The sequence below is a fragment of the Polynucleobacter sp. JS-JIR-II-50 genome, from assembly GCF_018687895.1.
Lineage (GTDB): Bacteria > Pseudomonadota > Gammaproteobacteria > Burkholderiales > Burkholderiaceae > Polynucleobacter.
This window is the reverse complement of the sequence record NZ_CP061307.1, coordinates 1886482-1942480: the sequence shown is the minus strand read 5'-3', so window position 1 is coordinate 1942480 and position 55999 is coordinate 1886482. Positions and strand designations below refer to the sequence as shown.

Sequence of the window (55999 nt, the reverse complement as noted above, 5' to 3'; positions counted from 1 at the left end):
AGCAATAAGTTTCATCAAAGTAGGGTCTCAAGGTTTGGCATTGCATACAGCGTTGCTGTGCAATTTCCGAAACCTGAAGTGCTATGCCACATTGATAGCAGCATAGGTAGTTCAATAAGCCATCATCTCGTAATTGAGTGAGACAGCGATCGCATAGGGATGATTTTTGAAACCCCTGACAAGCAATGCAAGCCGTGGGTAAAAGCGGTTCACAAATGGATTGAAAAATGTTCTCTGGAAATCGCATGGGGCGCTGAGTATACTGAGCCAATGACCCAGCCCCTTAGATGGTTACAAGACGAAATTGCAGATCGCATGCTGCAGAAATTAGACATCGTTAAGCTTGATGTAAAAGACATCTTGGTGGTGCCTGACTTTGCTGGTAAGCATTTGGATGTGCTCGCTAAGAGCTATCCAAAGGCACGCATTTTTAGCATTACCGAAAAAGGTATTTCGGGATTTCAAATGTGGCGTGCTAAAGCGCTGAGTAATTGGCGATCTTTATTTGCGAGCAACGCTTGCTCCTTGGAAGATTACAGCTCGTCTGGAAGATTTAATGTTCCCGACAATTCTGTTGATTTAGTGTTCAGCGATCTTTTATTGCACGATTTACCTGATCCAAAGCATTTTTTACAGGAGTGTTGGCGCGTACTGCGTGAGGGCGGTTTAATCACATTTAGCTATTTAGGGCCTGATACCGGAAAAGAGTTGCGCGCCTTGGATCTTTCAGAATTAAAGCTCAAGAATTTATTAAGCCCTTGGGATATGCACGATATGGGGGATGCCTTGCTTGGTGAGCGGTTTTCTGATCCTGTAATGGACATGGAGTACCTCACTTTGGATTACGAGAAACCTGCTTTATTGCTGGCTGATATGAGTGCGCTGAAATTGATGGATTCCACCCCTCCCAAAGCGATTGGAAAAGAGGTTTTGCCGCAAAAAATCACCTTAGAGGTGGTTTATGGGCATGCGTGGGCCCTCGGAAAGCGCCTTGCAAAGGCAAAGGACAACGTCGCCTACATTGATCTAAATCAAATTGGGCGCAAGACTAGGTCAGATTCTGCCTAAGTGTAAGTGCTTACTATCATTTAAACCTCGACCAAGATTGGTTCAAGCTGGGTTAACCCGGTTTGTTCTTGTATCTAATTAACCCTATAATCACGGCTGTAAGTATTAGCTTGAGACCGTTTTTTGGGCATTTTGTGGCATTTTTGCTGCTTTGCTCACGACAATAAACAGAGAATAAGATGAATTTATTTGGAAAAGTCACTAGGGCTTCGCTCTATTTCGCAGTAGCTTTTGGCACTGCTTTTGCTCATGCAGCAGAGAATATGCCTGGTGGCCCGGCTGTTAATCAGCTGAATTTCACGCCTCCCGCAACCAAAATCATGCAAGAGATCCATTGGTTGCATTGGATGATGTTGGTTATTTGTGCATTGATTTTTATTGGTGTTTTTGGAGTGATGTTCTATTCCATCTTGAAGCATCGCAAATCATTGGGTCACAAATCAGCTTCTTTCCACGAGAGTACAACTGTTGAAATTATCTGGACAGTCATTCCACTCTTGATCGTGATCGGCATGGCATTGCCAGCAACAAAAACTGTTGTGGCGATGAAAGACACTACCAACTCTGACATCACTATTAAGACCACTGGTTATCAGTGGAAGTGGGGTTACGACTACATCAAGGGCGAAGGCGAAGGCATCAGCTTCTTGTCTACCTTGTCAACATCACGTGAAGCAATTAACAACTTGGCACCAAAATCAAATACCTATTTGATGGAAGTGGACAATGAAATGGTTGTGCCAGTCGGTAAAAAAATTCGCTTGATTACTACTGCTAATGACGTTATTCATGCTTGGACTATTCCAGCATTTGGCGTAAAGCAAGATGCAATCCCAGGCTTTGTTCGTGACACCTGGTTTAGAGCTGACAAGATTGGCACATTCCGCGGTCAGTGCTCTGAGCTTTGTGGAGCAGAGCATGCCTTCATGCCTATCGTTGTGAAAGTAGTTTCACCAGAGGATTACACCGCTTGGGTTGCTGAGAAGAAAAAAGCAATGGGTGCTGGCGGCGATGACCCATCAAAGGTTTACACCTTGGATGAGCAAAAAGAGCGTGGCGCAAAAGTTTATGCAGCAAACTGTGCAGCTTGCCACCAGCCGAATGGCAAAGGCGCTGGTGCGTTTCCCGCATTGGATGGCAGCAAAGTGGTTAATGGACCTAAAGCAGGCCAATTTAATATTTTGCTGAACGGTAAAAACGCAATGCCGAAGTGGGCAGGCGTACTTTCCGATGGAGATATCGCAGCCGTTATTACCTATACCCGTAATTCATGGGGTAATAAAACGGGTGAAGTGATTCAGACCCAAGAAATTATTACCGCACGCGGCCAGTAAATCAGATTAACTAATACAGATAAAACGAAACCGGAGTAATCCATGAGCACAGTCTCCACTACCCACGACCACGCACACGATCACGCGCATGATGATCACACGCCACACGGATGGCGTCGTTGGTTGTTTGCAACCAACCACAAAGACATCGGCACGATGTATTTGATCTTCTCGTTTGTTAGCTTGTTAGCTGGCGGCATGATGGCGTTGGGAATTCGTCTGGAATTGTTCCAGCCGGGTTTGCAGTTCTTCCGTCCTGAGTTCTTTAATCAGCTAACCACCATGCATGGTTTGGTAATGGTGTTCGGCGCGATCATGCCGGCGTTCGTTGGCTTCGCAAACTGGATGGTGCCTTTGCAAATTGGCGCATCCGATATGGCGTTTGCTCGTATGAATAACTTTAGCTTCTGGATCCTTCCGGTGGCTGCAAGCCTGTTGTTCAGTTCATTCCTAGTTCCTGGCGGCGCTCCATCAGGTGGTTGGACTATCTATGCTCCGTTGACCTCACAAATGGGTCCTGGCATGGACATGGCTATTTTTGCTCTGCATTTATTGGGCGCCTCTTCCATCATGGGTTCGATCAACATCATCGTGACCATCTTGAATATGCGCGCTCCTGGCATGACTTTGATGAAGATGCCAATGTTCTGCTGGACTTGGTTAATTACTGCTTATTTGTTGATTGCTGTGATGCCTGTATTGGCTGGCGCAATCACCATGGTTCTGACTGACCGTCATTTCGGTACCTCATTCTTCTCTGCAGTTGGCGGTGGCGACCCAATCATGTTCCAGCATATTTTCTGGTTCTTTGGTCACCCAGAGGTTTACATCATGATTCTTCCTGCATTCGGAATCGTCAGTGAAATCATTCCAACATTCTCCAGAAAAACATTGTTTGGCTACAGCTCAATGGTTTATGCAACCGCATCGATTGCGATCTTGTCATTCATCGTTTGGGCTCACCACATGTTTGCAACTGGTATGCCTGTAACTGGCCAGCTGTTCTTCATGTACGCAACAATGTTGATCGCTGTTCCAACTGGCGTGAAGATTTTTAACTGGGTTGCAACAATGTGGAAGGGTTCGATGACTTTCGAAACTCCAATGTTGTGGGCTATCGGCTTTATCTTCGTTTTCACCATGGGCGGCTTTACTGGTTTGATCTTGGCAATGGCACCAATTGATATTGGTGTTCAGGATACTTACTACGTCGTTGCTCACTTCCACTATGTTTTGGTAGCGGGCTCATTGTTTGCCATGTTCGCAGGCTTCTACTACTGGTGTCCTAAGTGGACCGGCTTTATGGCCAATGAAACTCGCGGCAAGATCCATTTTTGGACTTCCATGATTTTCTTTAACATCACATTCTTCCCAATGCACTTCTTGGGCTTAGCGGGTATGCCACGTCGTTATGCCGATTACCCTACTCAGTTTGCTGATTTCAATATGGTTGCTTCAATCGGCGCATTGGGCTTTGGCTTGTCGCAGGTTTATTTCTTGTTCTTCGTTGTGCTTCCTGCATATCGTGGCCAAGGTGAAAAAGCACCGATGAAGCCATGGGATGGAGCTAAAGGTTTGGAGTGGACTATTCCTTCTCCAGCGCCACATCACACTTTTGAAACTCCGCCTAGTGCAGAGCAAATGCGTGAAGCAGGAATTTAAGTCGTCAGAGAAGCAAGCCCTTGCTGCGAATAATCGCAGGATGGGCTTCATTCTTTTGAGTGTTGTATTGGTATTTTTTATTGGTATTGTGATTAAACGGAGTATGTTGGGTTAATCCCGCGATGACGATGGTTTCAACTCAATCACTGAATCGCCAGATTTTATTAAAGCTCTTAATTGCAGCGGTAATGATGTTTGGATTTGGTTACGCACTAGTCCCAATGTACAAAGCCTTGTGTGAGGTTACTGGGATTAATGTTGTAACGAGCAAAAATGACTATGGTGTCAGAGCCTTCAGCCCAAATAGGGTTGGTAATACCCAGGTTAACTACGCTCGTACAGTGACGATTGAGTTTGACTCCAATAGTCGTGGCCCGTTTACTTTCAAACCGGTTAAGAATTTTTTAGAGGTGCACCCTGGTGAAATGACTGAGATTGTTTATGAGGTCACTAATAATCAGAATCGCCCAGTGCGAGCACAGGCAATACCAAGCTATGCGCCTAAAAGCGCAACAGAGTTTTTTACAAAGTTAGAGTGTTTTTGTTTTCAGGAGCAGACACTAGCGGCAAATGAAACAAAGAAGATGCCGGTAGTTTTTGTGATCGATGCGGGTTTACCGGACGATGTGAAAACTATTACTTTGTCGTATACCTTCTTTGAGCTGGGCATGGGTGGTACACCACCTGCACCAAAGTCAAAGGTGGTGTCGTGAAGAAAAAAAGTAGTTTTATGCAGTCTATGAAAGCCGTGATGTGGGGCTTTTTGGGGGTGCGTAAACAATCAGGTTTGCAGGAAGATGTAGCTTCACTCAGTTTTGTTCACATTATCATTGCAGGTGTTGTTGGCGCCTTGATTTTTATGGGTGTTCTCCTGTTGATAGTGAAAGCAGTTGTGTCCCATTGATTATTTTTTGATTGAATAGAGAGAATAAGATGTCATCCAATTCAACCCCATACTATTTCGTCCCTGGACTATCTAGGCATCCTGCCATGGCCGCCGTCGGCTTAATTGCATTTGGCGCTGGTATGTCTGGCTGGGTAAATCACACTTCTTGGGGCGGCGCCCTAAGCTTAGTTGGTGTGGCATGGGTTCTATTTGTACTCTATCACTGGTTCGGCGATACGATTGCTGAATCCAATGCTGGTAAGAATGGCATCAACGTTGACATCTCTTATCGCTGGTCAATGGCTTGGTTCATCTTCTCAGAAATCATGTTCTTTGGCGCTTTCTTTGCAGCCCTCTTTTACGCACGCAATATTGCAATGCCTTGGATGGGCGACGTTACGAGCAAATTACTTTGGCCTAATTTCCAGGCTGTGTGGCCAAATGATGGTCCTGCTGGATTGGTTGAGAAGTTCACCACTATGGGTCCATGGCCGATTCCAACCATCAACACATTGCTGTTGTTGAGCTCTGGCGTCACTATTACTATTGCTCACCATGCATTGGTAGCGAACCACATGAAGAAGGCCATTACTGGCTTGGCTGCAACTGTTGGCTTGGGCTTCATCTTCTTGTGCTTCCAAGGATACGAGTACTACCATGCTTACCATGAGCTCAATTTAAAGCTCACATCAGGTATCTACGGCTCTACATTCTTTATGTTGACTGGCTTTCATGGCTTCCACGTATTCCTTGGTGGCACCATGTTGGCGATCGTATTGCGCCGTATGATTCGTGGCGACTTTACTGCTAAACACCACTTTGCTTTTGAAGGCGCTGCTTGGTATTGGCACTTTGTTGACGTTGTCTGGCTTGGCTTGTACATCGCTGTTTACTGGATGTAAATTGAATAAAAAATCGGGGCTTTAAAGCCCCGATTTGTTTTGGTACTCTTGTTTTGTGCGGTAACGATTAGTTTGTTCCCACCCTGATGCCGGTAGCCTCAATGAGGCCAAAGTAGTGGGCTAGCAGAATTCCTAAAAATAGCGCGACGGATAACCCAATGCGTAGCATCAGTGAATGAACCATACGGGAGCTATTCCCCCTATCTTTCATCATGTAATACAGAGCCGATCCTAAGCTAAAAACAATCATTAGTAGGACAATAGGAATAATCCACTTCATCTCAAATCCCTCAATTGAATAAGCTGTTTTTTGCCCTCGTTGCCAAGCGCATAGTTGCTACTTTATCAGCCTTGCTGGTGATTGCGATCGGCTGTAGTGCTGGAGTTTGGCAATTAAGCAGGGCTGATACCAAAATTGCCTTGGCAGCGAATTTACAGGCCCGTCAACAAATGCCCATCTTAAGTGCCAATGCAGCACCATGGACTTTGGAAGAGGCTGGTGAGCGCCGTATGATTGCTCGTGGGCGATATGTTCCTGAGGCAGCAGTTTGGCTGGATAACAGGCCAAGACCTATTCCGCCTGTTGGTAGCGCCACTGCACAGTCTGGCTTTTACCTGATGATGCCTTTGAGGCTCGAAGGGAAAGATGAGGTTCTTTGGGTGAATCGGGGTTGGGCGCCGCGCAATAATGAAAATCGCGAAACCCTCCCGCCCGTGCAGACCCCAAATACAGCAGTCAATATTGAAGGCGTTGTATTTGCTCACCCCGGGAAAGTCTATGAGCTTGGGGGCGGCAAGATTTCTGCCGATGTAAACAAACCAAGAATTGAGCAAAATTTTGATTTAACAGCTGAAGGCAAGTTACATGGTTGGAGCCAAGCGCCCTTTATCTTGCGTCAGATTGAGGTTGGCATAGAGGATGGCTTAATCCGCGATTGGGCGCCTCTGACAAGTGGGGTCGATCGCCATTATGCTTATGCATTCCAGTGGTTTGCTTTGGCTTTTGCTGGATTTATATTTTGGTTGCTAAGTGGCCTGCGGCAATATAAACGACGGGGACTAGTGAATGGGGATCAAACGTGAGTGATAAAGAGTTATTAATTCCGGCTTCACAGGTGGATGCATCTGCGATTAATGCGCGTACGCGTCGTGGCCGCATTCAGATGTTGTTGTTATTGCTTGCCTGTGCCTCACCAGTTCTCGCCTCTTACTTTGCTTATTACGTGATTAAGCCTGAGGGCGGAAAAACGAATTTTGGAACACTCGTATATCCAGCACAAGAGTTCAATGCGGCGTGGCTTGATGCCCCACTCCAGGGTAAATGGACTCTCTTGGTTGCTCGTCCAGCTGGCGAATGTCACATCACAGATGAGAAATGTATTGAAGCTTTATTTCTGATGCGCCAAACCAGAGTTGCTATGGGTAGAGAAAGTGGACGCTTGCAGTTGATCTGGGTGAATACAGATGGCAAGCCTGTTGACCCAGAAGTCCTCAAGATTTATGACGAAAAGACGGCAGGGGTTAAGGTGGTTGCATTGCCCTCCGACCCAAAGCAAAGGGCTGACTTTGAGGCTTGGTTAAATAAAGAAGGTGTAGGACAGGACATTCAGTTGATTGACCCAAGCCCTGCCAAGATGATGTATTTCCCAGTGACCAATTCTCCTAAAGAATTTTCTAGTATGAAGAAAGACTTGGAAAAGCTTTTGAAGCTCAATCACAAGGGCGAAAGTTTGTAATGCCCAGTCTGATTTTATTTCTGGAGTTGGCAGCCATCGCTATTATTTTTGCTGGCCTACCGCTCTTCTTTATTTGGAAAAAGCCTAGCTATAGCTTGTTGCAAAAACTCAATTGGGTCTTGGTCTTCATGACTTTTGATCTGATTGTGTTCGGCGCGTTTACACGTCTCACCGACTCCGGATTGGGTTGTCCAGATTGGCCTGGATGCTACGGCACTTCCAATCCTTTTCATGCGCTTGGCGATATTCAGCATGCTCAGAATGCCATGCCTACAGGCCCTGTGACGGTTATTAAGGCTTGGATCGAAATGATTCATCGCTACTTAGCAATGACGGTAGGTACATTGATTTTGGTACAAGTAGTTATTGCATTGACTAAGCTGAAGTCCTTAGGAAAAAATCCTTTACTCGGCAGCTTGGGCTTGCTCTTATTAGTCTGTGTTCAAGGTGCCTTTGGTGCTTGGACTGTCACCCTGAAGTTGCAGCCAATCATTGTTACGATTCACTTGATGTTGGCCTTGATCTTATTGGCTTGCTTAACAGCGTATGCGCAGCAGTCATGGGAGAGCAAGTCCTCTGCTGTTCGTACTATTCGGGTGCGTCCGCTTTCTGTGCAACTGCTCACCCTCTCCTTTGTTGTTTTATTCATCCAAATTTTCCTGGGTGCATGGGTGAGTACTAATTACGCAGTACTAGCCTGCCCTGATTTCCCGACGTGTTTGGGAAGCGCTTGGCCTGAGACCAATTGGAGTGAGGGTTTTACTCTCTGGCGTCAGTTGGGTCTTAATGCGCAAGGAGAATTTATTTCCCCTGCGGCCTTGCAAACAATTCACTGGGCACATCGCCTCTTTGCTGTGCTGGTATTGGTCGTGCTTGGGGCTCTGGGCTGGAGCGCTCTTTCGCTAGCAACCCCAGTTCTATCAGGTCTTAATCAAGTAGCCAAGCTTTTGCTGGCGGTGCTTTTATTGCAAGTCATGACTGGTATTTCTAATGTGGTGTTTCAGTGGCCGTTATTGGCGGCTTTATTACACACTGCCGGCTCTGCGGCTTTGGTATTCTGTTTGGTCAGAATGAGTTATTGGGCTTCTTGGAAGCCTTTCATTCAAAAGAAGATGGCGTAAATATGAGCGACTCTAAAACAAGCGCACCAGTGGCTATGCCACGTTGGCGTCAATATTGGGTTTTAACTAAACCCAGGGTGACTCAGCTCGCTGTTTTTTGTGCAGTGATTGGTATGTTCTTAGCGACGCCTGGCATGGTTCCGTATCCAGTGCTTTTTGGTGGCATTGTTGGTATCTGGCTTTTAGCTGGCGCTGCATTTGCAGTGAACTGTTTGATTGAGCAAGCCGTTGATGCCAAGATGAAGCGCACTGCTTGGCGTCCATCAGCCACCGGCGAAGTGACGCCTTTTCACATCATTATTTTCTCAATTGTTCTAGGTTCACTAGGAATGATTATTTTGTGGAATTTTTGTAACCCATTAACAATGTGGCTAACACTTGCTACCTTCGTTGGTTATGCAGTGATTTACACCTGGTTACTAAAGCCTGCCACGCCACAGAATATTGTGATTGGCGGGTTATCCGGCGCAATGCCGCCGGCTTTGGGCTGGGCTGCAGTGACTAATACGCTTTCGGCAGAAGCCTGGCTTTTGGTTCTGATTATTTTTGTGTGGACCCCTCCACATTTCTGGGCATTGGCTTTGTATCGTCGCGATGACTATGTTCAATCGGGCTTACCAATGCTGCCAGTGACTCATGGAGAGCGTTTCACACTTCTCAATATCGTTCTCTACACTCTCATATTGATTGCAGCTACGATGCTGCCTTATATCTATGGCATGAGCGGTATGGTGTATTTAGTTTCGGCAATCGTCCTGGGCTTAATGTTCCTGGCCTATGTCATCGCCTTATTTATTTCCTATAGCGATGCTTTAGCCAAAAAGACCTTCCGCTTTTCTATCACCTATCTTTCGCTACTCTTTGCGGCGCTTTTGATAGACCATTATTTCCTCTGAGAGTCATATGAATTTTTTGCGCATTTGCTTTTTAGCAATTCTTTGTTTCGTATTGACTGCTTGCAGCCCAAAACCAGAGTTTAAAAATATTGATATCACTGGCAGCACTGCTTTTGGCAAAGACTTTAGTTTGGTGGATACAGACGGCAAGGTCAGAACCTTGGCAGACTTTAAGGGCAAAGTGGTGGTGATGTTTTTTGGTTACACCCAGTGCCCTGATATTTGCCCAACTACCTTAACTGAAATGCAGCAAGTCATGACGCTCTTGGGGCCTCAGTCCGATAAGGTACAGGTACTTTTTGTTACCGTAGATCCTGAGCGCGATACCGCAGAGATTCTCAAGCAGTATGTACCTGCATTTGATTCTCGTTTCTTAGGTTTTCGTCCTGCAGATGAGGCAGCTTTGGAGAAGGTCACTAAGGATTTCAAGATTTATTACAAGAAGGTTCCGGGATCTAAGCCAGGCTCTTACACCATGGATCACACAGCGGGTAGCTATGCATTTGATCCTGAGGGTCATCTACGTTTATATATCAAGCACGCTCAAGGTCCAGAGACCTTGGCGCATGATTTGAAAGAGCTGCTGAAGTAAGGGAATCAAAGAAGTTTGCTACCTGCAAACTGCTAGCTTGATTAAGCTGCTTGCAACAGGCCGCGCATCTTTTTGAGAGCGGCAGTTTCGATTTGGCGAACGCGTTCTGCGGAGATGCCATATTCATCGGCTAGGTCATGCAATGTTTTCGTGCCATTTCCCTCGGCATCCATCGCCAACCAACGTGATTGCACAATATTGCGACTGCGCTCATCTAAAGCCATTAGTGCTTGGTCTAGTTTAGGGCCTTGCAGGGCATCCGCTTCAGCGCTAGCAATACGAGCGGTAGGCTCTTGAGAGTTATCCGCTAGCCATTGAATAGGGGCGTAAGCAGACTCATCGTCGTTGTCATCGCCTTCTAGGGCGACATCGCCACCAGCAAGCCGCATTTCCATTTCTTTAACGTCAGAACCTTTGACATCAAGTGCTTTAGCCAAGGCTTCAACTTCGCTGGGTGTAAGTGCGCTCAAGGTAGGTTTGTTGCTACGTAAGTTAAAGAACAATTTGCGTTGTGCTTTAGTGGTTGCAGTTTTTACTAAGCGCCAATTCTTGAGAATGTACTCATGAATCTCTGCTTTGATCCAATGGATTGCATATGACACTAAACGTGCACCATTGTTTGGGTCATAGCGTTTAACGGCTTTCATCAAACCAATATTGCCTTCTTGAATTAAGTCAGCATGCGGGATTCCATAGCCAAGATATTGGCGAGCAACAGAAACTACTAAGCGTAAATGAGAGAGCACTAAAGTTTTCGCGGCATCGACATTTTCAGTACGACGAAATTCCTGCGCAAGATGTAACTCTTCCGCAGCACTAAGCATTGGCACGCGATTAACGTACGAAATGTATGAGTCGAGAGTGCCAACCCCAAGAGTTGGCAGCATCGGAAATGCAGACGCCGACGCAGTCTGCGCGACTGGCAGCGTTTGCAAATTCGGTTTGTCAGATTTCTTTTGAACCATTTTTTCTTATAAATAGGAGGTGTTAATAGAAGTCTATTTTAGCACTCTTGTCAAGAGAGTGCTAATGGTTTTAATGCTCTATAAGCTATTGATTTAATTGAATAATTCGGCAGAATATTGCCCTGCTGTAAAGGGGGCTAAATCTTCAATCCCTTCGCCCTTACCTAGGGCTAGCACAGCGGGTTTTGGGCCTTCTTGTAGGGTGTGGGCTAGGGCGCAGATCACGCCGCCCTTAGCGGTCCCATCAAGCTTGGTAACGATGATTCCAGTGAGGCCAAGAGCAGCATGGAAGGCCTTTACCTGGCTCAAGCCGTTCTGTCCGGTATTGCCATCCAAAACAAGCAGGGTGTGGTGAGGCGCTCCAGGTAGCGCTTTTCCAATGACGCGCTTTACTTTTTTGAGCTCTTCCATGAGGTTGTCCTGGGTAGCAAGACGGCCTGCGGTGTCAATGATGAGAATATCGTTCTTGCGAGAGATGGCAGCGTGAATGGCGTCGTGTGCAACGGCTGCTGCATCACCACCTTCTTGCGTAATAACGTCAACCTGATTTCGTCCACCCCACTCCTGAAGCTGATTACGTGCCGCAGCTCGAAAGGTATCACCGGCAGCCAAGAGAACGGATTTTCCTTGAGATTGAAAGAGTCGGCAGAGTTTGCCAATGGTCGTAGTCTTACCTGCTCCATTAACCCCTACAACCAACCACACCTCTGGGGTGTTAGGCTTATCACTTATAAATAGTGGGTTTGGTGAAGGCTCAATAGCAGTCAATAGGGCGCTGACTTCTTGAATGAGAAGAGTTTGTAACTCCTCTGGGCTAGAGGCCTTTTCAGACTTTGCTGCTTTACGTAGTTTGGTGATGAGTTGTTCGGTCGTAGGTAGACCCACATCACTTTGAATCAGTGATTCTTCTAAAGTTTCAAACCAAGATTCATCAACCTTGCTTGATTTGAAAAGAGATCCGAGGGTTTTACGTAAGCCGAACATAATCGATACAATTTAAAACTTGCATCTTATCAATTTAATTCTAGGGATATGGTGATTTAGCAGATGCTTTCCAATTTACTCCGAATTTCCTTTTTATTCTTCGTATTTACCCATCTTGCTTGGGCTGCTAGCCCTGATTCAGGGGATACGCATGAGTATCGGTTGAGTAATGGACTCAAATTGATTGTGAGGGAAGATCATCGTGCGCCAACGGTAGCTCACATGGCTTGGTATCGCGCTGGATCCATGGATGAGGTCAATGGTAAGACTGGAGTAGCTCATGTGCTTGAACACATGATGTTTAAAGGAACCGACAAAGTGAAGGCGGGTGAATTTTCTCGCTTGGTAGCCGCAGTCGGTGGGCGCGAGAATGCATTTACCTCGCGCGATTACACAGCTTATTTTCAGCAAGTTGAAAAATCCAAATTAGAAGACGTGATCAAGCTTGAAGCAGATCGTATGTCTAACCTCAATTTTGATGATGCAGAATTCTTAAAAGAAATTCAGGTCATCATGGAAGAGCGTCGCTTACGAACAGAAGACAATCCAAGCAGTTTGCTCAACGAATCATTAATGGCAACCGCTTATATGAGTTCTCCATATCGCCATCCGGTCATTGGTTGGATGAATGATTTGCAGAATATTAAAGCATCCGATGCGCGAGATTGGTATCGCAGTTGGTATAAGCCAAATAATGCAACCGTAGTCATCAGCGGTGATGTAGATGCTAAAACAGTGTTGAATATGGTCGAGAAGTATTACGGCACAGCTGCTGCTCATGACTTACCGGTGCGTAAGCCGCAAATTGAGCCACCTCAAAAAGGGATTAAGCAGGTTCAGGTAAAGGCGCCAGCTGATAGTGCTCAACTAACTATGGCTTGGAAGGTGCCGCGCCTCGAGCCCGGTATGCTGGATGACCCCGAGCCATATGCCTTAGAGCTTCTGACGGCGGTGCTCGATGGCTATGACAATGCCCGCCTTAATCGCACTCTCGTTAAGCAGGAAAAAGTAGTGAATGATGTGGGTGTGGGCTACGACATGATTTCTCGTGGGCCAGAACTATTTTTAATTAGCACCACGATGGCTAAAGGAAAAACAGTCGATCAGGCTCAGACAAGCATTCGGAAGGCGCTTGACGAATTAATGCAAAAAGGGATTCTGGAGTCTGAGCTCAAAAGAATTAAGGTGCGGATTTTGTCTGAGCAAATCTATAAGCGCGATTCTATCTTTGGCCAGGCAATGGAAATTGGCAGCACCGAGATGGCTGGCTTTTCTTGGAAAGATATCGATTACATGCTAGATAAAATGCAATCCATTACTCCCGCACAAGTTCAAGCTGTTGCTAAGAAATATCTGGTAGATGAAGGTCTCACGATTGCGGTATTGGATCCTCAGGTGCGTCAAGCTGCAGGTAAGGAGAGCAAATGATGAATCTCTTCGTTAAGAGTATTTCAGTTTGCCTCTTTGCTTTTGGCTTGCTTAGTAACGCCAACGCTATCTTACCTATCGAGAAGTTAGATTCTTATAGGGGTGCCAAGGCATATTTAGTACAAACCAAAGCGCTGCCGATGGTAGACATTGAAGTAAGCATTGATGCAGGCGATCGCTATGACCCTGCTGGCAAAAGTGGCCTAGCTGATATGGTTGCGGGCCTTATGAATTATGGAGTTAGGGGTGAAAAAGGCGCTCTTACCGAAGCCCAAATTGCTGATGAAATCGCTGATCTCGGAGCCAATATCGGCTTATCTGTGAGTGGCGAGCGAGCAATCTTGCGCATTCGGAGTTTGAGTCGAAAAGACTTGCGTGATAGAGCGGTAAAACTAGCAGCGGCTATGTTGAGTGCGCCAACTTATGAGTCAAAAATTGTTGAGCGTGAGAAGCAAAGAACGATGACGAGTTTGCTTGAGGCAGAAACCAAGCCCGAATTTGTTCTTGAGCGTCGTTTTAAAAAATCAGTTTATGGAGACTACCCCTTAGCTGATTCGCCAACAGTGAAATCAGTTGCTGCTGTTAGTGTGAATGATTTAAGGCAATTTCATAAACAGTTTTATCGCGGTGATCGCATGATTGTGAGTATTGTTGGTGATGTTGACCGTACTCAAGCCGATGAAATTGTTCGGACGTTGTTGAAGCAGATTCCCGCTTCAGCTCAGCCCATCGCAAAATTACCTGAGCTCGAGCGCTCCCCTGTAGAGCCTTTGGCACAAAGAGAGGTTCAAATTCCTTTTGACTCTCAGCAAGCTCACATTGCTATGGGGATGACCGCGGTTGCTCGCAACAACCCCGATTATTTCCCCTTACTGGTTGGTAACTATGTTTTGGGCGGCGGCGGTTTTGTCTCTCGTTTAATGGCTGAGGTACGCGAGAAGCGCGGTTTGGCTTACAGTGTGTTCAGCTACTTTATCCCTGGAAAAGAGAATGGCATTTTTCAAGCGGGCCTGCAAACCAAGAGCGATCAGGCTGCGCTGGCTTTAGAGGTGATGAGCTCTACCACTGCTCAATTTATTGCCGATGGACCCACTCCATCTGAGCTCGCGGCTGCTAAAGCAAATCTGGTGAATGGTTACCCACTGCGGATTGATAACAATCGTAAGTTGTTGGATAACGTCTCTTCAATTGCATGGAATGACTTGCCGCTCGATACGATGGACGTGTGGACTAAGCAAGTTGAGGCAGTAACTTTGGAACAGGTAAATGCTGCATTCCAAAAATACCTTGCCATGGATCGTATGAAGATTGTTGTATTGGGAGTAAAAAATAAATAAACCTACTAAGACCTTAAAGACTGAACCGCCAAAGAAGGTTCGGATTATTGGCGGCAATTGGAGAAGTCGCTTGCTAACGGTTCTGGATCTTCCTGGCCTACGCCCCACAACTGATCGTATTCGGGAAACTTTATTTAACTGGTTGGGACAGGATTTAACGGGTTTGCGTTGCCTAGATCTTTTTGCGGGTACCGGCGCTTTGGGTTTCGAAGCCGCATCAAGAGGTGCTGCATGGGTAGTGTTGCTGGAGAAAGAAAAAAAAGCTTGCGCAAATTTAACAGCCAATTTTGCTTTATTGCAGTCTTCGCCAGCTGCTGGCCTCGTAGAAATTTTGCAACGAGATAGCCTTGAGTTTCTGAAGCAGCAGGCAGATCGTTCCAGCAATTTAGTTTTTATTGATCCACCATTTCAGGACTCGGGCTTATTAGATCGTGCCGTCATTCAGGCTGGCAGGGTGTGCGATGACTCTGCTGGTGGTGGTATTTATGTGGAATTTCCCTCTAGCCGTCCACGTGAGGAGGTAGAGGCCCTACTGCCGGACTGGCATTGTGGAAAATACTTAGAGGCTGGACAGGTAAAAGCTTGTCTATTTCGGAGTGGAAGGGGCTAAACTCTTGCCTGTAGCCGATAAAGCCTTAGGAACGTTATGACAGTTGCCGTATACCCTGGAACATTTGATCCATTTACTCGTGGTCACGAGGATTTGGTCCGCCGCGCATCGAGCATTTTTACGGAGTTGATTGTTGGCGTTGCCGATAGTCGTAGCAAACGCCCCTTCTTTACATTGCAAGAGCGTATCGATATTGCCAAGGAAGTGCTTGGCCACTATCCGAATGTAAAAGTCGTTGGCTTTACTGGTTTATTAAAAGATTTCGCACGCGAGCATCAAGCGCGTGTGATTGTGCGTGGTTTACGTGCGGTATCTGATTTTGAGTATGAGTTCCAAATGGCTGGTATGAATCGTTACCTGCTGCCTGATGTTGAAACGCTGTTCTTAACCCCATCCGATCAGTACCAATTTATTTCAGGCACTTTCGTGCGTGAGATTGCTTCAATGGGTGGCGATGTCAGTAAGTTTGTTTTCCCATCAGTGGAAAAATGGCTAGTCCAAAAAATTGCTTCTGGCGCTCAGAACAAAGAGTGAAAAGGTTGAGAGCGGCGAGTAAATTATGGCCCTAATGATTACGGACGAATGCATCAACTGTGATGTCTGTGAACCAGAGTGTCCAAATGACGCCATCTACATGGGACTGGAGATTTATGAAATCAATCCCGATAAATGTACTGAATGCGTAGGTCACTATGATGCGCCCCAGTGTCGCCAGGTATGCCCAGTAGATTGCATTCCATTTAATCCTGAGCACACCGAAACTCAAGAGCAGTTAATGGTGAAGTTCACGCTTTTAACTGCTGCCAAAAAAGCCAATACAGCTTAACTGAGCGGCTTAGTTCAGTTCTTAACCCTTGGAGTGCAACTCCATCATGGCGGTTTGAGTGTCGCCTTTTAAAAAAAGCGGCAAAATTTGTAGGCCATTTTCAATGCTGGCATCAATGAGTTTTTGCTCAACCAATTGAGGTCTACGTAATACATAATCGGCAACATCCATCGGTCGTCCATCACCAGCCACATCTCTAGGGTGACCAATACCTAAGCGTAAGCGCCAATAATCTGGAGTGCTTAAGTGCGCCTGGATATCTTTCAAGCCATTATGGCCGCCAGTGCCGCCACCTAACTTTAGGCGTGCAGTCCCAGGCTTTAAATCCAGTTCATCTTGCACCACCAAAATATCTGCGGGAGTGATTTTGTGAAAGCGACACAACGCGCCAACAGATTGACCACTGAGATTCATGTAAGTACTGGGCTTAAGTAAGTAAAGATCTTCACCTTCCCATTTGGCCTTAGCCACTTTGCCGTGAAAGCGTTTTTCTGCTTCAAAGCGCGTGCTTAATTGTTTTGCTAGGGCGTTAACAAACCAGAAGCCAGCATTGTGCCGATCTTCTTCGTGCTCGTCTCCAGGGTTGCCTAGGCCAACAATTAATTTAGTCATGTTGAGAGTTTAAAGATATAAAAGCATTTCGCCAAAAAAGAATGAAAACTTGGGGCAATAAAAAAGGCCCGCTTGCGCAGGCCTTCTTGTACAAGCGATTGAGCTAAATAATTAAGCTTTATCCTTTGGTGCTTCAGCTGCAGGAGCTGCCGCTGCTGGTGCAGAAGGCGCATCTGTAGGCTCAGCAGATTTAGCTGCTGGGATACGTGCGTTAGCAAGTACTGGGTTCTCTTGCTCAACATGCAATACCAAAGTAACGCCTTTTGGCAATGCGATGTCTTTAGCGTGAATACCGTGACCAACTTCAATCTTCGCCAAGTCCACTTCAATGAACTCTGGCAAGTCTGCTGGTAAGCAAGAAACTTCGAGTTCAGTGAGGATATGGCTAATAACAGCGCCTTGCAATTTCACGGCAGCTGAAGTGTCAGCATTAGCGAAGTGCAATGGAACGCGCATATGAACTTTCTCAGATGCGGATACGCGCTGGAAGTCAATGTGCAATACCAATGGCTTAAATGGATGCATTTGGTAATCGCGCAACAACACTTTTTGTGTCTTGCCGCTAATTTCCAAATCCAAAATGGATGAGTGGAATGCTTCCTTGCGGAGAGCATGGAACAACGCGTTATGGTCTAACTCGATGACCAAGGCTGGATCTTTACTACCGTAAACGATTCCCGGAGTTTTTCCGGAATTGCGCAGACGGCGGCTCGCACCCGTTCCCTGTACGCTTCTTTCAAAGGCAACTACTTTCATGATGATTTTCCTAGTTAAGGTTAATTTCCGTTCGCGACCAAACAGAAAAGCCTTCAATTATATCGTGGGAAAGGGTGTTTTTGCCTACAAAAGGCTTAAAACTGCCAAAAACCGGGGTAAAACGGTGATTTTTGGCTTATTCAGCAAACATCGACATCACTGAATCACCTTTGCTAATGCGGGAAAGGGTTTCAGCGAGGATCGGAGCAACGCTCAATTGGCGAATTTTGGATACTTTCATGGCCTCTGCGGTCAAGGGGATGGTGTCAGTAACAACCAACTCATCCAATTCAGAAGCAGCAATACGAGCTACAGCACCGCCTGAGAGCACGGCGTGCGTACAGTAGGCGGTAACGCCCTTAGCACCACGCTCTTTAAGCGCTTCAGCGGCTTTACAGAGGGTTCCACCGGTATCGATGATGTCATCCATGATGACGCAATGGCGGCCTTCTACTTCGCCAATGAGGTGCATTACTTCGGATACGTTTGCTTTAGGGCGGCGTTTATCAATAATCGCCAAATCAGTGCCTAATTGCTTAGCCATTGCACGGGCTCGAACCACGCCGCCAATGTCTGGAGACACGATGATCAGATCTTTTTTAGTTTTCTGCGCTTCTAAGTCGGCCAAAAGGACTGGGGAAGCATAGATGTTGTCTACCGGGATATCAAAGAAGCCCTGAATTTGGTCAGCGTGTAGATCCATCGTCAAAACACGCTCAATGCCAGCAACTGACTGAAGCATGTTGGCCACAATGCGAGCGGAAATAGCTACGCGAGCAGAACGAGGGCGGCGGTCTTGACGGGCATAACCGAAGTAAGGAATCACTGCGGTTATGCGGCTTGCAGATGCTCGTTTCAGAGCATCAATCATGATCATGAGTTCCATCAAACTGTCATTTGTAGGTGCACAGGTTGATTGGATCACCACGACATTCTTGCCGCGGACATTCTCTTGAATTTCTACTTGAATCTCGCCATCAGAGAATCGGCCAACAAAGGCTTTTCCCATTGGGAGTTTGAGTTCTTTGGCTACAGCCTCAGCCAAAACGGGATTTGCGTTGCCTGTGAAAAGAGTCAATAAATCTGCGTTTGTGGAGGACATAGTCTTATGGGTTTTGTGGGGTCAAAAGGTTATCTTTATCGTTTCTACAGTACTTGGCAGGGGAAGAAGGATTCGAACCTTCGCATGCTGGAATCAAAATCCAGTGCCTTAACCAGCTTGGCGATTCCCCTACAGGTCAATCTGAAGAAATCAAATTGTAAGCGGGATTTTTATTTAGCCCCCGAACAACCCGACCTACCCACCCTTCAGGAAGATTTTGCAGAAGATTTTCTAGTTTCGCGGTGTCAGTCTTAGAGTCTAAGACTGCAAAAACGCTACTTCCAGAACCAGACATTCGGGGCTGTGAGCCCGGTACTGCCTGGGTAATCCAATCCAAAGCTTGCTTCACTTCTGGGCAAATCCGCATCGCTACAGCCTGACAATCATTCGATTGATATAACAATGGCGATGCAAGAAAGCCATCTATTGTAATCGGAGCGTGATCTCGGGTCAATTCCAGGTCTTGGAAAATGCTAGCGGTAGCGATGCCCTTATTGGGAAATATCACCAAAAAATCAGGGGTTTGGAGGGAAATTTCTTGAATTTTCTCCCCGATGCCTTCAACAAAGGCATTTTGACCAAAAATGAAGAAGGGGACATCGGCTCCGAGCTGAAGCCCCAGGGCGCAAAGCGTTTCTTTTGAGAGATTGAGATTCCAAAGGATATTAAGACCAATCAATGTAGTTGCTGCATCTGAGGACCCACCCCCCATACCTGCACCCATCGGAATCTCTTTGTGAAGATGGATTTCAACACCAGCCCCAATCTTGCAAAAATCTTTTAGTAAGTTTGCTGCGCGAACTACCAAATCTTGTTCGGGAGGAACTCCGGGAATGGGCTTAATGCGGCGCACTTCATTTTCAGAAATACTTTTTAGGTGGATGGTGTCGCACCAGTCAATCAGTTGAAAAACAGATTGAAGTAGGTGATAACCATCCGCTCTGCGTCCGACGATGTGTAAAAAAAGATTGAGCTTAGCCGGTGAACGAAGAGATAAAGAATTGGGTTTCGCCATTGTTCTTTTGCTTAGTCATTCGGACGATCAAACACGAGACGTATATCAATCGATCCGATATTGGAGCTACGTGTCATCGTGAGTTTTTCAAGGCGATTAGTATTGCTCCATGTGTATACCAAGTCCCAGCCATCCTGACTAATTTTATTTACTTGACCCTTCGCGTTTCTATCAACACTTGCTTCACTTCCGGGCCGCACTTCGCCTCTTAACCAGTTTGATAATCCGCGCGCTGGTAGTGGTAGGCCTAATGTGCTCTGTACTAAGGTATCTGCATCAACTGCTGTAACAACTTTGCCATCACTTTCGAGCGTGGCTTCACCCGGCGTAATAGTAATTTTTGCAATTGAGCCACCCATAGGATTGCGAATCTCTAAAACATCTTTTAATGCCTCTTGGGTCAAGGTAAAACCACCTGAGCCACCTTGGTTTTGTGACTCAGTTAAGCCAATCACTTTGACGGCAAAGCGCCCATCCCATGAACCCTTAGATGCTTGGTCATCCCTTGTCCAGTCTGGCTTTAGGCGTTGTAAGGTTTCTTTCAAGGTTGGATTATTAGCATCGATTTTTTGTCCCTGGCGCCACATCTCTTCTGCTTCCGCGCGGCGATTCATGACCCACAACACTTCACCAGTATGAGCCGCAATATCAGCCTCTGGTTTCATGGCAAATGCTTGTTGTAATTGCTCTAATGCAAGGGCATTTTTACCGAGACGAAAATTGACCCAGCCCAAGCTGTCCAAAATAAAACTATCTCTTGGAGACAGTTGATGCGCCTTACTGATGAGCGCAAATGCCTCGGGTAACTTCATATTGCGGTCGGCTAAAGAGTAACCAAGCGCATTAAGGGAATTTACATCGCTTGGGTTCTTGCGCAAAATATCGCGCAAAGTTTTTTCCATCACATCCATGCGACCTACTTTTTCAGCAGACATGGCATAGGTATAAAGTAGGCCCTGATCTTTAGGTGGAATCTTGACAGTAGATGCGATTTCATAAAAAGCGCGCAAAGCATCTGACTCATCTTTCGCTTTAGCAAGCAATGCTTGCAATTGCAAAAGGGTGTTCTCTTGTTGGGCGGGAGTTTGTTGGCGTAATAGAGTAATTGCTGGCTTGATGGCATCAGACCAACGATTGCTTAAGACCAATAGCGTTATAAGGACTTCTTTAGGTTTGGTATCTGAGGCTGGAGAGAGTTCATCCCAAGTCTTAGCCGCTTGCATAGCTAAATCTGGGGAACCTCCTGCAATCGCAATTTCCATAGCTCTTTGGGCGAGCCTCGGGTCCTGGTATTGGCGTGCCATCTCCAGATAGGTGTTGTAAGCCAAGCCAGCCTCACCCCGCTGAAGGGCGATTTCAGAAGCGAGTACCTCAAAGACAGCTTCACCAGTTTGCAGTCCATTTGCCTGGGTTTGAGCATGGGCTGATGAAATGACTCCACCAGCCAAGGCCGCCAGGAATAAACCCCTTAAAAAAGGTTTTGGTATGAATTTACTCATAAGCACATTCTAATCCGCGAATCTACAATCCATTTATGCCAGAACTCCCAGAAGTAGAAGTCACCCGATTAGGAATCGCCCCCCATCTTGAGGGGCGCAAGGTCAGTGCCGTCAAGATTATTGATGGACGCTTGCGTTGGCCAGTGCCAGCCAGCCTCTCTAAAAGCTTGCCTGGGCAAAAAGTGCATGCCATTGAGAGGCGTGGGAAGTATCTTTTATTGGAAATGGATGCAGGCTATTTGCTGATTCATTTGGGAATGACAGGAACTTTGCGTGTGCTTCCAAGTTCTGATCCCCTCAAGATTCATGATCGCGTGACGCTAGAGTTTGGTAAATTGAGTTTGCGTTTGCATGATCCACGAAAATTCGGTGCGGTCTTATGGCATCCCAAATCAAGGGGCCCGATTGAAACATTTGCGCTTTTGCAAAAGCTCGGTGTTGAGCCATTTTCTCCAGAGTTTGCGGGTGAGCTGGGCGCGGATATTTTGTATCAAAAATCCCGCAAACGCAGTGTTGCTGTGAAGCAGTTTCTTTTAGCAGGGCAAGCGGTTGTCGGTGTCGGCAATATTTATTGTTCTGAAAGTTTATTTGAGGCAGGCATTCATCCAGCTAAAGCTGCAGGAAAACTCACGCGTCCACAATGTTCTCGCCTGGCTGAAGCGGTGAGATTGATTCTGAAAAAAGCTATTGCAGCTGGTGGTAGTAGTTTGAAAGATTTTGTGAATAGCGATGGTGATCCTGGACACTTTATGGTCCAAACCAAGGTCTATGACCGCAAAGACTTGCCATGTAAGGTGTGTAAGTCGCCTATTAGTCAGATAGTGCAAGGCCAACGCTCCACTTATTTTTGTACTCAATGTCAAAAACGCTGATCAACACATTTGCATCAAAGCTAGTTACTTGGCATGCGATCAGTGGGCGCTCAGGCTTGCCTTGGCAAGGTAATCGAGACCCTTATGCAGTGTGGGTTTCAGAAATCATGTTGCAACAAACGCAAGTGGCTACCGTCCTTGAGCGCTACCCGCGCTTCATGAAACGCTTTCCTACAGTTAAAAAATTAGCTTCTGCTGATATCGATGAAGTATTGGCTGAATGGGCAGGATTAGGCTATTACTCGCGCGCTAGAAATCTACACGCTTGCGCAAAGCAAGTCATGACAGAGTTCGGTGGCAAGTTTCCAAGTGACCCCATTTTGCTTGAGCAATTAAAAGGGATTGGGCGATCTACAGCTGGCGCAATCGCTGCATTTGCTTTTCATGAGCGAGCGCCTATTTTGGATGCGAATGTGAAGCGCATTCTGGCGCGTTTATTTGCTGTCGAAGGTGCAATGCAGGATAAGAGGGTCAATGATCGTCTATGGGATTTAGCAACGGATTTGCTGCCAACTAAACCTACGGATATGCCCGTATATACCCAGGCACTGATGGACTTTGGCGCAACTTGGTGCACATCACGCAAACCAGTATGTTTGGGAACTGAAAAAAAATGCCCATTCACAAAAGACTGCCAAGCCAATTTAAGCGATCAAGTGCTTTTGCTTCCACAAAAATCCAAGAAGACGAAATCCCCAGAATTTGATTGCAATATGTTGTTGATGCGTTCGGGTAACTCCATCCTCTTGCAAAAGCGCCCGAGTAAAGCCATTTGGGGTGGTCTGTGGTCCTTGCCGGAGGGTCCTTGGACCTCTAAGAGGTCATGTGCTGATGAGCTCGAGATAAGCCCACAGGAGTTATTTGCAGCTACATTGCCTGAAGAAAAATTGTCAGCACTTACAAAAGTTTGTAAATCATTAAAGCGAGCCGAAGAAATTAAGCATGTCTTTACGCACCGCAAATTGTGGATGCAGATATGGCAGGTAAGCGCTCCAAAAGAGTTTGCTTTTTCAAATCCAGATCTGAAATGGGTGCCGCTGACTCGGCTAGGGCACTACGGCTTGCCGCAGCCGATTAAGCTTTTGCTACAGGGATTGAATCTAGTTCGCGATGACGATCTAAAAAATTCAGCTGCAAGTCAATAAGGTCTTTTTGAGCGCGAAAGTGTTCGCTCAGGCGGCCTACGAGATAGACGGAGCGATGTTGGCCGCCAGTACAACCAATGGCAACCGTTAAATAACTGCGACCATCAGCAATGTAATGGGGCAACCACTTGTTAATGAATTGGGTGATGTCTGATTCCATGCTCATGACTTCTGGAATTTTTTCCAGAAATTCTTTAACTGGCTTGTCGTTGCCAGTGAGGGGCCTCAGTACTTTGTCATAGTGGGGATTTGGTAGGCAACGCACATCAAAGACTAAGTCCGCTTCGCTGGGCACGCCCTTTTTAAAACCAAATGATTCAAAAACTACTGTAAGACCTACAGGCTTGTCTTTGAGGAGGTCTTGAATCCAGGAACGCAGTGCATGAGCAGGCAAGTTGCTGGTATCGATGCTGTGCGCTTGGGTACGCAAGGGTTCCAGCAGACTCCGTTCTTTATCAATTGCTTCAATTAATGTTGCAGATTGTGATTGCTTGGCATTGGTAGATAAAGGATGGCGTCTGCGCGTCTCCGAAAAGCGCTGAATGAGGGTGTTGGTGTCAGCATTTAAGAAAACAATTCTGACTTGGTAATTTTTGCGTAAGTTTTCAAGAATCGAGGGTAGGTTTTCAATCGATTGCCCACGACGAGCATCGATAGCGACTGCAACTTGCTCGCACCTTTCTTTTTCCAGAGTAGAAATGAGGTTTTCGAGAAGCGAGACAGGGAGATTGTCTACGCAGTCATAGCCGGCATCTTCAAAAGCCCTCAGGGCTACTGATTTACCTGAGCCTGAGATTCCGGTAATCAGATTGATCTGCATGGCTTAGAGTAGGCGTCCTTGGGACTTTGAGGATTCTGACTCCGCATTCATCTGAATGCGTTGACGCTCGATAAATTCTTTTAAGGTATCGATACCGCGCAATTGCAAAATAGTATTGCGTACAGCGGCCTCAACTAGTACCGCCAAGTTGCGACCCGCAGCCACCTGAATTTTGACCGTACGAATCGGAACGCCCAGCACATCAATGTGTTGGGCTTCAAGAGGCAGACGCTCAAACTCGCCATCGGTTCTACGAACAAGCTGAACAATCAGGCGTAGTTTTAATTTGCGACGTACTGCGGTTTCACCAAAGATCGTCCGAATGTCGAGTAATCCTAGTCCGCGTACCTCAAGCAGGTTGCGCAAGATGACGGGGCAGCGACCTTCAATGTAATCAGGTCCAAGGCGTGCAAAGTCAACCGCATCATCGGCTACTAATCCATGCCCACGAGAAATGAGCTCAAGACCTAATTCACTTTTACCCAGCCCGGATTCGCCAGTAAGGAGCACGCCCAAGCCCAGAATATCCATGAAGACACCATGCATGGTGATCTGAGGCGCACCAATTTTGGTTAAGTAAATACGTAAATGATCAATGACTTCCGCAGCAGAAATCGCAGTGGTGAATAGCGGTGTTGAGGAGCGTTGGCAGAATAGTTGTAAGTCTGGATCCGCACTCTTACCATCAGCCACAATGACACAAGGAGGCATCTTGGAGATCAAACTAGCAATTTGCTCTTGTCTTTGTTTCGGCTCCAAAGCTGCGTGATATTCAATCTCTTGCTCGCCGAAAATTTGAATACGACTTGGGTGAATAAGGTTTAAGTGACCCACCAAGTCGGAGCTGGCTGCAGCTACTTTTACCGCTTCTGGTGGGAAGGTGCGGTCGGCACCTTCAAGACCGCCAATCCAAGACAGCTTTAATTCTGAAACATTGTCATCAAAAATCTGCTGAGCAGTTACTCCCTCTAGGAGTAATGGCTGAGTCATTTTGCTGTACCCCAGTGTTGTAAGAGTTCGCAAACTTTTAAGGGGTCTGCGGTAGACGTTAAGGTCTCGCGAGCATCTGCATCCGACAGCAGCTGAGCAATTGAAGACAAAATTTCTAAATGTTGTTGGGTGGCTTTTTCAGGCACCAGCAAGAAAATCAAGATGGACACCGCTTCACCATCCGGAGCTGCAAACTCAATGGGGTTTTGCAGTCTCATAAAAGCGGCGCTCGGCTGCTTTAAGCCTTTCACGCGGCCGTGAGGAATGGCTACACCAGCGCCGAGGGCGGTAGAGCCTAAATCTTCGCGAGCATTGAGAAACTCTATAACGGAGTTTGCTGTTATTCCTGTTTGTTTAGAAAACAGTTCTCCAGCGGCTGCAAATGCATCAGCCCTGCTTGTGGCGGGGATATCTAATGCAATGCAGTCGGGAGTAAAAAGATTGGTCAGGGCATTCATGTGAATTGATTATAGGTGTCCTGACGTACAAGATCACTCAAAATGCTTTTCGTGGTGATGATCTTGGATCTTTTCTTTGTGCTTGACAACTTGACGCTCTAACTTATCAACGACTGCATCCATGGCGTGGTAGAGATCAGCATTGTGTGCTTCAGCGAACAGATCTTTCCCTTTGAGATGAATGGTGATCTCGGCGCTTTGACGCAAGTCTTTCTCTTTGGCCTTGTCTACTACCAGGAAGGCTGATGCATCAATAACGTGATCGAAGTGCTTACGAATTTTTGCTAGTCCCGCCTCAAGATGAGAGCGCATGGCAGGGGTAACTTCCACATGACGGCTATTAATTTTCAAATTCATTAGCGACTCCTTTTATAGATGCTATAGATGCGTGCGCATAGTCATACCTGGGGTGCGCAGCAAGCCCCTGAAATTTTTTGTGCTGTTTTTTTTGGAAAATAAACCATGAGCCTCCAGCGTATCAGCGAATTTGCTGAAAACCAAGAGGGAAGTGCAATTATTATTACTTTAAAAGCGGGAAGCCTTGTCTGGCCTACATCCGGAAGTTTTCGCCCAGATAGACTCTGCGGACAGCATCGTTCTGAATAATTTGATCAGGCTTACCTTCGGCCAATACGCTGCCTTCACTGATGATGTAGGCGTGATCACAGATGCCTAGGGTTTCGCGGACGTTGTGGTCGGTAATAAGCACCCCAATTTGGCGGTCCCGCAGGAAGCGCACAATGCGCTGGATTTCCCCAACAGCAATAGGGTCAACACCAGCAAAAGGTTCATCTAGCAGGATAAATTTTGGCTGCGAAGCTAGCGCTCTCGCAATTTCTACCCGTCTACGTTCACCACCTGATAGGGAGAGGGCTGGGTTATTACGCAGGTGACTAATTTGGAGTTCGCCCAAGAGCTCATCTAGGCGGTTGGCAATTTCAGCTTTAGTCAGGGGCTTGCCACCTTGAGCTTGAAGCTCTAGGACTGCCTGAATATTTTCAGCTACGTTGAGCTTTCTAAATACAGAGGCTTCTTGCGGCAAATAGGAGAGACCCATTCGAGCTCGTTCATGGATCGGTAAATGCGTAATATCTGCGCCATCTAAAACAATGTTGCCACCATCAAGCGGGACCAGCCCAACAATCATGTAGAAGGACGTTGTTTTTCCGGCTCCATTCGGGCCTAGTAGGCCCACAACTTCACCACATCTGACTTGTACGGATACGTCGCGAACCACTGTTCTTGAGCCATACCGTTTTTGTAAGTTATGGGCGCTAAGAGTTGGCGCATTATCGATTTGGGCTAAATCCGCTGTCATTTCTCTAGGGTTGCTTTTCGTCTTGGTGAAAGGATGGCTCTTGCTAAGGGTAGATCATCCGGTTTTGCATCTTTAGGAGGCGTGACATGATAGTACTGCTTTACATCATCGTACTCAATTTTCCAGCCTTTTAATTGATCGAGCATTTGCATATTGAGTAAACGCTTCAAGCTAGCGTCGCCAGTAAGCGTCAGGAACTCTGTCTTGGCGTCATAAGTAACCTGTGCGCCACGCCCTTGCATGAATTCATCTGCAAGACCTTCGCGACGTTGCCTAAAGCTCGCTACCGCTTCCGGAGTGCCCACGACATCGACAAACTCATAACCCTGAGGATCCACTTCAATGTGGCCATCCTCACCAGTAACAATAATGCTGCCTTTGATTAGTAGCACCTGACCATTGAGGTCATAGATTTGCTTAACGTCGTTTACAGAAACTTTCTCTGCTTCCAAAATGACAGGTTTATCTTGATCTGCTTTTTCTGCATACGACAAAGGCGCAATGGATAGTCCTGTAGCAAAGGCGCCTAAGAGTGCGAAGCGAATAAACAAACTTTTCATCGGCACCATTTTATTGATGGCTCCGTGGGGCGCGCTCGATACGTCCTTTAACCTGGCCGCTCAGCACCATACTTTGTTCGACATTGTTAAATACACCACCTTCAGTGGAGTTCATGATTGACATTCCCTGCTCAAGGGTAATTGGCCGATCGGTTTCAATAATGTCATCGTTAATGAGCACCTTGAAATAACTTGAGCTAGCCAACATTCTTAAAGTGGCTGGCTGTGATGCAGTCGCCTCTTGAGCTGGGCGAAAGATGCTGGCGTTATCGTATAAATCGAGGATGGTGAGATCACCGTCGATATGGCCTGTATCTGACTTAACGGTTACAGGCGCTTTCTCAGCTTGAAACAGGCGCATGCGCGGCGTCAGGATATCGATAGAGGCATCGTCATCATAGTGGGTAACTTTTACCCCCAACACTCGGTATTTGGTATTGCCTAATTCATTTAGAGCGGATAGTGCACCATCTTTGATGGTGTAGTCAGGCTCATGCAGGCGCACGCGTTCTAAAGGAGATTTTTCTGGCGGAGTATTTTTTTGGACCAACCAAAAAGTTGCCAGCGTGAGTGCTCCCATCAGTATCAAGGGCAGCATGCGCAATAGAGCGCGACCGACGCTAACTTTAATTTGCTGAGGCTTTAACTGCATTGCTTAGCTACGAGCCTTAAGCAGTAATTCTTCATAGCGATTCTGGGCTTTGAGAATCAGGTCACATACTTCACGTACTGCGCTATTGCCACCATTACGTGTTGTCACTAGATGGGAAAATTCTTGTACAGCTTCGTGACCTTGTGCTGGGCAAATTCGAAAGCCTGCATTTTTCATCATCTGCATGTCTGGCCAATCGTCACCCATAACAGCGCAGTCAGCCGCAGTCAGCCCCAGAGATTGAAGAACTTCTTTCAGGGCAATAGCTTTGTTTTCAACACCCATGTGGACATGTTTAATACCAAGCTCTTCACAGCGCGCCAAAACCATTTTGGAATTTCTGCCGGTAATGATGGCAGTTGGAATACCGCATTGCTCTAATAATTTAATGCCTAAGCCATCTTGTATATCAAAGGCTTTTAATGATTCTTTACCATCAGAGCCAATCCAAACTTGTCCATTGGTTAATACGCCATCAACATCCAAGACCAAAAGCTTTACTTTGCCTGCGCGCTCCCAAGCTTGTGGGTATTGAGCTAGAGGATTGGTCTTGTGGGTATTGAAAGCGCTTGGCATGAAAGGGAAACTCGATTGCTAATGGAGGTTAAATGACTTTGGCTGCAAATAAATCATGCAGATTTAATGCGCCTAATAAATGACCTTGGTTATCTGTCACTACTAAATGATTGATGCGATGTTTCTCCATCATCTCAATCGCCTCTTCAGCAAGAAGCTCTGCTGGAATGGTGCGAGGATCGGCGGTGGTTGCACTCTCGAGTTTGATGCCGCCAAGGTCAGTAGTTTTTTCCAGAAGGCGACGCAAGTCGCCGTCGGTCAATATGCCAAATACTTTTTTGTTGGCATCTAGGATCACCACCATACCCATGCGCTTTGAGGTCATCTCTAACAAAGCATCTTGTAGTGATGCACCAATGGAGATCTTAGGTGTGTCTGCAAGGCTGCGCATTACTTCACTGACATGCATCAATTGCTTGCGACCTAGTCTGCCGCCGGGATGTGAACGAATAAAGTCTTCAGCTTCAAAGCCGCGCGCATCTAGTAAGGCGACAGCTAGTGCATCGCCCATGGCTAGTGCTGCAGTGGTGCTGGTAGTGGGCGCTAGATTTAAAGGGCAAGCTTCTTTTTCAACACTGGTATCTAGATGCGCGTCTGCCAATTTGGCCAGAGAAGAATTTGGGGCGCCAGTGAGGGCAATAAGTTTTGCGCCAGTGCGTTTCACGATTGGCACGATAGTCAAAAGCTCATCGGTCTCGCCGGAATTAGAAAGTGCGACAAAAACATCATCTCTAGTAACCATGCCTAAGTCGCCATGGCTGGCTTCAGCGGGATGAACAAAAAATGCCGGAGAGCCTGTGGAGGCAAAGGTGGCTGCAATTTTGCGGGCAATATGGCCCGATTTGCCGATTCCAGAAACTACGATTCTGCCTTTGCAGCCATGTAAAAGTTCAACCGCCAGGACGAGGGCATCAGCATTGGCGCCCTCAAGGCGATCACGCATAGTTTGCAGTGCGGCAGCCTCAATAGTGAGGGTGTCGCGCGCAAGCTTTAGGGTACGTTCACGAGTCTTAGCTATCATCGAGTAAGTATATGCCGTCAGTCCTTCAATTAACCCTCATTCTCCTGGCCTCGGGTGTGGCCGGAGTGGTTATTTTCCGCTATTTTGGCTTACCCCCTATTTTGGGCTATTTGGCCATTGGCGTGCTGATTGGGCCTAATGCCCTGGGCTTGGCGAATGATTCAGCCACAGTGAAGTATTTGGCTGAATTTGGCGTAGTTTTCTTGATGTTCTCGATTGGTTTGGAATTTAACCTGCATAAATTAAGGGCAATGCGATCAATCGTATTTGGTCTTGGTGGCAGCCAAGTCATTCTGACAATGCTTTTAGCAATCCCCGCTAGTTTGCTAATGAATTGGATTTATCCCATCTCATGGCATGCTGCGATCGCTTTAGGTGGTGCCCTGGCAATGTCATCAACCGCAATTGTGACCAAGCTGATTGCTGATCGCGCTGAATTAGAGACAGAGCATGGTCGCAATGTCGTGGGTATTTTGTTATTCCAGGATTTGGCCGTGGTCTTCCTGTTAATCCTATTACCATCGCTCGGAAAAAATCCTTCCGACTTGTTCGTTGCGTTAACTGCAGCATCTATCAAAATCACCGTTGCTTTGGTGTTGATTTTCTTTATTGGCCAAAGCTTGATGAGTCATTGGTTTAAGTTAGTTGCTAAGTTGCGCTCACAAGAGTTGTTCATGCTCAATCTGTTGTTGATTGTTTTGGGTATGGCGGCGCTTACCGAACACTTTGGCTTGTCGCTAGCGCTTGGTGCGTTCTTGGCTGGCATGTTGATTTCTGAAACGCCTTATCGCCATCAAGTGGAAGAGGATATTAAGCCGTTTCGCGATGTTTTACTCGGCCTCTTCTTTGTGACGATTGGCATGTTGCTGGATTTCAATGTCATTCGTGAGCAGTGGCTATTGGTTTTAGTTTTGCTGGTTGGCCCACTCATCTTCAAGTTTGGTCTTATTGCTTTGTTATCACGGGGCTTTGGCTCTAGCCCTGGAATCTCCATTAGGACTGGCTTGTGCTTAGCTCAGGCAGGTGAATTCGGCTTTGTGTTGCTTAATCAAATTGATGGCTTGGATTTAATTGACCCCGTCTTAAGCCAAGCAGTATTGGCAGCGATGTTGATCTCCATGTTTTGCGCACCATTTCTCATTGAATATAGCGATCGCATTGCAATGCGTTTCTCCAGCAATGAATGGTTGCTGCAATCGCTTGCGTTAACTCGTGTTGCCGCCAAGAGTGTTCGTAATGAAAATCACGTGGTCATTTGTGGTTTTGGTCGTTCAGGTCAAAGCCTGGCACGCATGCTCGATCAAGAAAAAATTCCTTATATTGCTTTGGACTTAGATCCTGATCGCGTTAAAGAGGCTGCGGCTGCTGGAGATAATGTGGTTTATGGCGACGCTAGTCGTGAAAACTATTTAGTGGCTGCTGGCCTTTCAAGAGCTAAGGCAGTAGTAATTACTTATGCCGATACTGCAGCAAGTATGCGCGTCCTTCGCCAGGTAGAGCGCTTGCGTCCTGGCATGACGGTATTGGTGCGTACTAGAGATGATGCAGATATCGCCAAGTTGCAGGCAGCTGGAGCTACTGAGGTCGTGCCCGAACTCATTGAAGGCAGTTTGATGATTGCTTCCCATGTTCTGCTAATCATGGGTGTGCCAATGCGTAAGGTAGTGCGACGCATCACAACAGCAAGGGAAGAGCGCTACAGCCTATTGAGGGGCTACTTCCGAGGGTCTGCGGACGATGACTTTGGTTCCAATGAATCTTGGCGTTTACATGCCATTACGCTACTGCCCCATGCAAAGGCGATTGGTAAAACGCTAGGCGAGCTCGATCTAGAAAAAGAAGGCGTTAATGTTCAGGCAGTGCGCCGCAAAGGTCGAAACGCCGATTATGTAAAGTTGGACCCCACTCTCGATCTCAGGCTTGAGGCCAACGACATTTTAGTGATCTCAGGCAATTCAGAGGCAACCGATTTGGCTGAAGCTAAATTACTCTGAGATCGATGAAGCTAGCAATATTAGATTGCTAGGTTGCCGCTACTTTTTCTTTTTACTGGCTACAGGAGTAGGAGTTTTGCGAGTTAGCAATGGCGCTAAGTAGTGCCCTGTAAAACTCAATTCATTTTTCGCTACGTCTTCTGGTGTGCCGTTAGCAATGATTTGCCCGCCACCGGCGCCGCCCTTAGGCCCTAAGTCAATAATCCAATCCGCAGTCTTAATAACATCAAGGTTGTGCTCAATGATGACAATCGTATTGCCTTGTTTCTTGAGGGTCTGAATTACCGTTAGCAGGAGCTGAATATCATGGAAGTGCAAACCAGTGGTTGGTTCATCCAGAATGTATAGGGTTCTTCCGGTATCACGCTTGGAGAGCTCAAGGGAGAGCTTCACCCGCTGCGCTTCACCACCAGAAAGCGTTGTCGCGCTTTGTCCAAGCTTCACATAGCCCAGACCAACATCTAGCAATGTTTTGAGTTTGCGCTTAACAACAGGTACCGCTTCAAAGAACTCATGGGCTTGTTCGATTGTCATCGAGAGCACTTCATGAATATTCTTACCCTTGTAGCGAATATCTAAAGTTTCACGGTTGTAACGCTTTCCATGACAAACATCACAGGGAACATACACGTCGGGCAAGAAGTGCATCTCTACTTTGAGAACGCCATCACCTTCACATGAATCGCAGCGACCACCCTTAACGTTGAAGGAGAAGCGACCGGCTTCATAGCCCCGCTCGCGTGATGCGGGAACGCCTGCAAAGAGTTCTCTAATTGGAGTAAATAACCCGGTATAGGTAGCCGGGTTAGAGCGCGGTGTTCTACCAATAGGGGATTGGTCAACGCTAATCACTTTATCGAAATGCTCTAGACCCTTTATCGCATCGTGCGCAGCAGGCTCTGCATTAGAGCCATAGAGATGCTGAGCAACCGCATGATGCAAGGTGTCGTTAATTAAGGTGGATTTACCAGAGCCTGATACACCAGTAACGCAAGTTAACAAGCCAACCGGAATCTTTGCATGAACAGATTGCAAGTTATTGCCACGCGCACCAATGATTTCTAAAAAGCGATCATTTACAGGAATACGTTTTTCTGGAACCGCAATTGCTTCACGGCCGGCGAGGTAAGCACCGGTTAATGAATTCGGGTTTGCCTCTACTTCGGCAGGCGTACCTTGCGCAACTACTTCACCGCCATGAACGCCAGCACCAGGGCCGATATCAATCACCCAGTCAGAGGCGCGAATCATATCTTCATCATGTTCAACGACTAAAACACTATTACCTAAATCGCGCAGGTGCTTCAGGGTGCCAATCAGGCGATCGTTATCGCGTTGATGCAGGCCAATTGAAGGTTCATCCAATACATACATCACCCCCGTTAAGCCAGAACCAATCTGGCTTGCCAGGCGGATACGTTGGGCTTCGCCACCCGACAAGGTATCGGCGCTGCGCTCGAGTGAAAGGTAGTCCAAGCCTACGTCATTTAAAAAGCGGAGACGTGCACCAATCTCTTTGACGATCTTGTCAGCGATTTCTCGCTTAGCGCCTTTGAGTTCGAGTGTCTCGAAATATTCTTTAGCTTCTTTCAGTGGTAGGGCGCTGATCTCGTAGATCGCACGAGATTGTTTCTTCTCACCTACTTTGACAAAGCGCGCCTCTTTACGTAAACGGCTGCCGTTACATTCAGGACAAGTTTGTACATTCTGATAGCGCGATAGTTCTTCACGAACTGTCATGGAATCGGTTTCGCGATAGCGTCTTTCAAAGTTGGCAACAATCCCTTCGAAAGCATGTTCGCGAATGCTGTTCTTGCCACGCTCATTGATGTACTCGAAAGGAATAGTGACATCGCCAGAGCCCAAGAGAATCAAATCTTGCTGTTTCTTATTGAGTGTTTCAAATGGCTTCTCCACATCAAAGCCGCCATGCTTAGCCAGGGTCTGAAGTAGTTTGAAATAAAACTGATTGCGACGATCCCATCCTTTAATAGCGCCAGAGGCGAGTGATAAATCGGGATGGGCAACGATGCGCTTTGGGTCAAAGAAAGACTGGTGACCCAGGCCGTCACAGGAAGGGCAGGCGCCCATCGGGTTATTAAAGGAGAAGAGGCGTGGCTCTAATTCTTGTAAGGAGTATGAGCAAACTGGGCAAGCAAACTTACTTGAGAAAATCATCTCTTTGCCAGTATCCATATCGACGATCATGGCTTTGCCATCCGCCAAACGTAAGGCTGTCTCAAAAGATTCTGCCAAACGTTGCTGAATGTCAGGACGCACTTTAATGCGATCCACTACCACTTCAATCGAATGCTTATCGTTCTTTTTGAGAGTTGGTAATTGATCCACTTCAAAAATCTCGGCTTTTGCTACGTTTGCTGTACCACCACCAGAGCGCACACGAAAGCGCACAAAGCCTTGTGCCTGCAGGTCTTGAAAGAGATCAACGAATTCACCTTTGCGTTCGCTCACGACGGGAGCCAAAATCATCAATTTCGTATCTTCTGGCATCGAGAGTACGGTGTCGACCATTTGAGAAACGCTTTGTGCTTCTAAAGGTAGATCGTGATCTGGGCAATGGGGCGTGCCCGCGCGGGCAAATAACAAACGCAAGTAATCATGAATTTCAGTAACAGTACCAACGGTCGAGCGGGGATTATGGCTAGTGGCTTTTTGTTCAATCGAAATCGCTGGCGAAAGCCCTTCAATCGTATCGACATCTGGCTTTTCCATGAGTTGCAAAAACTGGCGGGCATAAGCTGAGAGAGATTCCACGTAGCGGCGTTGACCTTCTGCATACAGAGTGTCAAAAGCCAATGAGCTTTTGCCTGAGCCAGATAAGCCAGTAAGGACGACGAGTTTCTCCCTAGGGATGTCTAGATTGATATTTTTGAGGTTGTGGGTGCGGGCACCGCGGATCTTGATTTCGTTATTCATGATTTTTTAGCGTAACTTGTTAATATAGCTCTTTCCCATGAATCCTTCTGAACTTCGCTCCACTCTGGCCTTAGCAGGCATTTTTGGCCTCCGTATGCTGGGCCTCTTCTTGCTATTGCCCATCTTTAGCCTCCATGCGCGCGGCTTGCCGGGTGGTGAGCACGCACTTTGGGTCGGTTTGACCCTCGGAATCTTCAATATTGTTCAGGCCTGTTTTTACATCCCTTTAGGCCGTTTATCGGACCGAATTGGCCGTAAACCCGTCGTTTTATGGGGTTTATCCCTGTTTGTAGCTGGAGCCTTAATTTGTGCTGCCAAAGATGATTTGCTTTGGATTGCGATTGGCCGCGGGATTATGGGCGCTGGAGCTGTCTCGGCAGCAATTTCTGCCTGGGTAGCGGATTTGACTCGTGAGCAGGTTCGCACGCGAGCCATGGCATTGGTTGGCGGCAGTATTGCCCTCTCGTTTGCTTTGTCTTTGGTCATTGCCGCCCCGATTTATCGAGCGATTAGTCTGAGTGGAATTTTTATCGTTCTAGCAGTCTTGGGTGTGATTGCGATGTTTGTGACTTATTACGTTTTGCCAACGAGCAAGCCTGAAGCGAAAGTTCAACAGGCTTCATTGAAAGAGGTTTTCTTTCGTCCAGAGTTGATGCGTTTGAATCTTGGTGTGTTTGTATTGCATGCAACTCAAGTCGCCATGTTCTTGGTAGTTCCTAGATTATTAGTGCAGGCAGGATTACCACTTTCTTCACACTGGGAAATTTATCTTCCAGTAGTGTTGCTGTCATTTTTCTTCATGGCTCCCGCAATTATTTATGGTGAAAAGAAGCAGAAGTTGAGAACCATTTTGTTAGTCGCGATTGTTTTGCTATTTATTGCAGAGTTAATCTTTACACAAGCAAATTCAGTCATGACAATTGCAACTGCTCTACTAGTTTATTTTGTAGGCTTCAATCTGCTCGAAGCCTTACAACCTTCTTTGGTGTCTCGTTTTGCTAAAGAATCTAAAGGTACCGCATTAGGTGTTTACAACACCACGCAATCCATTGGCTTGTTCTCAGGAGCAGTCATTGGGGGCTATTTGATGGATAGCCATGGCGATTTATCGGTCTTTGCCATGGGTGCAGCACTCCTGGTTTGCTGGCTTATAATTGCTTGGTCGATGGGTGAAATGCCAACGAGAGCAACAGATTCCAAGGATGTAAGCACAACGACATAACCGCAGCTTCATGGATTAAATTAAAGCGAGCAGTTTATTTTTAGTATTAATAACAGCAGTATTTTTCTTCGGGAGACAACATGGCTTCGGTAAATAAGGTCATCATCGTAGGTAACGTAGGACGTGATCCAGAGACGCGTTACATGCCAAGCGGCGACGCAGTGACAAACATCTCAGTAGCAACATCTGATCGCTACAAAGACAAACAAACTAACGAAATGAAAGAAACCACAGAATGGCACCGTGTTGCATTCTTTGGCAAGCTTGCAGAAATCGCTGGTCAGTACCTTAAAAAAGGTTCACAGGTTTATGTTGAAGGTCGTTTGCGTACACGCAAATGGACTGACGCTAGTGGCCAAGAAAAGTATTCCACAGAGATCGTTGCAGAAACAATGCAAATGCTTGGTGGCAAGCCAGTAGGCGGAAGTGGTGATGGTGGCGAGAGCTATAGCCGTTCAAAGCCGGCTGAGCAGTCTGCTCCAGCAGCATCAAATGCTGCATCATTGGGTGCGATGGACGACGATATTCCGTTTTAAGTAATTGCAACTAGTGCGGTAATTACCGTAATAGCAAAAACCCCTTCTAGGATTTCCTACAAGGGGTTTTTATTCGCCTGCATTTCAATAAATCTACTGTCTTGCGTGCCGAATGTTATCTGGCCAGGGTGAATTGTGATCAGTACGGAAAGGATTGATATCTAAGCCGCCGCGTCGTGTGTAGCGCGCATATACGGATAGCTTCTCCGGTTTGCACTGACGCTTGATATCAGTAAAGATGGTTTCCACGCAATGCTCGTGGAACTCACCTAACTGCCTAAAGCCAATGAGGTAGCGTAATAAACCTTCTTCCAAAATTGGACGTCCTTGATAGCGAATCTGTACGCTTGCCCAATCTGGCTGACCGGTTACTGGGCAATTAGACTTAAGAAGGTGCGAGACAAGACACTGCTCTATTGGACCAAACGATTCATTAACGCCCAGTAAGCTTGGGTCTGCTGGCAGGTTTGGATCAATCTCGATATCGAGCCGATCCATCAAAATGCCACCCATTTCTTGCATCCCCTTTTTAGAGACTACTTCTGTTGGGTTGATGCGGGTGGTGATCTTGCTGCCAGCAACTGCAGATAAGTCGTGAATGAGCCGCTCTTTAACTTCATTCTCATCCTCAAAGCGTGCACTGTTAAGACTGTTGAGATACAGCTTGAATGACTTGGACTCAATCATGTTCGGTGAGTCTGCGGGAATCTGAAACTCTGCCAAAGCAATTTGTGGCTTACCCTTTTGATTGAGCCAGCTTAGTTCAAAGGCATTCCAAATATCAACACCTACAAAGGGTAGGGCTTGATCTTCTTTAAAGCCCAACTTCTTTCTGTTCTCAGATCTGGGGATGGGAAACAACACACTCGGATCATATTGATCTGGATATTGCGTTGATTGTCCAAGTGGGATTGTTGCCATGAATGACTTTATTTCTTTTCGTTTTGACTCGTTATATTTTTAGCTTTTAGGCTTGTTCGATACGCCGGATACAACATGACCTGTTGGCGCAACGGAGGCTGCTGATTGGCAATGACCGGTTTGATCATCAAAGAAAAAGTCTGGTTCGAATTCTCGCAAAAACTCGCTCTTCGAGAGGCCGCCTAAGAACATTGCTTCATCTACATCAATACCCCAGGCCATCAGTGTGCGAATGGCTCGTTCATGGGCGGGTGCAGAGCGTGCTGTTACTAATGCAGTACGAATGCGCATACCGTTTTCACTAGTGGAGCGTTGCAGTCTATGTAAGGCCTCTAGCAAGGGCTTGAATGGGCCGGGAGGCAAGGGAATGTCGACCTTCTTGCTTTCGTGGTCCACAAAGGCTTCAAGACCTTTTTTCTGGAAGACTTGTTCGGCTTCATCAGAAAAAAGGACAGCGTCTCCGTCAAATGCGATGCGGATTTCATTGGGATGAGACTCAGCGGTTTTGCTGGACTCTGGATATACACGAGCGGCAGGAAAGCCTGCATCAATCGTTGCTCTCACATCATCCTCATTTGCGGACAAGAAGAGGTTGGCATGCAGAGAGCGCAAGTAATGATACGGAGGCCTACCTCTTGTAAATACGCCACGTTCAAGATGTAGACCATGATGCTCGGCTGAGCGGAATACGCGCAGGCCGCTGACTGGATCGTTGCGAGAAAGAATGACTACTTCGACACGTTGCTCACCCTCATCATTAAAGGCGAGGAGTTTTTTGACTAGTGGGAAGGCTACCCCTTTTTGAGCAGCCTCACTCAGGCGCTCTAGCTGCAACTTCATATAAGCACTGTCATCGGTTGATTCGAAGATGCGATTTTCTTCCTCGAAATCAAACAGGGCGCGCGAAGAGATTGCGACGACGAGTTTTCCGGTGAGTGTGTATGACATTTGAAGTTGGGCTTATTTCAGGAAAAGACGATAGGCGGGATTGTTAGTCTCATCCCAGTGTGGGTAGCCTAGGGTTGCCAAGAAGCTTTGGAATTTCTTCTGCTCATTCTTGGGCACCTGAATGCCAATCAGAATGCGGCCATAGTCGGCTCCATGATTGCGGTAATGGAACAGGCTGATATTCCAGTTGGGAGCCATGCTGGTTAAAAACTTCATCAAAGCGCCTGGCCGCTCTGGGAACTCAAAGCGATAGAGCAATTCATCTTTAGCCAGCGCTGAGTGCCCTCCAACCATATGGCGTAAATGTGATTTTGCTAGCTCATCATGCGTGAGATCAATGGTTGCAAACTTGGCTTTTCGGAAATGCTTTGCAATCGCTTCGCTATCACCGGATTTTTGTGTGCTGATACCAACAAAAATATGGGCTTCACTTTGATCGCCAATACGATAGTTAAATTCGGTGACGTTACGTTTGCCGAGTAATTCGCAGAAGCGTTTAAAGGAACCACGCTCTTCAGGGATAGTGACTGCAAATACCGCTTCGCGGAACTCACCAACGTCTGCGCGTTCAGCCACAAAGCGTAGACGGCTAAAGTTCATGTTGGCCCCACAAGCCACAGCCACTAAGGTTTTCTTCTTGATGCGCTTTTTCTCGACATACTTCTTCATGCCTGCAATGGCGAGTGCGCCAGCGGGCTCAAGAATGCTGCGGGTGTCAGTAAACACATCATTAATAGCTGCACAGATTTCATCTGTGTCGACGGTGACAATTTCGTCTACCACTTTCTTGCAAATACGAAATGTTTCTTTGCCAACTAATTTCACTGCAGTGCCGTCTGAGAACAAGCCAACGTCTTTCATCTCAATGCGTTTATTCGCTTTGAGTGATTGCCTCATGGCGTCTGAGTCAGCGGCTTGAACGCCGATCACTTTTGTTTTGGGGCTAACGGCTTTGATGTATTCACCAATACCGGAGATTAGGCCACCACCACCTATCGCGACAAATACTGCATCGATGGGTTTTTCGTATTGGGTAAAAATTTCGTGGGCAATCGTTCCTTGGCCCGCGATGACATCAGGATCATCAAAAGGATGGACAAAAGTTAAGCCCCGTTTTTTGCCGAGAATCTCAGAATGTTTAAAGGCGTCACTATAGGATTCACCGTGAAGGATGATTTCTACCCAAGATCCGCCTCTCGCCTTAACTGCATCAATTTTGACGCTCGGAGTGGTCACTGGCATCACGATGACGGCTTTACACTTCATTTTGGCTGCCGATAGGGCTACACCCTGGGCATGATTGCCTGCGGAAGCCGCAATAACTCCGCGTTTTAAGGCTTCTGGGGGCAAATGGGCCATTTTGTTATAGGCGCCACGGAGTTTGAAGGAGAAAACCGGCTGGTTATCTTCTCTTTTGAGTAAGACCTGGTTGCCCAAACGCTTAGTCAGTTCTGGGGCGAGCTGAAGTTCGGTTTCTCTGGCTACGTCATAGACGCGAGCCGATAAAATTTTCTTTAAATAGTTCGTTGCCATCCGATGAGCGTACCACGGATGGCTCCTAAGCCCTTAGATTTGCAAGGGTTTATCCCTTTGGGGAGCAACTTTCTCGGAATCCTGCCACTATCAGGTTCACTCAATTAAAATGCTTATTTATCAAATATGTCGCTATGAACGCACCATTAGCTTTGAACCAGTTGTTGGATGCTGAGGCGGGCTCCCCCCGTCTTCGCGAAATTCCCTACAACTACACCTCCTTTTCCGATCGAGAGATTGTTATTCGCTTATTGGGCGAGGAGTCATGGCGCGTTCTCAATAACTTGCGCGGCGTTCGCCGCACAGGCCGTTCCGCTCGCATGTTGTTTGAAATTCTGGGTGATATTTGGGTGGTTCAGCGCAATCCTTTTTTGCAAGATGATTTGTTGGATAGCCCCCATCGCCGTAAACAATTAATCGATGCACTCTGGCATCGCTTGGGCGAAGTCAAGAAGCGCAATAGTGGCGATTCTGCCGACCAAGTAGAAATTCTATTAAGTGCTGCTTATCGCGCAATCGAAAATTTCGAAAACGGATTTAAAGAAGTAGAAGTGATTCGTAAGCGTGCTCGTAAAGAGTTAGGCCGCCACACCGCTGCAGATAATATTTGTTTTGATGGCGTGTCTCGCGCCGCTCACGTTACGGATGCAACAGACTGGCGCGTAGAGTTTCCGTTGGTTGTTCTAAAGCCGGATTACGAATCTGAAATTCCAGGTTTAGTAAAAGCTTGTATTGAATTGGGTTTGACGATTATTCCTCGTGGAGGGGGTACTGGCTATACCGGCGGCGCTATTCCGTTGTATGCAATGTCTGCAGTAATTAACACTGAGAAGTTGCAAGATATTGGCAGTGTAAAAGCTAAAAAACTACCAGGGTTAGAGCGCGAAGTATCTACCATCTTTACTGGTGCGGGCGTTGTGACCCGTCGCGTATCTGATGCTGCAGAGCATGCTGGTCTTGTGTTTGCGGTTGATCCTACTTCTGCTGATGCAAGCTGCATTGGTGGCAATATTGCCATGAATGCTGGCGGTAAAAAGGCGGTTCTTTGGGGAACTGCTTTAGACAATCTTGCTAGCTGGCGCATGGTGGATCCGCAAGGCAACTGGTTAGATATCGAGCGCCTTGAACACAATATGGGCAAGATCCATGATGTGGCAACCGTCCGTTTTCAGCTGACTTGGTCTGATGGCAATAGCGAGCCGGGTCAGCGCATTCTGAAAACAGAATTATTAGAAGTGGAAGGTAGACGTTTCCGCAAAGAAGGTTTGGGTAAAGATGTTACTGATAAATTTTTATCAGGTTTACCTGGCGTGCAAAAAGAAGGTTGCGATGGTTTGATTACTAGCGCAACTTGGGTATTACATCGCATGCCAAAATTCATGCGTACTGTTTGCTTAGAGTTTTTTGGTCAAGCTCGTGAAGCTATTCCAAGCATTGTCGAGATCAAAGCTTACTTAGACGGCCTAAGCAAGCAAGGTGGTCCAATCTTGGCCGGTCTCGAGCACTTGGACGATCGCTATTTAAGAGCAGTGGGTTATTCAACTAAATCGAAGCGCAATAGCCTGCCGAAGATGGTGTTGATTGGCGACATTGCTGGCGATGATGAAGAGGCTGTTGCTGCAGCGACTAGTGAAGTAGTGCGTATGGCGAACTTACGTGTAGGTGAAGGCTTTGTTGCAGTCAGCGCCGAAGCTCGTAAGAAATTCTGGCTTGATCGTGCCCGCACGGCTGCGATTGCCCGTCATACCAATGCCTTCAAGATCAATGAAGACGTCGTGATTCCTTTGCCACGTATGGGCGAGTACACCGACGGCATTGATCGCATCAACATTGAGCTCTCTCTTAAGAATAAGTTACAAGTACTCGATGGTCTTGAGACTTTCTTGAAAAAGAGCGCATTGCCGCTAGGTAAAAGTGATGCTGAGTATGAGATTCCTACAGCAGAAATCTTGGGCGATCGTGTTCAACAAGCCTTAGAACTCATCGCCAAGGTACGTGGGCGTTGGGCTGAGTGGCTCATTGAGATGGACTCTTATTTCCCGCGTCTGCAGGATTACAGTTTGCGCGCTTCATGGAAAGAGGAAGTACGCTCAGAGTTGCGCATCATCTTTGGTGGTTTGGCGTTTGAGCCGATTCTGGCAGAGTTAGAGGCAATTCACAAAAACATTTTGCGTAAGCGTGTATTCGTGGCCTTGCACATGCATGCTGGCGACGGAAACGTTCACACCAATATTCCGGTGAACTCGGATGACTACGAGATGTTGCAGGATGCGCATCGCGCCGTAGATCGGATCATGAAATTAGCCCGCTCATTAGACGGCGTGATTTCTGGTGAGCATGGTATTGGCATTACTAAATTAGAGTATTTAACAGAAGCTGAACTCAAAGATTTCCGCAGCTATAAGAATCGAGTTGATCCAGAAGGTCGCTTTAATAAAGGCAAGTTGATGCCACATGCTGACCTGAGCATGGCCTACACGCCAAGCTTTGGTTTGATGGGCCATGAGTCGATCATCATGCAGCAAAGCGATATTGGTGCGATTGCCGATAGCGTAAAAGATTGTTTACGGTGCGGTAAATGTAAGCCTGTTTGCTCAACCCATGTACCACGTGCAAACTTGCTCTATAGCCCACGAGACAAAATCCTAGCAACATCACTATTGATTGAGGCCTTCCTATATGAAGAGCAAACTCGACGTGGTGTTTCGATTCGTCATTGGGAAATGTTCGATGACGTCGCGGCGCATTGCACCGTTTGTCATAAGTGCTTAACTCCATGCCCAGTCAATATCGACTTTGGTGATGTGACCATGAATATGCGTAATCTTTTGCGTAAGATGGGACAGCAGCGCTTCAATCCTGGTACAGCAGCATCCATGTTCTTCTTGAATGCCACTAGCCCAGAATCGATTAATCTCGCTCGCAAGACCATGATTGGTTGGGGTTATAAGCTACAGCGTTTGGGCAATGATGTCTTGCGTAAGTTTGCAAAACAACAAACTGCCCATCCACCCGCAACAGTAGGAAAGCCGAACGTTAAAGAACAGGTCATTTTCTTTGTAAACAAGAAGATGCCCGGCAATCTCCCTAAGAAAACAGCGCGTGCTTTGTTGGATATTGAAGATGCCAACTACGTTCCAATTATTCGTGATCCTAAGACAACTTCTGCAGATACTGAGGCAGTGTTTTACTTCCCGGGTTGTGGATCTGAGCGTTTGTTCTCTCAAGTTGGCCTAGCTACTCAAGCGATGTTGTGGAATGTAGGTGTGCAAACGGTTCTGCCACCAGGCTATCTCTGTTGCGGCTACCCGCAGCGTGGCAATGGTGACTTTGATAAAGCAGAGAAGATGATCACGGATAACCGTGTGTTATTCCATCGTGTTGCCAATACCCTTAATTACTTAGATATCAAGACCGTGGTTGTTTCTTGTGGCACTTGCTATGACCAGTTAGCAGGCTACCAGTTCGAACAGATTTTCCCTGGCTGCCGCATTATTGATATTCATGAGTTCTTGGCAGAGAAGGGCGTGAAGCTCTCTGGCGTAACGGGTGTGAAGTATATGTATCACGATCCTTGTCACTCCCCAATGAAGTTACAAGACCCTCTGAAGACGGTGAATGAGTTAATTCAGCTCGAAGATGGCAAAGCAATTGCGAAGAATGATCGTTGCTGCGGTGAATCTGGCACGTTGGCCGTCACACGTCCTGATATTTCTACTCAAGTGCGTTTCCGTAAACAGATTGAGATGGAAAAAGCTGCGACTGAATTGCGCAAAGATGATTTCACTGGCGAAGTCAAAGTGTTAACTAGCTGCCCATCATGCTTACAAGGCCTCTCACGTTTTGATGCAGATAGCGACACTACAGCCGATTACATTGTTGTTGAAATGGCTCAGAAGTTACTTGGTAAAGACTGGATGCAGGACTATGTAGCCAAGGCCAACCAAGGTGGTATTGAGAGGGTCCTCGTTTAATGATTCCAAGCAATATCGTTGTGCATCAGCAGTCCAAGGTATTGGAGCTCTCATATGAGAACAGCAATACCTATCGTTTGCCTTTTGAATTGTTAAGGGTTTTATCTCCTTCTGCTGAAGTTCAGGGCCATGGGCCAGGGCAGGAAACACTGCAGACTGGCAAGCGCGATGTTTTGATCGCCAATATTGAACCTGTTGGACACTATGCACTCAAGCCTAGTTTTTCTGATGGGCATGACTCTGGCTTGTTTACCTGGGATTACTTATTGTTTCTGTGTGAGAACCAAGAGCAATTATGGAAAGAGCATTTAGATAAATTGGCCGCTGCTGGTTTAGATCGCGATACACCGATGACTCAGTCAGGCGGTGCATCAGGCCATTCTTGTGGAAGTCACTAATGAGTAAAACGCACTTCGGGTATCAAAGTGTTGATGAAGCTGAAAAAGCCGGCAAGGTTGCCGAGGTTTTTCATTCGGTAGCTAGCAAGTATGACGTCATGAATGACTTGATGTCATTTGGGCTACATCGTGTTTGGAAAAAAGTGACGATTGCTCGCGCAAATGTGCGTCCTGGCCAAAAGATCTTGGACATTGCTGGTGGTACTGGCGATCTCGCTGCGGCTTTTGCAAAAGCCGCTGATTGGGGGCGCAATCCAGATGCTCAAGTTTGGTTAAGTGATATCAACGCTTCTATGTTGGGCGTTGGGCGTGACCGTCTATTAGATCGCGGTATGGCTTTGCCTTGCGTTCAGTTTGATGCTGAAAAAATTCCTTTTCCGAATAATCATTTTGACGTGGTGACCGTTGCTTTTGGTTTGCGTAACATGACACATAAAGAGGTCGCTTTGGGTGAAATGTGCCGTGTGATCAAACCCGGTGGTCGTGTTTTGGTATTGGAGTTCTCTAAGCCCGATGCCTTTTTGCAACCCGTATATGACACTTATTCATTTAAGGTTTTGCCTTGGTTGGGTGAGAAGATTGCGCAAGATTCAGAAAGTTATCGCTATTTAGCGGAATCTATTCGCATGCATCCTGATGCAGAAACCCTCAAAGAAATGATGCTGGGGGTTGGTTTTGATGAAGTGGAAACCCACAGGATGACTGGGGGTATCGTTGCCTTACATATTGGTATTAAATACTGATGGTTGTATAGTTTTTAAGCTCTTAAAAACTAAGGAAGTTTAGTAGTTAAAAGAAGGGGTAAATATAAAAATGAATAAACATTTTTTTAAAGCGGTTCTCTTGAGCTTTACTTTGATCATTGCAATGGTTGGTCAGGTTGATGCTGCTCGCTTAGGTGGCGGACGAAGTCTCGGTCGAGCACCAAGTGCGCCAATGCAACGTCAGGCTACTCCCGCACAAAAGCCGGTTCAGCAAGCGCAACCGACTGCTCCAGCCCCAGCTCCTCAGGCGCCTGCGCCTAGTCGTTTTGGTGGCATGGGTGGTATTTTGGGTGGCTTAGCTGCAGGCCTAGGAATTGGTTACCTCTTATCCCATTTTGGTTTGGGTGAAGCAGCCTCTTCTTTAATTACCGGTTTGCTGATCGCAATGTTGGCAGGCTTTGTCGTTATGTTTGTGATTCGTAGACTGTTGCCTGCGATGTCTGGTGCTGGTCAAAACTCAAATATGCCATCACAAGGCATGCAACGCAATAGCGTTGAGATGCCAAGACAAGAGCCTGCATTTACTCCTGCTGCAAACGCATTTGGCGGGGTGAGTGCAGAACCTGAGGTATTTCAGTCAACCCTGCCCCCTGGTTTCGATCAGCAAACATTTTTGGAAAATGCAAAACAATATTTTGTAACTTTACAAAAAGCATGGGACCAAGGTGATCTTGCATCCTTGCGTGAATTTACAACTCCCGATATGTTTGCCACGATTCAGCAAGATTTAGCTGGTAGAACTGATGGTAGCAATCAAACAGATGTCGTGACCATTAATGCTCAGCTCTTAGGGGTTGAGACGGCAGATGCCCACTATTTCTGTAGCGTTCAGTTCAGCGGCATGATTCGTGAGCAGCAGGGTGCTCCAGCGAGCGACTTCTCCGAAATCTGGAATTTGAGCAAGCCTGTGGAAGGTCCTGGTGGCTGGGTACTGGCGGGTATTTCTCAGTTAGTTTAAGCTTTAGGTACTTTCCGTTGGAAAACCCGCACTAGTGCGGGTTTTTTACACTCATGAACAGACATTTTTCGACTACCCATACGATTGCTTCTGGCGCAGCTTGCCGGGGGGTTAATCACGTATTAGGTAGTGAGCCATGGGCCACAACTGAGTTGGCTCGTCACGCCAATAAAACCATTTTGTTGCAGCTCCCCCTAGGTAATCTGTGTTTTGAGATCAAGCCAGACGGTTTATTGGCTAACTTAAAAGAGATTGAGGCACCTTCACTCACTTTGGAGGTTTCTGCCAAGGCATTGAGCGACTTGGCAGGTAGCACTGGTTCTTTGCGAGAGCAAGCTTTCAAAGCGGTCAAAATTACTGGTGATGCAGACTTAGCCCAATTATTGGGTCGTCTTGCGGGGCAGTTGCGCTGGGAGTATGAGGAAGATTTAGCTCGCCTGGTGGGAGATGCGCCTGCAAACTTTGCTGTGAGGCAGGGTAAACAGTTTGTGTCTGCCACGCGCTCTGCTGCAATGGATTTGCTGGACAATGTAGTGGAGTATGTCAGCGAAGAAAAGAAAGTGCTTTTAAATAAACGAGACTTTATGGTTCGTAAATCCGAACTAAGTGATTTGCGTGAGTCTGTAGATCGTATGGAAAAACGTATTCAACTTCTAGAGCAAAAGGTTAAATAAATCGTGCGTCGAATTGCTCGTCTCTTTTTCATTTTCTTTACCGCATGGCGTTATGGCTTATTGCCACTACTTCGCGATCTACTCAAGCCGGGCATTCGTCGCGGATTCTTAACCATGCTTTGCTGGATGTCTCCGGGCAGTCATTTGCCTAGAGGCGAGCGTATTCGATTAACGCTCGAAGCCCTGGGCCCTATTTTTGTGAAGTTTGGTCAGGTGCTTTCTACGCGCCGCGATTTATTGCCAGAAGATATTGCCAATGAGTTGGCTAAATTACAAGATCAGGTGCCACCATTCTCAAACGAAGAATCTCGTCGTTTGATTGAAGCGGATCTAGGTCAGCCAATTGAGAAAGTATTTATTAGCTTTGATGCAACGCCTGTTGCTAGTGCATCAGTTGCGCAGGTGCACTTCGGAGTCTTGCGTGGCACAGATAAGCATCCTGAATGGGAGGGTCGTTCTGTAGCTATTAAGGTCTTACGCCCCGGCATTCTTCCAGTGATTGAGGGTGATTTGGCTTTGATGTACGACTTAGCCAAAGTGATTGAAAAAAGCTCTGAAGATGGCCGTCGTTTAAAGCCGCGTGAGAACGTTTCGGAGTTTGATACCTATCTGCATGATGAGCTTGATCTCATGCGCGAAGCCGCTAATGCGAGTCAGCTACGTAGACAATTTGCGGATTCAAATAAGTTAATGATTCCGGAGATGTATTGGGATTTATGTCATACCAATGTGATTGTCATGGAAAGAATGTATGGCATCTCGATTGGTAAAACTGTAGCGCTCAGAGAGGCGGGCGTTGACTTTAAGAAATTAGCTTCGGATGGTGTAGAAATATTCTTTACTCAAGTGTTTGAGTATGGGTTCTTTCATGCGGATATGCACCCCGGCAACATCATGATTAGCTTAGAGCCAGAAACTTTTGGCCGCTTCATTTCCCTAGATTTTGGCATTGTTGGTGCGTTAAGCGAATCCGATAAAAATTATTTAGCCTTAAACTTCTTGGCATTCTTTAATCGCGATTACCGTCGCGTTGCTGAGCTACATATTGAATCGGGTTGGGTTCCGGCGAATACCCGTGTTGAAGAATTAGAAGGTGCTGTACGTTCTGTTTGCGAACCGTATTTCGATCGCCCTCTGAAGGAAATTTCCTTGGGCATCGTGCTGATGCGCTTGTTCCAAACATCACGTCGCTTTAAGGTAGAAATTCAGCCACAACTCACCTTGCTACAAAAAACCCTCCTGAATGTCGAGGGACTGGCCCGTCAGCTGGATCCTGATCTGGATCTTTGGAAAACGGCTAAGCCGATTCTGGAAAAATGGGTAAGCAAACAGTTAGGATGGCGCGGCCTCATTGATGGCATCAAGGAAGAGGCGCCAACTTGGGCCAAAATTCTGCCAACATTGCCCCGTTTGATTGCCGATAGCCTGGCGCAGGTCCGTTCCCCCATAAAAGACCAAAATGGTGAATTAGAGGTCTTAAAAGCCCTTTTGTTGCAAGAAAGACGTACACATCGCCTTTTAGCGGGTGCTTTACTCTTTGCCGGCGGGTTTTTGGCCGGAATTTTGATCATCAGCCTAGGCATTTATTAGTCTCTCGCTGATTGGCTGCTAACCCGCTAAAATAGCGGGTTAGGCAGAACACATGAAAAAATACTTTATCGCTGGCATCCTCGTTTGGGCACCATTGTCGATCACCATTTGGGTGATTGCTTGGGGCCTGGGTCTGCTCGATGGTGTTTTTGGTTCTGTAATGCACGCCATTATTGTGGTTCTCCCTGAGGATGCCGCGAGAGATTTGCAGCATTTCCGCGACCTCCCAGGTGTTGGAATACTGATTGTGATTGTGGTCATCCTTCTCACTGGATTGACCGCAATTAATTTTGCAGGACAGTGGTGGTTAAAGGTCTGGGATAAATTTGTTAATCGCATTCCGATTGTTCGCTCAATTTATTCTAGTGTTCAGCAAGTCTCATCCACTTTATTTTCTGGAAGTGGACAGGCTTTTAGCAAAGCCTTATTAATTCGCTACCCCCATGCTGATTCTTGGGTCATCGCTTTTCAAACCGGCATTCCCGCAAGAGAAGTGACCGCCAAATTGGGTGAAGATTACGTCAACGTATTTCTCCCTACAACCCCAAATCCAACCTCTGGTTTTTTCATGATCGTGCCACGTGCGCAAACGATTGAATTAGAGATGAGTGTGGAAGAGGCTCTGAAACATATTGTTTCAATGGGCTCTGTTCCCCCCAATAGTTCTAGTGGTTTAACTGCATCCCAGTTGCCACACCATTTTTGATTTATAGGAAATTGTTATGTCAATGCGAAGCCATACCTGCGGCCAGGTAACCGATTCACTGATTGGTCAAGAAGTCACTCTAGCTGGATGGGTTAATCGCCGTCGTGACCATGGAGGCGTGATTTTTATTGACTTGCGTGACCGCGAAGGTTTTGTGCAGGTTGTTTGCGATCCTGATCGCCCAGAAATGTTTGCTCTTGCTGAGCAAGTTCGTAGTGAGTTCTGTATTCAGATTAAAGGTCTTGTGCGCGCGCGTCCTGCCGGCACTGAGAATACTGATTTAGTGAGTGGAAAAGTAGAGATCCTCTGCCATAGCTTGGTAATTCTGAATGCCTCAGTAACTCCACCATTCCAAATTGATGATGAGAATTTATCTGAGACTACTCGTTTGACTCATCGTGTATTAGATTTGCGTCGCCCACAAATGCAAAAGAATTTACGTTTGCGTTACAACGTGGCGATGGAGTGCCGTCGTTATTTGGACGATGCTGGCTTTATCGATATCGAAACACCGATGTTGACTAAGAGCACCCCAGAAGGCGCACGTGATTATTTAGTGCCTTCTCGTGTACATGATGGCCAGTTCTTTGCATTGCCACAGTCTCCACAGTTATTTAAACAGTTGTTAATGGTCGCCGGCTTTGATCGTTACTACCAGATCACTAAGTGTTTCCGTGACGAAGATTTGCGCGCAGATCGTCAACCTGAATTTACTCAGATCGACTGTGAAACCGCTTTCTTAAGTGAGTTAGAAATTCGTGATTTGTTTGAAAACATGATTCGTCATATTTTCAAGAAGACCATGAATGTTGAGTTGCCTAATCCATTCCCAACCATGCCTTACTCAGAAGGTATGGCGCGTTTTGGCTCTGATAAGCCAGATTTGCGAGTGAACTTCGAATTTACCGAATTGACCGATTTAATGAAAGACGTTGATTTCAAGGTGTTCTCAGGCGCTGCGAATCAAGTGGGTGGCCGTGTAGTGGGCTTGTGCGTGCCTGGCGGGGCTGAAATTAGCCGTAGCGAAATTGATGACTACACCCAGTTCGTCAGTATCTACGGCGCCAAAGGCTTGGCTTGGATCAAGGTCAATTCTGTTGCTGAAGGCCGCAATGGCTTGCAGTCACCAATCGTAAAGAATTTGCATGATGCAGCGATCGAAGGCATTTTGAAGCGCACTGGTGCAAAAGATGGCGACATTATTTTCTTCGGCGCTGATAAAGAAAAAGTAGTTAACGATGCGATTGGTAATTTACGTCTACGTATTGGCCAGTCTGCTTGGGGTAAGGCCCACGGCCTCTTTACAGAAGGTTGGAAGCCATTGTGGGTAGTCGATTTCCCAATGTTTGACTACGATGAAGGCGAAGCACGTTGGGTTGCTTGCCATCATCCGTTTACTAGCCCTAAAGACGAGCATATGAAGTATCTGGAGTCTGATCCAGGTAAATGCTTGGCTAAAGCGTATGACATGGTGTTGAACGGTAGTGAAATAGGTGGCGGCTCTGTACGTATTCACCAAGAAGTGGTTCAAAGCCAGGTATTCCGCGCATTAAAAATTGATGCGGAAGAAGCGCAGGCGAAGTTTGGTTTCTTGTTGGATGCACTTCAGTATGGCGCGCCTCCTCACGGTGGTATCGCGTTCGGCCTAGATCGCATCGTAACGATGATGACTGGCGCAGATTCCATTCGTGATGTGATTGCCTTCCCTAAAACACAACGTGCGCAATGCTTATTAACTCAGGCTCCAAGCCCAGTAGACGAGCGTCAGTTGCGTGAGTTGCATATCCGTTTGCGTCAAGCTACCCCTGCCGCATAAAACAACTTCAGTAATACCATCTTGAAAATCCCTATTTCGGTTTTAGTAGTTATCTACAAATCGAATAGGGATGTTTTATTGATAGAGCGCGCTGATCGCCCTGGCTTTTGGCAGTCTGTCACTGGTAGTCTAGATACTCTCAATGAGGATCTGGCTTTTGCAGCCGCCCGAGAAGTTTTTGAAGAGACCGGTATTGCAGTAGATCGCCTACCCAAAGACGCATTGCAAAACATGCAGCATCACATCGAGTATGAAATCTACCCTGAGTGGCGCTTTCGCTATGCCCCAGGCGTTACCCGAAATATCGAGCACTGGTTTGCGCTAGAAGTTCCAGATAGCACTCCAATCACACTTACCCCCAGAGAGCATGTTGCATATGAGTGGCTACCTTACGAAGAGGCTGCTAAGAAATGTTTTTCTCCTAGCAATGGTGAAGCTATTTTGAAATTTTTGGCGGCGAACTAAGCCGAGTCAAATAGCCAATTAGGAATAAGATAAAGCGATGAGACATTCATCAGGACATCATCACGGTAGCGCAGATTCAAAAACACCAGGGCGCGGTGACTGGCGTGTCATTCGCGATCTTCTTCCCTATCTTGTGGAGTATCGCTTTCGGGTAATCATTGCCCTGAGCTGCCTGATTGCCGCTAAGGTAGTTAATCTGGGCATTCCGATTGTGATGAAAGAGTTAATTGACTCTTTGGATATCAAGGCAAGCTCTCCTCAAGCCCTTTTGGTTGTTCCCTTGGGAATTATTCTGGCTTATGGCTTATTAAGAATTTCCGCATCCTTGTTTACAGAGTTGCGTGAAGCTTTATTTGCCAAGGTTACCCAGAATGCAGTGCGTAAAGTCGCGCTTCAAGTCTTTGAGCATTTGCATTCACTCGCGCTGAGCTTTCATCTGGCCCGTCAGACGGGTGGCGTGAGTCGAGATATCGAGCGTGGCACCCGTGGTATTCAGTCTCTCATCTCGTACTCGCTCTACAGCATCTTGCCAACAGTAATTGAGTTTTGTTTGGTGTTGGGCTACCTTGCCTATTCATATGATATTTGGTTTGCCGCAATTACATTCATAGCCTTAGTCCTCTATATTATTTTTACGGTAATGGTTACTGAGTGGCGTACCCATTATCGTCGCACTATGAATGATATGGATTCAAAGGCTAATCAAAAGGCTATTGATTCGCTCTTGAATTTTGAAACAGTCAAGTATTTCGGTAACGAGGCCTTTGAGGCCAGACGTTACGATGAAAACTTGCTGCGCTATCAATCCGCTGCTGTTAAATCACAAAAGACCTTGGCCGTATTAAATCTTGGTCAGCAGGTCATTATTGCTACCGGCTTAATGTTGATTCTATGGCGCGCTACCGTTGGCGTTGTCAATGGCACGATGACTTTGGGCGATCTGGTGCTGGTAAATACCTTAATGATTCAACTCTATATCCCACTCAATTTCTTAGGGGTGATATATCGTGAAATTAAGCAGTCATTGACTGATATGGATCGGATGTTTTCTTTGCTGAATACCGATAAAGAGATTGCCGATTCTCCAGATGTAAGGCCGCTACAAGTTCATGACCAGGGACATGGCCCGGACGTCAGGTTTGAGCATGTCTCGTTTCACTATGATGCTAAGCGTGAAATTCTGCGTGATGTCAGCTTCAATATTCCTGCTGGAACTATTACTGCAGTAGTGGGTCAAAGTGGCGCAGGTAAAAGTACTCTCGCCAGATTACTATTCCGTTTTTATGATGTGCAGTCAGGAGAAATTCTGATCGCTGGACAGAATATTCAAGATGTGACGCAGGCTAGCTTGCGTAAAGCAATCGGCATCGTTCCGCAAGACACCGTTTTATTCAATGACACGATTGGTTACAACATTGCCTATGGCGATCCTTCTGCAACGATTGAAGAGGTCCAAGAGGCGGCTAGGGCAGCTCAAATCGATGGCTTTATTAAGCGCTTGCCAGACGGCTATGACACTCAGGTCGGCGAGAGGGGCTTAAAGCTATCTGGGGGCGAGAAACAGCGCGTGGCGATTGCACGAACGCTCCTCAAGAAACCGGCCATGTTGATTTTTGATGAGGCGACTTCAGCTTTAGATTCCAAAACAGAGCGTGCTTTTCAGGAAGAGCTACTCAGTTTGGCCAAGAACCGGACGACGCTCATTATTGCTCATCGACTATCTACCATTATTCATGCAGATCAAATTTTAGTCATGGACCGCGGTCAGATTGTGGAACGAGGAACTCACGAAGAGTTGCTTTCAGCTCAAGGAAGATACGCAGAGATGTGGCAGATGCAAGAGCGTGCCACTGTTGATTAAAATAGCCGGATGACTCAAAACAGTTCTTCACCCTCTATTTCAGCAAGTAAAGAAGCAATTCTTAAAAATGCTTTTGCTGCTGCGGTGGCAGTTGCTGATCCACAAGTCATTGTTCCCCAGTACTTAGCAAAGATATTTTCAGTCGGGCAAGAGCCCAAGGGCAGATGTTTGGTAGTGGGTGCAGGTAAGGCTAGCGCTTCGATGGCTAGTGCATTGGAAGCTTATGCCAAATCTCATTGGCCACAGGTGAAGTTAGAGGGCGTTGTACTGACGCGTTATGGTCACAACTCACCAACTTCCTTCATTAAGATCGTAGAAGCTGGCCATCCAGTGCCCGATCAGGCTGGCATGGGTGGAGCTAAAGAGGTCTTAGCGCTAACAAATACCCTGAAGCAGGGTGATGTATTAATTGCCTTGGTATCTGGCGGTGGATCAAGCCTTCTTACCCTGCCGCAGGAAGGTATCTCGATTGATGACATGCGCAAGACCACGGAAGCACTTTTGCGTAGTGGCGCACCTATCGAAGAAATGAATGTGGTGCGTAAACATTTATCTGCAATCTTGGGTGGCAATTTAGCTAGAGTAGCTATTGCCCGTGGCGCACGAGTAGAGGCCTTGCTAATTTCTGATGTCACGGGTGATTCGCCAGCGGATATTGCTAGCGGCCCATGTGCTGCAGACTATTCAACGTATTTAGATGCGCTCAATATTTTGCAAAAATATGATTTGGATGATTCGGTTATTCCTGGATCAGTATTGAATCATCTTAAGCAAGGTTTGGCTGGTGAAAAGCCGGAGACCCTGAAAAATTCTGATTTAATTTCTGCTCAAGTGGCCAACCATGTGATTGCTACAGCGTATAAAAGTTTAGAGGCTGCTGCAGACTATGTGCGCACTCAAGGTTATGAGCCTATTGTTCTAGGCGATACGATAACTGGTGAGGCGCAAGATATTGGTATCAAGCAGGCTGCCTTGGCGCGTGACCAAATCGCAAAGGGAATTGATAAGCCCATAGCTTTGATTTCTGGTGGCGAGTGCACCGTTACTATTCCAGTTGGAGTTAAAGGCCGTGGTGGTCGTTGCAGTGAATACCTGCTTTCACTCTTGGCTGCTAGTGCTGATTTGCCAAAAATAGCTGCTTTAGCCGCTGATACCGATGGTATTGATGGCAGCGAGAAGAATGCTGGAGCCTGGTTTGATGGCACTGTTCGTCAATCTAGCCATACGGCAAGTCTGGTTCCAAAGAAATTCTTATCAGCACATGATTGCTATGGCTTCTTTGCACAATTAGGCGCTTTAGTGGAAACTGGACCTACACTTACCAATGTGAATGATTTCCGCATCATCTTGCTCGATAAATAATATGCCTAATAGCCCCACACAAATTCAACTGATTCAGCCAGATGATTGGCATTTACACATTCGTGATGGTGAAGTGATGAAAGATGTGTTGGCAGACACTGCGCGTCAATTTGCACGTGCGATCATCATGCCCAATCTCAAGCCACCAGTAACTACTGTGGATTTAGCTAAAGCCTATCAAGCTCGCATTGAATCGAATTTAAAGTCTCTGGGGGTTAGTGACTTCACGCCTTTAATGACTTTGTATCTCACTGACAATACTTCTGCAGACGAAGTTCGTAAGGCCAAGACTGCAGGCATCGTAGCATTTAAGCTATACCCTGCAGGCGCAACGACGAATAGTGATGCTGGTGTCAGTGATCTCAAACATTGTCATGCGGCATTAGAAGCGATGCAAGCTGTTGGTATGCCGCTCTTAGTGCATGGTGAAGTAACTGGCACTGAAATTGACATCTTTGATCGTGAAGCGGTCTTTATTGACACGGTGTTAGAGCCTCTTCGCAAACACTTTCCTGAGCTCAAGATTGTGTTTGAGCACATCACTACTAAGCAGGCGGCCCACTATGTGCGTGATGCGGCGACGGGTGGAAAGAATACGATTGCTGCCACGATTACTCCGCAGCATCTGCTCATGAATCGCAATGCTATTTTTGCTGGCGGCATTCGTCCTCACAATTATTGTTTGCCTGTGCTCAAGCGTGAAGAACATCGCGTTGCTTTATTGGAAGTTGCAACCAGTGGAAATGCTCGCTTCTTCTTAGGTACCGATAGCGCTCCTCATGCCAAAGGCGCCAAGGAGGCTGCCTGTGGTTGTGCGGGTTGTTACAGCGCCTTTAATGCTTTAGGTTTATATGCCGAGGCATTTGAGAGTGTTGGTAAGTTAAATCAGTTAGAAGGCTTTGCGAGTTTCTTTGGCCCAGACTTCTACTCATTGCCACGCAATAGCAAAAAAATTACTCTGGTAAAGCAAGCGCAAAGTATTCCTGCTGAATTGCCATTGGGTGATGCCACTATCGTTCCGCTGCGTGCTGGCGAAATCATCGCCTGGTCACTCGCTTAAAAAGCACAAATCATTACTTTCTTAGCCAAATTGGCCTGACTGCGTTAGACTGCAGGCGCAGAGTCAATTGGGCAATCGCCGCCTCTTTATTGAGGGGGAGGAAAGTCCGGACTCCATAGGGAAGGGTGATGGCTAACGGCCATCCACGGCGACGTGAGGAATAGGGCCACAGAGACGAGCGTATTTAGTTACGGTGAAACGCGGTAACCTCCACCTGGAGCAATCCCAAGTAAGCAGGCGATGAGGCGTCCCGCTGAGTCTGCGGGTAGGGAGCTTGAGCCGTCAGGTAACTGCCGGCCTAGAGGAATGATTGCCCCTAGATGCAAATCTAGGCGACAGAATCCGGCTTATCGATTGACTCTGCACTTATTCTGAAATGATTTCGACGCTGTAAGTCAGTTCTGCAGTTTTAGCCAACATAGTGGTCGCTGAGCAATACTTTTCATGAGAAAGTTTGACGGCGCGATCTACCTTTGCCTGATCCAAATCTTTTCCTTTGACCGTAAAGTGCAAATTGATCTTCGTGAAGACTTTGGG

The 55999-nt window shown here is 46.7% G+C and carries 57 protein-coding genes, 1 tRNA gene and 1 other RNA gene (2 of these 59 running past the window's edge); 35 read left to right on the top strand and 24 right to left on the bottom strand.

What is annotated here, in order from left to right; all coding sequences use genetic code 11:
- On the bottom strand, window positions 1-46 hold the 5' end (the start) of the coding sequence (locus tag FD963_RS09650; RefSeq protein WP_251367231.1) for a ComF family protein. It extends 497 nt beyond the left edge of the window; only the first 46 of its 543 coding nucleotides appear in the window; its start codon is at window positions 44-46; the stop codon falls past the left edge of the window.
- Window positions 47-270: 224 nt separating this feature from the next.
- On the opposite strand from FD963_RS09650, the gene FD963_RS09645 reads away from it, so the two are divergent.
- The 7 genes from FD963_RS09645 to FD963_RS09615 all read left to right on the top strand — a co-directional run bounded on the left by FD963_RS09645 (window position 271) and on the right by FD963_RS09615 (window position 5852).
- Window positions 271-1068 (top strand): methyltransferase domain-containing protein, encoded by a 798-nt coding sequence (locus FD963_RS09645; protein WP_251367230.1) that lies wholly within the window; start codon window positions 271-273, stop codon window positions 1066-1068.
- A gap of 179 nt (window positions 1069-1247) precedes the next feature.
- A complete protein-coding gene (coxB, locus tag FD963_RS09640) occupies window positions 1248-2402 on the top strand; it encodes a cytochrome c oxidase subunit II (RefSeq protein WP_215362279.1) in 1155 nt (384 codons plus the stop codon).
- 42 nt (window positions 2403-2444) lie between these two features.
- Window positions 2445-4064 (top strand): cytochrome c oxidase subunit I, encoded by a 1620-nt coding sequence (gene ctaD / locus FD963_RS09635; RefSeq protein WP_215362277.1) that lies wholly within the window; start codon window positions 2445-2447, stop codon window positions 4062-4064.
- Window positions 4048-4179, top strand: coding sequence for a cytochrome oxidase small assembly protein (locus FD963_RS10370; protein ID WP_251367229.1), 132 nt, complete (start codon window positions 4048-4050; stop codon window positions 4177-4179). Before ctaD ends, FD963_RS10370 begins: the two co-directional genes overlap by 17 nt.
- A 13-nt stretch (window positions 4180-4192) precedes the next feature.
- Window positions 4193-4777: a cytochrome c oxidase assembly protein gene (locus tag FD963_RS09625; RefSeq protein ID WP_215363985.1), complete on the top strand. Its 585-nt coding sequence runs from the start codon at window positions 4193-4195 to the stop codon at window positions 4775-4777.
- A 17-nt stretch (window positions 4778-4794) separates the two neighbouring features.
- Window positions 4795-4968, top strand: a complete 174-nt coding sequence (locus FD963_RS09620) for a DUF2970 domain-containing protein (RefSeq protein ID WP_083564235.1) — start codon at window positions 4795-4797, stop codon at window positions 4966-4968.
- Between the two features lie 29 nt (window positions 4969-4997).
- The gene (locus tag FD963_RS09615; protein WP_215362273.1) at window positions 4998-5852 is read left to right on the top strand and encodes a cytochrome c oxidase subunit 3; all 855 of its coding nucleotides are present in this window, start codon (window positions 4998-5000) and stop codon (window positions 5850-5852) included.
- Window positions 5853-5919: 67 nt separating this feature from the next.
- On the opposite strand, the gene FD963_RS09610 is transcribed toward FD963_RS09615, so the two are convergent.
- Complete coding sequence (locus FD963_RS09610) at window positions 5920-6132, bottom strand: twin transmembrane helix small protein (protein ID WP_072582679.1); 213 nt, start codon at window positions 6130-6132, stop codon at window positions 5920-5922.
- A gap of 14 nt (window positions 6133-6146) precedes the next feature.
- On the opposite strand from FD963_RS09610, the gene FD963_RS09605 reads away from it, so the two are divergent.
- The 5 genes from FD963_RS09605 to FD963_RS09585 are packed head-to-tail and all read left to right on the top strand — an operon-like array spanning window position 6147 to window position 10197.
- Window positions 6147-6935 carry an SURF1 family protein gene (locus FD963_RS09605; protein ID WP_251367228.1) on the top strand — a complete coding sequence of 263 codons (789 nt, stop codon included), beginning with the start codon at window positions 6147-6149 and terminating at the stop codon, window positions 6933-6935.
- Window positions 6932-7588 (top strand): hypothetical protein, encoded by a 657-nt coding sequence (locus tag FD963_RS09600; RefSeq protein WP_215362271.1) that lies wholly within the window; start codon window positions 6932-6934, stop codon window positions 7586-7588. Before FD963_RS09605 ends, FD963_RS09600 begins: the two co-directional genes overlap by 4 nt.
- The gene (locus FD963_RS09595; RefSeq protein WP_215362269.1) at window positions 7588-8709 is read left to right on the top strand and encodes a heme A synthase; all 1122 of its coding nucleotides are present in this window, start codon (window positions 7588-7590) and stop codon (window positions 8707-8709) included. Before FD963_RS09600 ends, FD963_RS09595 begins: the two co-directional genes overlap by 1 nt.
- 2 nt (window positions 8710-8711) lie before the next feature.
- A complete protein-coding gene (gene cyoE / locus FD963_RS09590; protein WP_215362267.1) occupies window positions 8712-9605 on the top strand; it encodes a heme o synthase in 894 nt (297 codons plus the stop codon).
- A gap of 7 nt (window positions 9606-9612) precedes the next feature.
- The gene (locus tag FD963_RS09585; RefSeq protein WP_215362265.1) at window positions 9613-10197 is read left to right on the top strand and encodes an SCO family protein; all 585 of its coding nucleotides are present in this window, start codon (window positions 9613-9615) and stop codon (window positions 10195-10197) included.
- Window positions 10198-10238: 41 nt separating this feature from the next.
- Here FD963_RS09585 and rpoH read toward each other — a convergent pair whose 3' ends face one another.
- Together rpoH and ftsY are read right to left on the bottom strand one after the other, a co-directional pair.
- A complete protein-coding gene (rpoH, locus tag FD963_RS09580) occupies window positions 10239-11162 on the bottom strand; it encodes an RNA polymerase sigma factor RpoH (RefSeq protein WP_215362263.1) in 924 nt (307 codons plus the stop codon).
- 93 nt (window positions 11163-11255) lie between these two features.
- Window positions 11256-12146: a signal recognition particle-docking protein FtsY gene (gene ftsY, locus FD963_RS09575; protein ID WP_215362261.1), complete on the bottom strand. Its 891-nt coding sequence runs from the start codon at window positions 12144-12146 to the stop codon at window positions 11256-11258.
- Window positions 12147-12209: 63 nt separating this feature from the next.
- On the opposite strand from ftsY, the gene FD963_RS09570 reads away from it, so the two are divergent.
- The 5 genes from FD963_RS09570 to FD963_RS09550 all read left to right on the top strand — a co-directional run bounded on the left by FD963_RS09570 (window position 12210) and on the right by FD963_RS09550 (window position 16347).
- Entirely contained in the window at window positions 12210-13574 is a 1365-nt protein-coding gene (locus FD963_RS09570) for a pitrilysin family protein (protein ID WP_215362259.1), read from the top strand.
- Window positions 13571-14911: a pitrilysin family protein gene (locus FD963_RS09565; RefSeq protein ID WP_251367227.1), complete on the top strand. Its 1341-nt coding sequence runs from the start codon at window positions 13571-13573 to the stop codon at window positions 14909-14911. Before FD963_RS09570 ends, FD963_RS09565 begins: the two co-directional genes overlap by 4 nt.
- A 70-nt stretch (window positions 14912-14981) precedes the next feature.
- The gene (gene rsmD / locus FD963_RS09560; protein WP_251367226.1) at window positions 14982-15521 is read left to right on the top strand and encodes a 16S rRNA (guanine(966)-N(2))-methyltransferase RsmD; all 540 of its coding nucleotides are present in this window, start codon (window positions 14982-14984) and stop codon (window positions 15519-15521) included.
- A gap of 36 nt (window positions 15522-15557) precedes the next feature.
- On the top strand, window positions 15558-16055 hold the full coding sequence (coaD, locus tag FD963_RS09555) for a pantetheine-phosphate adenylyltransferase (protein ID WP_215362257.1): 498 nt from the start codon (window positions 15558-15560) through the stop codon (window positions 16053-16055).
- A 25-nt stretch (window positions 16056-16080) separates the two neighbouring features.
- Window positions 16081-16347, top strand: a complete 267-nt coding sequence (locus FD963_RS09550) for a YfhL family 4Fe-4S dicluster ferredoxin (protein ID WP_215362255.1) — start codon at window positions 16081-16083, stop codon at window positions 16345-16347.
- A 21-nt stretch (window positions 16348-16368) separates the two neighbouring features.
- Here FD963_RS09550 and pth read toward each other — a convergent pair whose 3' ends face one another.
- The 6 genes from pth to FD963_RS09520 form a co-directional block, all read right to left on the bottom strand.
- Window positions 16369-16959 (bottom strand): aminoacyl-tRNA hydrolase, encoded by a 591-nt coding sequence (gene pth, locus FD963_RS09545; RefSeq protein WP_215362253.1) that lies wholly within the window; start codon window positions 16957-16959, stop codon window positions 16369-16371.
- A gap of 111 nt (window positions 16960-17070) precedes the next feature.
- A complete protein-coding gene (locus FD963_RS09540; RefSeq protein WP_215362251.1) occupies window positions 17071-17715 on the bottom strand; it encodes a 50S ribosomal protein L25/general stress protein Ctc in 645 nt (214 codons plus the stop codon).
- A gap of 136 nt (window positions 17716-17851) precedes the next feature.
- Window positions 17852-18817 carry a ribose-phosphate pyrophosphokinase gene (locus FD963_RS09535; protein WP_215321077.1) on the bottom strand — a complete coding sequence of 322 codons (966 nt, stop codon included), beginning with the start codon at window positions 18815-18817 and terminating at the stop codon, window positions 17852-17854.
- Window positions 18818-18871: 54 nt separating this feature from the next.
- Window positions 18872-18948 (bottom strand) — tRNA-Gln (locus FD963_RS09530).
- A 5-nt stretch (window positions 18949-18953) separates the two neighbouring features.
- Window positions 18954-19832, bottom strand: a complete 879-nt coding sequence (gene ispE, locus FD963_RS09525) for a 4-(cytidine 5'-diphospho)-2-C-methyl-D-erythritol kinase (RefSeq protein ID WP_215362249.1) — start codon at window positions 19830-19832, stop codon at window positions 18954-18956.
- Between the two features lie 11 nt (window positions 19833-19843).
- Entirely contained in the window at window positions 19844-21331 is a 1488-nt protein-coding gene (locus FD963_RS09520) for an outer membrane lipoprotein LolB (RefSeq protein ID WP_215362247.1), read from the bottom strand.
- Window positions 21332-21366: 35 nt separating this feature from the next.
- Here FD963_RS09520 and mutM point away from each other — a divergent pair, with 35 nt between their 5' ends.
- Window positions 21367-22203, top strand: coding sequence for a bifunctional DNA-formamidopyrimidine glycosylase/DNA-(apurinic or apyrimidinic site) lyase (gene mutM / locus FD963_RS09515; RefSeq protein ID WP_215362245.1), 837 nt, complete (start codon window positions 21367-21369; stop codon window positions 22201-22203).
- Window positions 22188-23348, top strand: coding sequence for an A/G-specific adenine glycosylase (gene mutY / locus FD963_RS09510; RefSeq protein ID WP_215362243.1), 1161 nt, complete (start codon window positions 22188-22190; stop codon window positions 23346-23348). Before mutM ends, mutY begins: the two co-directional genes overlap by 16 nt.
- On the opposite strand, the gene rapZ is transcribed toward mutY, so the two are convergent.
- The 9 genes from rapZ to FD963_RS09465 all read right to left on the bottom strand — a co-directional run bounded on the left by rapZ (window position 23278) and on the right by FD963_RS09465 (window position 29743).
- Window positions 23278-24168: an RNase adapter RapZ gene (rapZ, locus tag FD963_RS09505; protein ID WP_215362241.1), complete on the bottom strand. Its 891-nt coding sequence runs from the start codon at window positions 24166-24168 to the stop codon at window positions 23278-23280. The two genes, mutY and rapZ, sit on opposite strands and share 71 nt — an antisense overlap.
- Window positions 24169-24171: 3 nt before the next feature.
- Window positions 24172-25158, bottom strand: a complete 987-nt coding sequence (gene hprK / locus FD963_RS09500) for an HPr(Ser) kinase/phosphatase (protein ID WP_215362239.1) — start codon at window positions 25156-25158, stop codon at window positions 24172-24174.
- Window positions 25155-25616 carry a PTS sugar transporter subunit IIA gene (locus FD963_RS09495; protein WP_215362237.1) on the bottom strand — a complete coding sequence of 154 codons (462 nt, stop codon included), beginning with the start codon at window positions 25614-25616 and terminating at the stop codon, window positions 25155-25157. Before FD963_RS09495 ends, hprK begins: the two co-directional genes overlap by 4 nt.
- A 33-nt stretch (window positions 25617-25649) precedes the next feature.
- Complete coding sequence (gene hpf, locus FD963_RS09490) at window positions 25650-25973, bottom strand: ribosome hibernation-promoting factor, HPF/YfiA family (protein ID WP_012358449.1); 324 nt, start codon at window positions 25971-25973, stop codon at window positions 25650-25652.
- 193 nt (window positions 25974-26166) lie between these two features.
- Window positions 26167-26934, bottom strand: a complete 768-nt coding sequence (lptB, locus tag FD963_RS09485; protein ID WP_215362235.1) for an LPS export ABC transporter ATP-binding protein — start codon at window positions 26932-26934, stop codon at window positions 26167-26169.
- Window positions 26931-27494 (bottom strand): lipopolysaccharide transport periplasmic protein LptA, encoded by a 564-nt coding sequence (gene lptA / locus FD963_RS09480; RefSeq protein ID WP_215362233.1) that lies wholly within the window; start codon window positions 27492-27494, stop codon window positions 26931-26933. The genes lptB and lptA overlap by 4 nt, the downstream gene beginning before the upstream one ends.
- A gap of 10 nt (window positions 27495-27504) precedes the next feature.
- The gene (gene lptC, locus FD963_RS09475) at window positions 27505-28146 is read right to left on the bottom strand and encodes an LPS export ABC transporter periplasmic protein LptC (RefSeq protein WP_215362231.1); all 642 of its coding nucleotides are present in this window, start codon (window positions 28144-28146) and stop codon (window positions 27505-27507) included.
- Window positions 28147-28149: 3 nt separating this feature from the next.
- Entirely contained in the window at window positions 28150-28722 is a 573-nt protein-coding gene (locus FD963_RS09470) for an HAD family hydrolase (RefSeq protein WP_215362229.1), read from the bottom strand.
- A gap of 28 nt (window positions 28723-28750) precedes the next feature.
- Window positions 28751-29743 carry an SIS domain-containing protein gene (locus FD963_RS09465; protein WP_215362227.1) on the bottom strand — a complete coding sequence of 331 codons (993 nt, stop codon included), beginning with the start codon at window positions 29741-29743 and terminating at the stop codon, window positions 28751-28753.
- Between the two features lie 11 nt (window positions 29744-29754).
- Here FD963_RS09465 and FD963_RS09460 point away from each other — a divergent pair, with 11 nt between their 5' ends.
- Window positions 29755-31737, top strand: a complete 1983-nt coding sequence (locus FD963_RS09460; RefSeq protein ID WP_215362225.1) for a monovalent cation:proton antiporter family protein — start codon at window positions 29755-29757, stop codon at window positions 31735-31737.
- A 39-nt stretch (window positions 31738-31776) separates the two neighbouring features.
- Here FD963_RS09460 and uvrA read toward each other — a convergent pair whose 3' ends face one another.
- Window positions 31777-34674 (bottom strand): excinuclease ABC subunit UvrA, encoded by a 2898-nt coding sequence (uvrA, locus tag FD963_RS09455; protein ID WP_215362223.1) that lies wholly within the window; start codon window positions 34672-34674, stop codon window positions 31777-31779.
- Between the two features lie 37 nt (window positions 34675-34711).
- Here uvrA and FD963_RS09450 point away from each other — a divergent pair, with 37 nt between their 5' ends.
- Both FD963_RS09450 and ssb read left to right on the top strand, forming a co-directional pair.
- A complete protein-coding gene (locus tag FD963_RS09450; protein ID WP_215362221.1) occupies window positions 34712-35896 on the top strand; it encodes an MFS transporter in 1185 nt (394 codons plus the stop codon).
- A gap of 80 nt (window positions 35897-35976) precedes the next feature.
- Entirely contained in the window at window positions 35977-36432 is a 456-nt protein-coding gene (gene ssb, locus FD963_RS09445) for a single-stranded DNA-binding protein (protein ID WP_215321062.1), read from the top strand.
- A gap of 93 nt (window positions 36433-36525) precedes the next feature.
- Here ssb and queF read toward each other — a convergent pair whose 3' ends face one another.
- The 3 genes from queF to ilvA are packed head-to-tail and all read right to left on the bottom strand — an operon-like array spanning window position 36526 to window position 39834.
- Window positions 36526-37353, bottom strand: a complete 828-nt coding sequence (gene queF, locus FD963_RS09440; RefSeq protein WP_215362219.1) for an NADPH-dependent 7-cyano-7-deazaguanine reductase QueF — start codon at window positions 37351-37353, stop codon at window positions 36526-36528.
- Window positions 37354-37392: 39 nt separating this feature from the next.
- A complete protein-coding gene (locus tag FD963_RS09435) occupies window positions 37393-38301 on the bottom strand; it encodes a 5'-nucleotidase (protein ID WP_215362217.1) in 909 nt (302 codons plus the stop codon).
- A 12-nt stretch (window positions 38302-38313) separates the two neighbouring features.
- Window positions 38314-39834 carry a threonine ammonia-lyase, biosynthetic gene (gene ilvA / locus FD963_RS09430; RefSeq protein WP_215362215.1) on the bottom strand — a complete coding sequence of 507 codons (1521 nt, stop codon included), beginning with the start codon at window positions 39832-39834 and terminating at the stop codon, window positions 38314-38316.
- A gap of 134 nt (window positions 39835-39968) precedes the next feature.
- On the opposite strand from ilvA, the gene FD963_RS09425 reads away from it, so the two are divergent.
- The 13 genes from FD963_RS09425 to rnpB all read left to right on the top strand — a co-directional run bounded on the left by FD963_RS09425 (window position 39969) and on the right by rnpB (window position 55828).
- Window positions 39969-43808: an FAD/FMN-binding oxidoreductase gene (locus tag FD963_RS09425; protein ID WP_215362213.1), complete on the top strand. Its 3840-nt coding sequence runs from the start codon at window positions 39969-39971 to the stop codon at window positions 43806-43808.
- Window positions 43808-44206 (top strand): gamma-butyrobetaine hydroxylase-like domain-containing protein, encoded by a 399-nt coding sequence (locus tag FD963_RS09420; protein ID WP_215362211.1) that lies wholly within the window; start codon window positions 43808-43810, stop codon window positions 44204-44206. Before FD963_RS09425 ends, FD963_RS09420 begins: the two co-directional genes overlap by 1 nt.
- Window positions 44206-44949 (top strand): bifunctional demethylmenaquinone methyltransferase/2-methoxy-6-polyprenyl-1,4-benzoquinol methylase UbiE, encoded by a 744-nt coding sequence (ubiE, locus tag FD963_RS09415; protein WP_215362209.1) that lies wholly within the window; start codon window positions 44206-44208, stop codon window positions 44947-44949. The genes FD963_RS09420 and ubiE overlap by 1 nt, the downstream gene beginning before the upstream one ends.
- Window positions 44950-45019: 70 nt before the next feature.
- Window positions 45020-45928, top strand: coding sequence for a Tim44 domain-containing protein (locus tag FD963_RS09410; protein WP_215362208.1), 909 nt, complete (start codon window positions 45020-45022; stop codon window positions 45926-45928).
- Window positions 45929-45981: 53 nt separating this feature from the next.
- Window positions 45982-46602 carry an SCP2 domain-containing protein gene (locus FD963_RS09405; protein WP_215362206.1) on the top strand — a complete coding sequence of 207 codons (621 nt, stop codon included), beginning with the start codon at window positions 45982-45984 and terminating at the stop codon, window positions 46600-46602.
- A gap of 3 nt (window positions 46603-46605) precedes the next feature.
- Window positions 46606-48192 (top strand): ubiquinone biosynthesis regulatory protein kinase UbiB, encoded by a 1587-nt coding sequence (gene ubiB, locus FD963_RS09400; RefSeq protein ID WP_215362204.1) that lies wholly within the window; start codon window positions 46606-46608, stop codon window positions 48190-48192.
- Window positions 48193-48244: 52 nt separating this feature from the next.
- Window positions 48245-48898 carry a DUF502 domain-containing protein gene (locus FD963_RS09395; RefSeq protein WP_215362202.1) on the top strand — a complete coding sequence of 218 codons (654 nt, stop codon included), beginning with the start codon at window positions 48245-48247 and terminating at the stop codon, window positions 48896-48898.
- Between the two features lie 16 nt (window positions 48899-48914).
- Complete coding sequence (gene aspS / locus FD963_RS09390) at window positions 48915-50714, top strand: aspartate--tRNA ligase (protein WP_215362200.1); 1800 nt, start codon at window positions 48915-48917, stop codon at window positions 50712-50714.
- A gap of 21 nt (window positions 50715-50735) precedes the next feature.
- The gene (gene nudB, locus FD963_RS09385; protein ID WP_215362198.1) at window positions 50736-51179 is read left to right on the top strand and encodes a dihydroneopterin triphosphate diphosphatase; all 444 of its coding nucleotides are present in this window, start codon (window positions 50736-50738) and stop codon (window positions 51177-51179) included.
- A 37-nt stretch (window positions 51180-51216) separates the two neighbouring features.
- Window positions 51217-53040 carry an ABC transporter ATP-binding protein/permease gene (locus FD963_RS09380; RefSeq protein ID WP_215362197.1) on the top strand — a complete coding sequence of 608 codons (1824 nt, stop codon included), beginning with the start codon at window positions 51217-51219 and terminating at the stop codon, window positions 53038-53040.
- Window positions 53041-53049: 9 nt separating this feature from the next.
- The gene (locus FD963_RS09375; protein ID WP_215362195.1) at window positions 53050-54402 is read left to right on the top strand and encodes a glycerate kinase; all 1353 of its coding nucleotides are present in this window, start codon (window positions 53050-53052) and stop codon (window positions 54400-54402) included.
- 1 nt (window position 54403) lies between these two features.
- Window positions 54404-55462 carry a dihydroorotase gene (gene pyrC / locus FD963_RS09370; protein WP_215362193.1) on the top strand — a complete coding sequence of 353 codons (1059 nt, stop codon included), beginning with the start codon at window positions 54404-54406 and terminating at the stop codon, window positions 55460-55462.
- 59 nt (window positions 55463-55521) lie between these two features.
- Window positions 55522-55828, top strand: an RNA gene (gene rnpB / locus FD963_RS09365) — RNase P RNA component class A.
- Here the strand turns inward: rnpB and FD963_RS09360 are convergent.
- Window positions 55829-55999 carry the final stretch of an OsmC family protein gene (locus FD963_RS09360; protein WP_215362191.1) on the bottom strand. It continues 252 nt past the right edge of the window, so only the last 171 of its 423 coding nucleotides appear in the window; its start codon lies off the right edge, out of view — the gene reads right to left on this strand; the stop codon is at window positions 55829-55831. It abuts the RNA gene before it with no gap.

What these genes read in the sequence shown, in the direction of transcription:
- FD963_RS09565 (WP_251367227.1), top strand. Translation starts at nt 13,571, where the DNA reads ATGATGAATCTCTTCGTTAAGAGTATTTCAGTTTGCCTCTTTGCTTTT.
- queF (WP_215362219.1), bottom strand. Translation starts at nt 37,353, where the DNA reads ATGGCAACAATCCCACTTGGACAATCAACGCAATATCCAGATCAATAT.
- ispE (WP_215362249.1), bottom strand. Translation starts at nt 19,832, where the DNA reads ATGGCGAAACCCAATTCTTTATCTCTTCGTTCACCGGCTAAGCTCAAT.
- FD963_RS09450 (WP_215362221.1), top strand. Translation starts at nt 34,712, where the DNA reads ATGAATCCTTCTGAACTTCGCTCCACTCTGGCCTTAGCAGGCATTTTT.
- pth (WP_215362253.1), bottom strand. Translation starts at nt 16,959, where the DNA reads ATGACTAAATTAATTGTTGGCCTAGGCAACCCTGGAGACGAGCACGAA.
- FD963_RS09625 (WP_215363985.1), top strand. Translation starts at nt 4,193, where the DNA reads ATGGTTTCAACTCAATCACTGAATCGCCAGATTTTATTAAAGCTCTTA.
- FD963_RS09395 (WP_215362202.1), top strand. Translation starts at nt 48,245, where the DNA reads ATGAAAAAATACTTTATCGCTGGCATCCTCGTTTGGGCACCATTGTCG.
- lptC (WP_215362231.1), bottom strand. Translation starts at nt 28,146, where the DNA reads ATGCAGTTAAAGCCTCAGCAAATTAAAGTTAGCGTCGGTCGCGCTCTA.
- ubiE (WP_215362209.1), top strand. Translation starts at nt 44,206, where the DNA reads ATGAGTAAAACGCACTTCGGGTATCAAAGTGTTGATGAAGCTGAAAAA.
- ssb (WP_215321062.1), top strand. Translation starts at nt 35,977, where the DNA reads ATGGCTTCGGTAAATAAGGTCATCATCGTAGGTAACGTAGGACGTGAT.
- lptA (WP_215362233.1), bottom strand. Translation starts at nt 27,494, where the DNA reads ATGAAAAGTTTGTTTATTCGCTTCGCACTCTTAGGCGCCTTTGCTACA.
- FD963_RS09465 (WP_215362227.1), bottom strand. Translation starts at nt 29,743, where the DNA reads ATGATAGCTAAGACTCGTGAACGTACCCTAAAGCTTGCGCGCGACACC.
- cyoE (WP_215362267.1), top strand. Translation starts at nt 8,712, where the DNA reads ATGAGCGACTCTAAAACAAGCGCACCAGTGGCTATGCCACGTTGGCGT.
- mutM (WP_215362245.1), top strand. Translation starts at nt 21,367, where the DNA reads ATGCCAGAACTCCCAGAAGTAGAAGTCACCCGATTAGGAATCGCCCCC.
- FD963_RS09550 (WP_215362255.1), top strand. Translation starts at nt 16,081, where the DNA reads ATGGCCCTAATGATTACGGACGAATGCATCAACTGTGATGTCTGTGAA.
- FD963_RS09595 (WP_215362269.1), top strand. Translation starts at nt 7,588, where the DNA reads ATGCCCAGTCTGATTTTATTTCTGGAGTTGGCAGCCATCGCTATTATT.
- FD963_RS09435 (WP_215362217.1), bottom strand. Translation starts at nt 38,301, where the DNA reads ATGTCATACACACTCACCGGAAAACTCGTCGTCGCAATCTCTTCGCGC.
- FD963_RS09585 (WP_215362265.1), top strand. Translation starts at nt 9,613, where the DNA reads ATGAATTTTTTGCGCATTTGCTTTTTAGCAATTCTTTGTTTCGTATTG.
- pyrC (WP_215362193.1), top strand. Translation starts at nt 54,404, where the DNA reads ATGCCTAATAGCCCCACACAAATTCAACTGATTCAGCCAGATGATTGG.
- FD963_RS09540 (WP_215362251.1), bottom strand. Translation starts at nt 17,715, where the DNA reads ATGAAAGTAGTTGCCTTTGAAAGAAGCGTACAGGGAACGGGTGCGAGC.
- FD963_RS09460 (WP_215362225.1), top strand. Translation starts at nt 29,755, where the DNA reads ATGCCGTCAGTCCTTCAATTAACCCTCATTCTCCTGGCCTCGGGTGTG.
- ctaD (WP_215362277.1), top strand. Translation starts at nt 2,445, where the DNA reads ATGAGCACAGTCTCCACTACCCACGACCACGCACACGATCACGCGCAT.
- aspS (WP_215362200.1), top strand. Translation starts at nt 48,915, where the DNA reads ATGTCAATGCGAAGCCATACCTGCGGCCAGGTAACCGATTCACTGATT.
- FD963_RS09420 (WP_215362211.1), top strand. Translation starts at nt 43,808, where the DNA reads ATGATTCCAAGCAATATCGTTGTGCATCAGCAGTCCAAGGTATTGGAG.
- ftsY (WP_215362261.1), bottom strand. Translation starts at nt 12,146, where the DNA reads ATGTTCGGCTTACGTAAAACCCTCGGATCTCTTTTCAAATCAAGCAAG.
- ilvA (WP_215362215.1), bottom strand. Translation starts at nt 39,834, where the DNA reads ATGGCAACGAACTATTTAAAGAAAATTTTATCGGCTCGCGTCTATGAC.
- FD963_RS09425 (WP_215362213.1), top strand. Translation starts at nt 39,969, where the DNA reads ATGAACGCACCATTAGCTTTGAACCAGTTGTTGGATGCTGAGGCGGGC.
- FD963_RS09380 (WP_215362197.1), top strand. Translation starts at nt 51,217, where the DNA reads ATGAGACATTCATCAGGACATCATCACGGTAGCGCAGATTCAAAAACA.
- FD963_RS09610 (WP_072582679.1), bottom strand. Translation starts at nt 6,132, where the DNA reads ATGAAGTGGATTATTCCTATTGTCCTACTAATGATTGTTTTTAGCTTA.
- FD963_RS09620 (WP_083564235.1), top strand. Translation starts at nt 4,795, where the DNA reads ATGCAGTCTATGAAAGCCGTGATGTGGGGCTTTTTGGGGGTGCGTAAA.
- FD963_RS09570 (WP_215362259.1), top strand. Translation starts at nt 12,210, where the DNA reads ATGCTTTCCAATTTACTCCGAATTTCCTTTTTATTCTTCGTATTTACC.
- FD963_RS09410 (WP_215362208.1), top strand. Translation starts at nt 45,020, where the DNA reads ATGAATAAACATTTTTTTAAAGCGGTTCTCTTGAGCTTTACTTTGATC.
- FD963_RS09405 (WP_215362206.1), top strand. Translation starts at nt 45,982, where the DNA reads ATGAACAGACATTTTTCGACTACCCATACGATTGCTTCTGGCGCAGCT.
- FD963_RS09375 (WP_215362195.1), top strand. Translation starts at nt 53,050, where the DNA reads ATGACTCAAAACAGTTCTTCACCCTCTATTTCAGCAAGTAAAGAAGCA.
- FD963_RS09470 (WP_215362229.1), bottom strand. Translation starts at nt 28,722, where the DNA reads ATGCCAAGCGCTTTCAATACCCACAAGACCAATCCTCTAGCTCAATAC.
- mutY (WP_215362243.1), top strand. Translation starts at nt 22,188, where the DNA reads ATGTCAAAAACGCTGATCAACACATTTGCATCAAAGCTAGTTACTTGG.
- rapZ (WP_215362241.1), bottom strand. Translation starts at nt 24,168, where the DNA reads ATGCAGATCAATCTGATTACCGGAATCTCAGGCTCAGGTAAATCAGTA.
- FD963_RS09645 (WP_251367230.1), top strand. Translation starts at nt 271, where the DNA reads ATGACCCAGCCCCTTAGATGGTTACAAGACGAAATTGCAGATCGCATG.
- FD963_RS09615 (WP_215362273.1), top strand. Translation starts at nt 4,998, where the DNA reads ATGTCATCCAATTCAACCCCATACTATTTCGTCCCTGGACTATCTAGG.
- FD963_RS09520 (WP_215362247.1), bottom strand. Translation starts at nt 21,331, where the DNA reads ATGAGTAAATTCATACCAAAACCTTTTTTAAGGGGTTTATTCCTGGCG.
- FD963_RS09535 (WP_215321077.1), bottom strand. Translation starts at nt 18,817, where the DNA reads ATGTCCTCCACAAACGCAGATTTATTGACTCTTTTCACAGGCAACGCA.
- FD963_RS09495 (WP_215362237.1), bottom strand. Translation starts at nt 25,616, where the DNA reads ATGAATGCCCTGACCAATCTTTTTACTCCCGACTGCATTGCATTAGAT.
- coaD (WP_215362257.1), top strand. Translation starts at nt 15,558, where the DNA reads ATGACAGTTGCCGTATACCCTGGAACATTTGATCCATTTACTCGTGGT.
- hprK (WP_215362239.1), bottom strand. Translation starts at nt 25,158, where the DNA reads ATGACTCAGCCATTACTCCTAGAGGGAGTAACTGCTCAGCAGATTTTT.
- lptB (WP_215362235.1), bottom strand. Translation starts at nt 26,934, where the DNA reads ATGACAGCGGATTTAGCCCAAATCGATAATGCGCCAACTCTTAGCGCC.
- uvrA (WP_215362223.1), bottom strand. Translation starts at nt 34,674, where the DNA reads ATGAATAACGAAATCAAGATCCGCGGTGCCCGCACCCACAACCTCAAA.
- rpoH (WP_215362263.1), bottom strand. Translation starts at nt 11,162, where the DNA reads ATGGTTCAAAAGAAATCTGACAAACCGAATTTGCAAACGCTGCCAGTC.
- coxB (WP_215362279.1), top strand. Translation starts at nt 1,248, where the DNA reads ATGAATTTATTTGGAAAAGTCACTAGGGCTTCGCTCTATTTCGCAGTA.
- hpf (WP_012358449.1), bottom strand. Translation starts at nt 25,973, where the DNA reads ATGAATTTGAAAATTAATAGCCGTCATGTGGAAGTTACCCCTGCCATG.